The 55,933-nt window shown below is 69.9% G+C and carries 58 protein-coding genes (2 of these 58 cut by a window edge); 43 read left to right on the forward strand and 15 right to left on the reverse strand.

The genetic code is table 11. From position 1 onward, the window contains the following. The 3 genes from PKE75_RS07650 to PKE75_RS07660 all read left to right on the forward strand — a co-directional run. Positions 1-154: the final stretch of a spermidine synthase gene (locus PKE75_RS07650; RefSeq protein WP_271168119.1), read on the forward strand. Its footprint begins 542 nt before the window's first position; the window shows 154 of its 696 coding nt (coding positions 543-696); the start codon falls outside the window, past its left edge; it ends in the stop codon at positions 152-154. Positions 155-336: 182 nt separating this feature from the next. After that, entirely contained in the window at positions 337-2,025 is a 1,689-nt protein-coding gene (locus PKE75_RS07655) for a DUF262 domain-containing protein (protein ID WP_271168120.1), read from the forward strand. A 118-nt stretch (positions 2,026-2,143) separates the two neighbouring features. After that, the gene (locus PKE75_RS07660; protein ID WP_271168121.1) at positions 2,144-2,761 is read left to right on the forward strand and encodes a hypothetical protein; all 618 of its coding nucleotides are present in this window, start codon (positions 2,144-2,146) and stop codon (positions 2,759-2,761) included. Here PKE75_RS07660 and PKE75_RS07665 read toward each other — a convergent pair. Together PKE75_RS07665 and PKE75_RS07670 are read right to left on the reverse strand one after the other, a co-directional pair. Further along, complete coding sequence (locus tag PKE75_RS07665; RefSeq protein WP_271168122.1) at positions 2,731-2,886, reverse strand: hypothetical protein; 156 nt, start codon at positions 2,884-2,886, stop codon at positions 2,731-2,733. The genes PKE75_RS07660 and PKE75_RS07665 overlap by 31 nt on opposite strands. Positions 2,887-3,029: 143 nt before the next feature. Next, positions 3,030-3,872: a MipA/OmpV family protein gene (locus tag PKE75_RS07670; protein ID WP_271168123.1), complete on the reverse strand. Its 843-nt coding sequence runs from the start codon at positions 3,870-3,872 to the stop codon at positions 3,030-3,032. 146 nt (positions 3,873-4,018) lie between these two features. On the opposite strand from PKE75_RS07670, the gene PKE75_RS07675 reads away from it, so the two are divergent. Continuing rightward, on the forward strand, positions 4,019-4,861 hold the full coding sequence (locus PKE75_RS07675; RefSeq protein ID WP_271168124.1) for a LytTR family DNA-binding domain-containing protein: 843 nt from the start codon (positions 4,019-4,021) through the stop codon (positions 4,859-4,861). An 87-nt stretch (positions 4,862-4,948) separates the two neighbouring features. Here PKE75_RS07675 and PKE75_RS07680 read toward each other — a convergent pair whose 3' ends face one another. After that, complete coding sequence (locus PKE75_RS07680; protein WP_271168125.1) at positions 4,949-5,263, reverse strand: hypothetical protein; 315 nt, start codon at positions 5,261-5,263, stop codon at positions 4,949-4,951. A 281-nt stretch (positions 5,264-5,544) separates the two neighbouring features. Here PKE75_RS07680 and PKE75_RS07685 point away from each other — a divergent pair, with 281 nt between their 5' ends. Beyond that, positions 5,545-5,964: a DUF2147 domain-containing protein gene (locus tag PKE75_RS07685; RefSeq protein WP_271168126.1), complete on the forward strand. Its 420-nt coding sequence runs from the start codon at positions 5,545-5,547 to the stop codon at positions 5,962-5,964. A 2-nt stretch (positions 5,965-5,966) separates the two neighbouring features. Here PKE75_RS07685 and PKE75_RS07690 read toward each other — a convergent pair whose 3' ends face one another. The 6 genes from PKE75_RS07690 to minC all read right to left on the reverse strand — a co-directional run bounded on the left by PKE75_RS07690 (position 5,967) and on the right by minC (position 10,811). Then, positions 5,967-6,119 carry a DUF3309 domain-containing protein gene (locus PKE75_RS07690; RefSeq protein WP_271168127.1) on the reverse strand — a complete coding sequence of 51 codons (153 nt, stop codon included), beginning with the start codon at positions 6,117-6,119 and terminating at the stop codon, positions 5,967-5,969. A gap of 71 nt (positions 6,120-6,190) precedes the next feature. Further along, complete coding sequence (locus PKE75_RS07695; RefSeq protein WP_271168128.1) at positions 6,191-8,326, reverse strand: histidine kinase dimerization/phosphoacceptor domain -containing protein; 2,136 nt, start codon at positions 8,324-8,326, stop codon at positions 6,191-6,193. 226 nt (positions 8,327-8,552) lie between these two features. Further along, entirely contained in the window at positions 8,553-8,882 is a 330-nt protein-coding gene (locus tag PKE75_RS07700) for a hypothetical protein (protein WP_271168129.1), read from the reverse strand. Between the two features lie 86 nt (positions 8,883-8,968). Further along, complete coding sequence (gene minE, locus PKE75_RS07705; RefSeq protein ID WP_271168130.1) at positions 8,969-9,238, reverse strand: cell division topological specificity factor MinE; 270 nt, start codon at positions 9,236-9,238, stop codon at positions 8,969-8,971. Further along, positions 9,235-10,050 (reverse strand): septum site-determining protein MinD, encoded by an 816-nt coding sequence (minD, locus tag PKE75_RS07710; RefSeq protein ID WP_271168131.1) that lies wholly within the window; start codon positions 10,048-10,050, stop codon positions 9,235-9,237. Before minD ends, minE begins: the two co-directional genes overlap by 4 nt. A 41-nt stretch (positions 10,051-10,091) precedes the next feature. Further along, a complete protein-coding gene (minC, locus tag PKE75_RS07715) occupies positions 10,092-10,811 on the reverse strand; it encodes a septum site-determining protein MinC (protein WP_271168132.1) in 720 nt (239 codons plus the stop codon). A gap of 214 nt (positions 10,812-11,025) precedes the next feature. On the opposite strand from minC, the gene PKE75_RS07720 reads away from it, so the two are divergent. The 6 genes from PKE75_RS07720 (at position 11,026) to PKE75_RS07745 (ending at position 19,077) form a co-directional block, all read left to right on the forward strand. Beyond that, entirely contained in the window at positions 11,026-11,643 is a 618-nt protein-coding gene (locus PKE75_RS07720) for a DsbA family protein (protein WP_271168133.1), read from the forward strand. A gap of 241 nt (positions 11,644-11,884) precedes the next feature. Next, positions 11,885-12,166 carry a hypothetical protein gene (locus tag PKE75_RS07725; protein ID WP_271168134.1) on the forward strand — a complete coding sequence of 94 codons (282 nt, stop codon included), beginning with the start codon at positions 11,885-11,887 and terminating at the stop codon, positions 12,164-12,166. A gap of 139 nt (positions 12,167-12,305) precedes the next feature. After that, positions 12,306-13,610 carry a calcium-binding protein gene (locus PKE75_RS07730; protein WP_271168135.1) on the forward strand — a complete coding sequence of 435 codons (1,305 nt, stop codon included), beginning with the start codon at positions 12,306-12,308 and terminating at the stop codon, positions 13,608-13,610. A 233-nt stretch (positions 13,611-13,843) separates the two neighbouring features. Next, positions 13,844-16,657: a beta strand repeat-containing protein gene (locus PKE75_RS07735; protein WP_271168136.1), complete on the forward strand. Its 2,814-nt coding sequence runs from the start codon at positions 13,844-13,846 to the stop codon at positions 16,655-16,657. Positions 16,658-16,962: 305 nt separating this feature from the next. Further along, positions 16,963-17,886 carry a hypothetical protein gene (locus PKE75_RS07740; RefSeq protein WP_271168137.1) on the forward strand — a complete coding sequence of 308 codons (924 nt, stop codon included), beginning with the start codon at positions 16,963-16,965 and terminating at the stop codon, positions 17,884-17,886. 6 nt (positions 17,887-17,892) lie between these two features. After that, on the forward strand, positions 17,893-19,077 hold the full coding sequence (locus tag PKE75_RS07745; RefSeq protein ID WP_271168138.1) for a glycosyltransferase: 1,185 nt from the start codon (positions 17,893-17,895) through the stop codon (positions 19,075-19,077). 32 nt (positions 19,078-19,109) lie between these two features. Here PKE75_RS07745 and tcuC read toward each other — a convergent pair whose 3' ends face one another. Next, on the reverse strand, positions 19,110-20,405 hold the full coding sequence (gene tcuC / locus PKE75_RS07750) for an MFS transporter (protein WP_271168139.1): 1,296 nt from the start codon (positions 20,403-20,405) through the stop codon (positions 19,110-19,112). Positions 20,406-20,694: 289 nt separating this feature from the next. Between tcuC and PKE75_RS07755 the strand changes: the two genes are divergently transcribed. Then, positions 20,695-21,174, forward strand: a complete 480-nt coding sequence (locus tag PKE75_RS07755; protein ID WP_271168140.1) for a hypothetical protein — start codon at positions 20,695-20,697, stop codon at positions 21,172-21,174. 25 nt (positions 21,175-21,199) lie between these two features. Further along, positions 21,200-22,444: a DNA-packaging protein gene (locus tag PKE75_RS07760; protein ID WP_271168141.1), complete on the forward strand. Its 1,245-nt coding sequence runs from the start codon at positions 21,200-21,202 to the stop codon at positions 22,442-22,444. A 6-nt stretch (positions 22,445-22,450) separates the two neighbouring features. On the opposite strand, the gene PKE75_RS07765 is transcribed toward PKE75_RS07760, so the two are convergent. Continuing rightward, positions 22,451-22,975 carry a hypothetical protein gene (locus PKE75_RS07765; protein WP_271168142.1) on the reverse strand — a complete coding sequence of 175 codons (525 nt, stop codon included), beginning with the start codon at positions 22,973-22,975 and terminating at the stop codon, positions 22,451-22,453. A 115-nt stretch (positions 22,976-23,090) separates the two neighbouring features. Between PKE75_RS07765 and PKE75_RS07770 the strand changes: the two genes are divergently transcribed. The 21 genes from PKE75_RS07770 (at position 23,091) to PKE75_RS07870 (ending at position 41,831) form a co-directional block, all read left to right on the forward strand. Further along, positions 23,091-24,263 (forward strand): phage portal protein, encoded by a 1,173-nt coding sequence (locus tag PKE75_RS07770; protein ID WP_428979119.1) that lies wholly within the window; start codon positions 23,091-23,093, stop codon positions 24,261-24,263. Between the two features lie 209 nt (positions 24,264-24,472). Beyond that, on the forward strand, positions 24,473-25,093 hold the full coding sequence (locus tag PKE75_RS07775; RefSeq protein WP_271168143.1) for an HK97 family phage prohead protease: 621 nt from the start codon (positions 24,473-24,475) through the stop codon (positions 25,091-25,093). Between the two features lie 64 nt (positions 25,094-25,157). Further along, entirely contained in the window at positions 25,158-26,426 is a 1,269-nt protein-coding gene (locus PKE75_RS07780; protein ID WP_271168144.1) for a phage major capsid protein, read from the forward strand. Positions 26,427-26,745: 319 nt separating this feature from the next. Further along, positions 26,746-27,279: a head-tail connector protein gene (locus PKE75_RS07785; RefSeq protein WP_271168145.1), complete on the forward strand. Its 534-nt coding sequence runs from the start codon at positions 26,746-26,748 to the stop codon at positions 27,277-27,279. Continuing rightward, positions 27,276-27,605 carry a phage head closure protein gene (locus PKE75_RS07790; RefSeq protein ID WP_271168146.1) on the forward strand — a complete coding sequence of 110 codons (330 nt, stop codon included), beginning with the start codon at positions 27,276-27,278 and terminating at the stop codon, positions 27,603-27,605. Before PKE75_RS07785 ends, PKE75_RS07790 begins: the two co-directional genes overlap by 4 nt. After that, the gene (locus tag PKE75_RS07795) at positions 27,602-28,018 is read left to right on the forward strand and encodes a DUF3168 domain-containing protein (protein ID WP_271168147.1); all 417 of its coding nucleotides are present in this window, start codon (positions 27,602-27,604) and stop codon (positions 28,016-28,018) included. Before PKE75_RS07790 ends, PKE75_RS07795 begins: the two co-directional genes overlap by 4 nt. Before the next feature lie 202 nt (positions 28,019-28,220). After that, entirely contained in the window at positions 28,221-28,631 is a 411-nt protein-coding gene (locus PKE75_RS07800; RefSeq protein ID WP_271168148.1) for a phage major tail protein, TP901-1 family, read from the forward strand. A 79-nt stretch (positions 28,632-28,710) separates the two neighbouring features. After that, positions 28,711-29,076 (forward strand): gene transfer agent family protein, encoded by a 366-nt coding sequence (locus PKE75_RS07805; RefSeq protein ID WP_271168149.1) that lies wholly within the window; start codon positions 28,711-28,713, stop codon positions 29,074-29,076. Next, positions 29,076-29,261: a rcc01693 family protein gene (locus tag PKE75_RS07810; RefSeq protein WP_271168150.1), complete on the forward strand. Its 186-nt coding sequence runs from the start codon at positions 29,076-29,078 to the stop codon at positions 29,259-29,261. Before PKE75_RS07805 ends, PKE75_RS07810 begins: the two co-directional genes overlap by 1 nt. Then, positions 29,254-29,796: a phage tail tape measure protein gene (locus tag PKE75_RS07815; protein WP_271168151.1), complete on the forward strand. Its 543-nt coding sequence runs from the start codon at positions 29,254-29,256 to the stop codon at positions 29,794-29,796. The genes PKE75_RS07810 and PKE75_RS07815 overlap by 8 nt, the downstream gene beginning before the upstream one ends. Then, the gene (locus tag PKE75_RS07820; RefSeq protein WP_271168152.1) at positions 29,793-30,422 is read left to right on the forward strand and encodes a DUF2460 domain-containing protein; all 630 of its coding nucleotides are present in this window, start codon (positions 29,793-29,795) and stop codon (positions 30,420-30,422) included. The genes PKE75_RS07815 and PKE75_RS07820 overlap by 4 nt, the downstream gene beginning before the upstream one ends. 10 nt (positions 30,423-30,432) lie before the next feature. Beyond that, entirely contained in the window at positions 30,433-31,305 is an 873-nt protein-coding gene (locus PKE75_RS07825) for a DUF2163 domain-containing protein (protein WP_271168153.1), read from the forward strand. After that, positions 31,298-31,762 (forward strand): NlpC/P60 family protein, encoded by a 465-nt coding sequence (locus PKE75_RS07830; protein ID WP_271168154.1) that lies wholly within the window; start codon positions 31,298-31,300, stop codon positions 31,760-31,762. The genes PKE75_RS07825 and PKE75_RS07830 overlap by 8 nt, the downstream gene beginning before the upstream one ends. A gap of 55 nt (positions 31,763-31,817) precedes the next feature. Next, on the forward strand, positions 31,818-35,747 hold the full coding sequence (locus PKE75_RS07835; protein ID WP_271168155.1) for a baseplate multidomain protein megatron: 3,930 nt from the start codon (positions 31,818-31,820) through the stop codon (positions 35,745-35,747). A 171-nt stretch (positions 35,748-35,918) separates the two neighbouring features. After that, the gene (locus PKE75_RS07840; protein ID WP_271168156.1) at positions 35,919-37,400 is read left to right on the forward strand and encodes a DUF2793 domain-containing protein; all 1,482 of its coding nucleotides are present in this window, start codon (positions 35,919-35,921) and stop codon (positions 37,398-37,400) included. A 51-nt stretch (positions 37,401-37,451) separates the two neighbouring features. Continuing rightward, positions 37,452-38,144 (forward strand): NlpC/P60 family protein, encoded by a 693-nt coding sequence (locus PKE75_RS07845; RefSeq protein ID WP_271168157.1) that lies wholly within the window; start codon positions 37,452-37,454, stop codon positions 38,142-38,144. 13 nt (positions 38,145-38,157) lie between these two features. Next, positions 38,158-38,529, forward strand: coding sequence for a hypothetical protein (locus PKE75_RS07850; protein WP_271168158.1), 372 nt, complete (start codon positions 38,158-38,160; stop codon positions 38,527-38,529). A gap of 12 nt (positions 38,530-38,541) precedes the next feature. Next, the gene (locus PKE75_RS07855; protein ID WP_271168159.1) at positions 38,542-39,021 is read left to right on the forward strand and encodes a hypothetical protein; all 480 of its coding nucleotides are present in this window, start codon (positions 38,542-38,544) and stop codon (positions 39,019-39,021) included. A 313-nt stretch (positions 39,022-39,334) separates the two neighbouring features. Then, a complete protein-coding gene (locus tag PKE75_RS07860; protein WP_271168160.1) occupies positions 39,335-39,640 on the forward strand; it encodes a PepSY domain-containing protein in 306 nt (101 codons plus the stop codon). Between the two features lie 77 nt (positions 39,641-39,717). Next, positions 39,718-40,386, forward strand: a complete 669-nt coding sequence (locus PKE75_RS07865) for a response regulator transcription factor (protein WP_271168161.1) — start codon at positions 39,718-39,720, stop codon at positions 40,384-40,386. A 35-nt stretch (positions 40,387-40,421) separates the two neighbouring features. After that, positions 40,422-41,831 carry a sensor histidine kinase gene (locus PKE75_RS07870; protein WP_271168532.1) on the forward strand — a complete coding sequence of 470 codons (1,410 nt, stop codon included), beginning with the start codon at positions 40,422-40,424 and terminating at the stop codon, positions 41,829-41,831. Between the two features lie 21 nt (positions 41,832-41,852). Here the strand turns inward: PKE75_RS07870 and PKE75_RS07875 are convergent, their stop codons facing one another. Together PKE75_RS07875 and PKE75_RS07880 are read right to left on the reverse strand one after the other, a co-directional pair. Then, on the reverse strand, positions 41,853-43,532 hold the full coding sequence (locus PKE75_RS07875) for an FAD-dependent oxidoreductase (protein WP_271168162.1): 1,680 nt from the start codon (positions 43,530-43,532) through the stop codon (positions 41,853-41,855). Continuing rightward, entirely contained in the window at positions 43,529-44,698 is a 1,170-nt protein-coding gene (locus tag PKE75_RS07880; protein ID WP_271168163.1) for an NAD(P)/FAD-dependent oxidoreductase, read from the reverse strand. The genes PKE75_RS07875 and PKE75_RS07880 overlap by 4 nt, the downstream gene beginning before the upstream one ends. Before the next feature lie 171 nt (positions 44,699-44,869). Here PKE75_RS07880 and ccmI point away from each other — a divergent pair, with 171 nt between their 5' ends. The 9 genes from ccmI to PKE75_RS07925 all read left to right on the forward strand — a co-directional run bounded on the left by ccmI (position 44,870) and on the right by PKE75_RS07925 (position 54,388). Continuing rightward, complete coding sequence (gene ccmI, locus PKE75_RS07885) at positions 44,870-45,994, forward strand: c-type cytochrome biogenesis protein CcmI (RefSeq protein ID WP_271168164.1); 1,125 nt, start codon at positions 44,870-44,872, stop codon at positions 45,992-45,994. 11 nt (positions 45,995-46,005) lie between these two features. Further along, positions 46,006-46,506 carry a cytochrome c maturation protein CcmE gene (gene ccmE / locus PKE75_RS07890; RefSeq protein ID WP_271168165.1) on the forward strand — a complete coding sequence of 167 codons (501 nt, stop codon included), beginning with the start codon at positions 46,006-46,008 and terminating at the stop codon, positions 46,504-46,506. Then, entirely contained in the window at positions 46,503-48,488 is a 1,986-nt protein-coding gene (locus PKE75_RS07895; RefSeq protein WP_271168166.1) for a heme lyase CcmF/NrfE family subunit, read from the forward strand. The genes ccmE and PKE75_RS07895 overlap by 4 nt, the downstream gene beginning before the upstream one ends. 152 nt (positions 48,489-48,640) lie before the next feature. Beyond that, on the forward strand, positions 48,641-49,135 hold the full coding sequence (locus tag PKE75_RS07900; protein WP_271168167.1) for a cytochrome c-type biogenesis protein: 495 nt from the start codon (positions 48,641-48,643) through the stop codon (positions 49,133-49,135). A gap of 130 nt (positions 49,136-49,265) precedes the next feature. Beyond that, positions 49,266-50,828: a Do family serine endopeptidase gene (locus PKE75_RS07905; protein WP_271168168.1), complete on the forward strand. Its 1,563-nt coding sequence runs from the start codon at positions 49,266-49,268 to the stop codon at positions 50,826-50,828. 191 nt (positions 50,829-51,019) lie between these two features. Further along, entirely contained in the window at positions 51,020-51,712 is a 693-nt protein-coding gene (locus PKE75_RS07910) for a response regulator transcription factor (RefSeq protein ID WP_271168169.1), read from the forward strand. Beyond that, positions 51,696-53,144 (forward strand): sensor histidine kinase, encoded by a 1,449-nt coding sequence (locus PKE75_RS07915; protein ID WP_271168170.1) that lies wholly within the window; start codon positions 51,696-51,698, stop codon positions 53,142-53,144. The genes PKE75_RS07910 and PKE75_RS07915 overlap by 17 nt, the downstream gene beginning before the upstream one ends. A 112-nt stretch (positions 53,145-53,256) precedes the next feature. After that, entirely contained in the window at positions 53,257-53,466 is a 210-nt protein-coding gene (locus tag PKE75_RS07920) for a DUF3126 family protein (protein ID WP_271168171.1), read from the forward strand. Between the two features lie 391 nt (positions 53,467-53,857). Next, the gene (locus tag PKE75_RS07925; protein ID WP_271168172.1) at positions 53,858-54,388 is read left to right on the forward strand and encodes a gamma carbonic anhydrase family protein; all 531 of its coding nucleotides are present in this window, start codon (positions 53,858-53,860) and stop codon (positions 54,386-54,388) included. 276 nt (positions 54,389-54,664) lie between these two features. On the opposite strand, the gene PKE75_RS07930 is transcribed toward PKE75_RS07925, so the two are convergent. Together PKE75_RS07930 and PKE75_RS07935 are read right to left on the reverse strand one after the other, a co-directional pair. Beyond that, complete coding sequence (locus PKE75_RS07930) at positions 54,665-55,234, reverse strand: transglutaminase-like cysteine peptidase (protein WP_271168173.1); 570 nt, start codon at positions 55,232-55,234, stop codon at positions 54,665-54,667. A 449-nt stretch (positions 55,235-55,683) separates the two neighbouring features. After that, positions 55,684-55,933, reverse strand: partial view of a PilZ domain-containing protein gene (locus PKE75_RS07935; RefSeq protein ID WP_271168174.1) — the end only. The gene runs 347 nt beyond the window's last position; 250 of the gene's 597 nt are visible here — the last part of the coding sequence; its start codon lies beyond the right edge, outside the window; the stop codon is at positions 55,684-55,686.

Consider the following 55,933-nt stretch of genomic DNA (forward strand, 5'->3'; position numbering starts at 1 on the left):
GTCGCAGGGGCCGGACAAGGCGTTCGGCGCCCGGCTGTTCAAATCCGGCTTTACGACCGAAGAGCACCGCGTCCGCGCCCACCGCGCCGGCAAGGGCGCCCGCCACGTGATCTGGATTGCGACGAAGGGGGAGGCGGGGGCGCGGCGGAGGTGAGCTGAGGCCCGCTCGGAGCTGCCGGGCTGGCACGAGGCCGCCCGCATCTTCCGCTGCGACGGGACGACGGCCGGCGCCTGAATCATCTGCGACACCTAATCTATGCGCGTTTTACCGTCACCAGCTAATAGAGGTTGCATATTTAGACGGAATTTCGTCTCCTTTATTGAACGGAGAAAACGATGAAAGTCACACCTGTATCGAAGACTCTTGCCGACGTCCTACGGGGGAGTTTTCTGAAGGTTCCTCGGTTTCAGAGGCCATACGATTGGGACCGAGAGAACCTTACAGAGTTTTGGAATGATTTGAAGGACCGTTCCGATCCCGACTATTTTATGGGTTCTGTGGTTATTTTTGCAGATCAGAAAGAAAAAAACGTTCTATTTATCGTTGACGGGCAGCAAAGAATAACAACGATAACGATCATGCTGTCGATAATTAGAGATGCATTGGCGGATTTGGACGAGGCCGGACCATCAGAGGCCGTCCATAAACTGATTGAAGCGCGAGATTTGGACGATAAAAGGCGTTTTGTTTTAGAGCACGATCCGGCAGATCGATATCTACAGTATGCTATTCAGTCTCAGAAGCCGGATCACAAGGCAGCTCCTGAAGGTCCGCAGCAGTTAAATTTGCAAGCAGCGTACCGATTTTTGCAATCAGGCTTAAACTTGCACCTTAAAAACACTTTTTCTAATAAAAGAAAAGAGTCCGTTGATTATCTAAAGCATATAAGGGATTGCCTGCTTCAGATGCATTTCATAAGCATCGAATTAGATAACGAGGATGATGCTTACGTCATATTTGAAACACTAAATACACGTGGAAAGGATCTTCGTGTATCGGACTTGCTAAAGAACCATTTTATGCGACTTATACCACAAAAGACAAAAGGTTTAGATACTGCAAGGGATAACTGGAGCGAAATGATGGAGACGCTGAACAGCGTAACGGTCATGATCGATCCTGACTCTTTTATATTGCATTATTGGCTATCAAGCCAGTCGTATGTTTCAAAGGCGAATTTATTTCTCAAATTTAAGGAAAAGATTAAGAAAAATAACGCAAAAAATTGGCTCGATGAAGTTAATGCTGCTGCTCGGACTTATGTTCGCTGCATGGCTCCTTTGGAATTCAAATTCGCCAAAGAGGAGCGCCCGCTACAAGAATCGTTAAGTGCTATTAAAGTATTTGGCGTGGCCCAAGTAGCTCCTCTAATGCTTGCTATTATGACGCAGTACGAGAGAAAAGTGATATCTCTGAAATCTACACGCGGCGCGTTCGATTTAATTGAGAAATTTACATTCCAGTTCAATGCGTTAATGCAGTCTCGCGGTGGTGGCGGCGTGTCCAATATGTATGCAAAACTTGCTCAGAGTACCATGGCATGTGATTCAGGCCAAAGCTTTGCTAATGTGCTTGCCGATATGAAGGACAAGTTTCGAGAGCGCGTCCCCGACGAGACGGAGTTCTCTTTGCAGTTTACTCGTATAACTTATCGAGACACATACACGCGAGAGCGGCCGTTGGTACGCTACGTCCTAACCAAACTGGCTCGCCACTACGGAATGCCTGCGGAGATCGACGTAGGTATGCTCACAATCGAGCATATTCAGCCTCAGTCTAACGGCGAGGAGACCAACGACGAATTCGATGTCGGTGCCATCGGAAATCTTATTTTCATGAACGAAGGCCTAAATGGGAAGCTTGATAACAAATCCTTCGTGGCCAAGAAGCCGTTTTTTGAAGTGTCCAATAACGTGTATCCCGACGACTTTCTGAAGAAATCTAATAAATGGTCCGACAAAATGATCGCTGAACGCGGCGTTCATTTAGCAGGCGTTGGGTATAACGAGATCTGGAACATTTAATGCAATGTGGACCGTGAAGGTCAAGGCGATGTCCGGTGCTAACGCTATAGTGGTGTTACGAGGCGATACGCTAGTAGGAAAAAAATCATAGACATCCGGCGGTCCGGGAGCTATGTTCATGGAACTTGTCATCCCGACGCCCCTCATGCCCGCCTTCCGCCACCACACCCCCGACGAGATCGCGCAGGCCAGGACCCTCTATGAGGAGACGGACCTGTCGCCGCGCGACATCGCGCGGATTCTGGGGCTTGGCGTCAACACCTTCTACCGGCGGGTGAAGCGCTGGGGGTGGCGGCGGAGGCGCCTGCGGGTCGAGGAGGTCGACGCGCTGGCGCTCGAGGCCGCGGCCTCGCGCGACGTGGAGCTCGCGGCGGTCGGCCAGCGGGTGCTGGACGACAGGCGCGCCGCGATCGACCGGGCGGAGGCGGTCGTCGTCGGGCAACTGAAGGCGCTTGAGCTGATGCAGGAGCGCGTCGCGCTCGCGGCGCTGACCGTGCTCGACAGCGAGAAGACCGGCCGCGCGGTGCAGAACCTCGCCAAGGCTCTGGTCGAGATCGCCCGCTACCGCTCGGAGGCGCAAGGGCCGCGGCGGAGCGCGTCAGCCGATCAGGACGACGCCGAGCTCGACGAGATGCGCAGGCGGCTCGCCCGCCAGCTCGAGGCGCTGCAGGCGACGGTCGAGGCGGAGGAGGCCGGGGAGGGCGTTCAGGGCCGGGGCGCGTTCGACGCGACCTGATGGAGCAGCGCGTCGCGCTCGTCCTGCGTCAGGCCTTCGCCCGCCAGCATCTCCGCGGCGAGCGCCGAGAGGGCCGACCGGAGGCGTGCGGCGAGGCTGAGGATTTCGGAGAGCGCGACGATCATCCCGTGCCTGTTTCCTGTCGTTTCGATGGTGCGACGGCCGCAGAAGGGCCTGCGGCCGTCGCCTCGGGCGGGGACGTCGCCGCGTGGGGACGCGGGAACGCGACGTCGATCTCGCCCGATTGCGGGACGCGGGGGAGGTGGCCTTAGTAGCGATAGGTGACGCCGAGCCCGGCCAGTCCGCCGGTCTTGGCGCCGTTCTTGACGATCGGGCTGTCGGCGGCGTCGCCGACATAGCGGGTGACGGCGGCGCGGGCGACGACGCCCCAATGCTCGCTCAGCTGATAGCCGACCGCGAGACCGGCGGTGACGTCCCTGACGCCGGCGTCCGGGCGATAGGCGCTGAGGCCCGAGCGCGCCGCGCCGGCCTCGGTCACGCCGAAATAGGCGCGGTTGAACTTCTTGCTGCCGTAGGTCACGTCGGAATCGAGGTTGACGTAGAGCGGCCCCCACCTGAGCGCCGCGTAGGAGACGCCGGCCGCGACCGTGAAGCCGTCGTGACCGTCGGCGACGTCCTGCAGGGCGGTCAGCGTGAGGCTCACCGCGCCCTGGCCGTTGGAGTCGCCGCCGAACTTGTATCCGACGAAGCCGCCGACCTCGACCGCAGCGTCGACCTTCTCGAGCTTCCGCACCGGCCCCTTGACGTCGTGGTCGCGCTCGCCGCGGTATTTGACCACCGGCCCGAACGACCACGCGCTGTCGCCGAGGACGTCGAGGCGGGCCTCCGTCCCCCTGATCTGGAGCTCCATGCCGCGCCAGCCGAGGTTCGCCACCACGAACGGGATCGCCTTGTAGCGCTTCGAGCCGGCGTATTCCGGCGCCATGCCGCCGCCGATCGCGACGAAGGCGGAGACCACGCGGTCGTTCGCGGCGACGTCGGGCTCGACCTCGGCCGGCGGCATGTCGGCGCCAAGCGCGCTTCCGGCGTAACCGATCCCAAGCGCCACCGTCGCCAGCGCCGCGACGCTCCTCAAGCGAAACTCACTCATTGCAAAACCCCCTCGCCATGCCGTCTGAGGCGACGGCGCGGTTCGTCGGGTATGCAGGGGATCGGCGACGCCCGGCGAGGGAGGCTTCGCAATTACGCCAAAGTCTTCGCCACACTGGCGGTTTCGGAGATCGGGGCCGTTTCGCGATGCGTGATTTCGCCAATGTGCAGGGGGGCGACTGGCTGCGCCGGCGGTCGGCCGAAGCCTGTCTCGCGCTCGCGCTCGGCCTGGCCTTTGCGTTGCTCGGCCCCTACAGCACCGATCAACAGCCGTTTCTGGCGCGCCTGGGGTTCTGGGCTGGGCTGCTGGCCTGCTGGTTCGTCGTCGCCACCCTCGTCGGCATGGCCCTCGGCCGGGTCGAGCTCTATCGCAGGGCGGGGCGATGGTCCCGCCAGGCCGTGATCGTCGGCCTGACGGCGGCGCCGATGATCCTTGTCGTGGCTCCCGCGGCGCATGCCCTGACGGGATGGCAGGCCAGCCTGTCCGAGGTCGTCGAGCTCTACTGGCAGACCGCCCTGATCGGGTGCGTCGTGGCGCTGGTGTCCACCGCGGTGCTGGCGCCGTCGCCCGAGACGGCCGGCCATCCGGCGCCGGCGGGTCCTCAGACCGCTGTCGACGCCGCGGAACGCCGCGACGACGGCGGGGACCAGACCGCCACCGACGCCGCGGTCCAGAGCCGCCTCGTGGCGCGGCTGCCGTCAGCGCTGCGCGGCCGCCTGCTCTGTCTGGAGATGGAGGACCACTATGTCCGCGTGCACACAGACCAAGGCTCCTCGCTCGTTCTGCTGCGCCTCAGCGACGCCATCAACGAGGCCGCGCCGATTTCGGGAGGCCAGGTGCATCGCTCCTGGTGGGTGTCCGACGAGGCGATCGAGGCGTTTGAACGGACCGGCCGCACCGCGCAGCTGCGCTTGACCAACGGGCTGATGGCGCCGGTGTCGCAACGCTACCTCAAGGCGACCGAGACCGCGGTGGTCGCCCGAGGCTGATCGAACGCGGCAATCGGCTGGCGGGACGCAAAAAACGGCCGACGTCCGCATGGGGACGCCGGCCTGTACGCGTCTGCGCAGCGACGGTCAGTCGTCGGTCTGGGTCGGCTTCGGGGTCTTCTTCACCTTGGCGGCGTTCTTGTTCATCTTGTGCTTCGGCGCCGTATTGGTCGTGTCCGGGCGCGCCGTGCCGACGTTCTGGGACGGGGCGGGGGACGAGGGAACCTGCGCGTTCGGCTGCGGCGCGCGCTCCCGGGTGTTCTCCATGTTCGTACGGTTCCCGTCCCGCAGGGAGTCCCCGGTGGAGGAGGCAGGCGGCATCGGCTCGGTGGCGTAGGCGCCGAGCGGAAGCAAGGTCGCGGCCGAGGCGACGAGAAGGGCGGCGGTCAACTTGGACGTCATTTTCAACGATCTCCACGAGCCGCTGCAGAGCAGTCCCCGGGGCGGAAAGCATTCATCGGAACAGATTCGTGTTTTTATCCCGGCGATCATGCGTCAATGCGGCGTTAGGCTGCTCAAACGTCCGGTAGATGCCAAGGTTCCACGAAACGACATTGGTCGGGATGCAAGCGATCGACGCCGGAAAGCGCGTAACGATTTTTGGCACGACGGCTTTTCTTTCGCAGCCCTGGCGCCCACATGGCGGTGAGTTCGCCGCTGTCCACTTCGAGAGGATCCGCTTTATGATCCGAGCCCTGCTCGCCGCAGGCCTTCTGGCCGTCGTTTCATCAGCCTACGCCGAGCCGGTCCCCGCCGGGCTCTGGAGCACGCCGAAGGACAAGGCGCAGGTGCGCATCACCGCCTGCGGCGACAGCCTGTGCGCGACGCTCGTTGGTCTGAAGAAGCCAAACGACCGGGAGGGCCGTCCGAAGCGGGACGTCCGGAACCCGAACCTTGCCCTGCGCAGCCGACCGGTCGTCGGCGTGTCTCTCGTGAGCGACATGCGGCCGGACGGCGACGCCTGGAGCGGGACGGTCTACAACCCGGACGACGGGCGGACCTATTCGGGCCGCATCGTCGTTGACGGTGCGGACCGGCTGCAGCTTCAGGGCTGCGTCGCCGGCGTGCTCTGCAAAACGCAGGTGCTGCGCCGGCTGCGCTGAGGCTAGATGCGGCCTGTCAGCGCCAGGATCACCAGCACGATCAGGATAACGCCGAGGATTCCGCTCGGGCCGTAGCCATAGCCGCGCGAATAGGGCCACGCCGGAAACGCTCCGATGACCAGCAGAACCAAGATGATGATCAAAATCGTCGACATGGGGCTTTCTGTCCTCTCGCTCTTGTGAGGAGCAGAACCCACGAAAGCCCTCGACGGTTCCGCGCCGCCGTCTAGGCCTGGCGGGCGGCGGTCGCGGCGAGGGTGATCTTCAAGCCAGGCGTGTTGGCCTCATAGGTGAGTTCGCCGCCGAGCTGCCGCACCAGCGCGTCGATCATCCGGGAGCCGAAACCTCGCCGGCCGGCTGCGGGGCGGCCCGCGCCGCGGTCGGCGACCACCAGTCGGAAGTTGGCGCGGTCCTCGTAGAGCGAGATCGAAAGCGGACCTGCGGCGCCGCCATAGGCGTATTTGGTGGCGTTGATCACGAGCTCGGTCAGGATCAGGCCGAGGCTGATCGCCCGGTCCGTCGGCAGCAGCACCGGCGCGAGATCGAGCGACAGGGCCGCGGCCCAGTCGTCCCCGATCGAGGACGAGATGTCGGCGACCAACTCCTCGACATAACGGGCGGCGTCGACGGATTCGACCTGGTCGGCGCGATAGAGCCGGCGATGGACGAGTGCGACCGCCGACAGGCGGCGGCGAGCCTCCTCGAGCGCCGCGGACAGCCCTGGAATCTCCGCTCCGCGCGCCTGCAGCGCGAGGAAGCTCGACACCAGCTGCAGGCTGTTCTGCACGCGGTGGTTGACCTCGCCGATCAGGAACTCCTTCTGCTGGATCAGCAGGTCCTTCTCGTCGATCGTCGCGACCAGTCGCCGGTTGAGCTCGCGCAGCCGCCGCGCCTGCCAAACCTCGACGACCGCCGAGCGAAGCCGGCCCGCGGCTTCGAGCTCGGATGTGGTCCAGCGTCTGGAGCGGCCGCTCACCCGCTCGCGCCAGACCTCGAAGGACGCGCGAGGCGTCAGAGCTGCGCCCGGCTCGCCGTGGTCGTCCTTGTGCGGGTTGCCGGCCCACTCGATGGTTTCGATCTCCTCGGCGCGGAGCCAGATCACCTGCCACGGCTCATTCGTCGACAGCGTGATCGACAGCAGTCCGCTTGCAAGGTCCGGACAGGATTGCGCGGGCGGACAAAGGCTCAGGAGGTGGTCGGTGGCGAACACGGTCTCGACGCTCCGCGGCAACGCCCACGCCGCGATTTCGCGAATTTCCGCGTATGAGGGGCACCGGCCGTTTGTGAGCAGGTCGGGGCCCCTCAGGATCACGACGCCGTCGCCGCCGAAGGCGCGGCGGATCTCGTCGACGTGATTCGAGATCGCGTCGTCGAGCGAACCCTCGCGCGACAGCAGCGAGACAAGGTCGTCCTGAAAGCTTCTCAGCCGGACGCGCTCGCGGAAGGCGTCGGTCTCGTCCTTCACCTTGATCTGGCGGGCGAGCGCGCCGCCGAGCGCCCGGCACGCGCCGCGAACCGCGTAGGGGATCGTCCTGGGCGTGGCGTTGTGGCAGGCGACAAGGCCCCACAGCGCGCCGTCCTTGACGATCGACACCGACGCTGACGCCGCGACCCCCATGTTCCGCAGATATTGCAGATGAATGGGAGAGACGCTGCGGAGCGACGCGTCGCTCAGGTCGAGCGGCTCGGGCCCGGTCGACGGGCGCACCGGCGCCGGCTCGTAGTCGATGTCGGGAATCACGCGGATGGGATTGCGGAGATAAAGCGCCCGCGCCTGCTTCGGAATATCCGATGCGGGGAAGCGGTGGTTGAGGAACGACCGCAGGTCTTCGCGCCGATCCTCCGCGACCACCGAGCCGGACTCGTCGTCGAGGAAGCGGTAGATCATCACCCGGTCGTAGCCGGTGAGCCGCCGGAACTCGACGGCCGCGACCCGGCAGAGATCCTCGAGCGTCGGCGCGCGTTCGAAGGCGGCCGCGACCGTTTCGAGGTCGTTCAGCAGGACGCCGGGCGGCGCTCCGTCGACGTCGCCCGCCTCCAGTTCGACGATCAGCCGATCACCGGACAGATGAGCCGTAACGTCGAGCAGCTCGCCGCGGACGGAGCGCGCGAGACCGACATAGGTCAGCGGCGAACGGCGAGCCGCCACGGCATGCGCCCTCGCCGCGATCTCTGACGGCAGGATGTCGTCCAGCGGACGGCCGACGAAGTCATCGACGCTCAGCCTGGCCTCGACGTTCCCGGCTCCCGCGGCGACGACCATGCGTTCGGGATCGACGATAAGAAGGAGGCCGTGGGGCTGGATCGCTCCCGGGATGTGGATCGGTTCGCGATCGCATGCCGTCAGGCCAGAAATGTCCACTCGCGACTATTCCCCGTCTGCACGAGACCCCGCGACCGCTATCGCACACGTTCAACGCGTGGATAAACGTCTTTGGACATGTGATCCGTACTAAATTACCGGTCCGCCACTTAGCGAGCGAAGACTCGCTCTGTTTGACGCCGACCGGCAGGCCGCGCGCGTCGGCGCAGGCGCTCCGGCGGGACGCGGCGCCGGTCCTATACGGGAGACGATCGCGGTCCGCTGCTCAGCGACGGCGGGCGCGCCTGCGCTTAACCCGCGCGATTTCCGCCAGCATCGAGCGCAGGTCGTCGACGGCGTCCCGCTCGGTCTCGGTGAGCGGTCGCTCAGGGTGGAAATGGTCAAGCAGCACGGCGAGCGCGTCGCCCATCCGTCCGAGCTGGCGTCCGTAGCTCGCGACGTCGTCGAGGACCTCGCGCTCCGTGTCGGGATCCGACGAACGGCCGAGGTCGATGTTGATCAGGCCGAACTGGCTGCCGAACGGCATGAAGAAGAAGCGCCAGGGATTGATCGTCTGTGCGACGTCGCCGCCTGCCGGAAAAGTCACCCTCGCCATCGCCCGCAATCCTCCGCCTCGGATCGTCGATGGCGCCACAAACAGGCTCGCGGCGCCATCGTTTTTCCAGGAGGCGGAGCGGCCGCTCAGCTCGCCATTTTCAGGCCGCCGTTCGGCGTGCGGATCTCGATGTCGACTTCCAGCGTCGCCAGCGTGTCGCGGGTGTCGGTGGTGATCCGCACCTTTTCGGGGTCGATCGAGATGTGCTTGGCGATCACCGCCAGGATCTCGTCCTTGAGCTGGGCGACGAGGTCGGTCCGTCCGAACACGGCGCGTTCATGCGCAAGCAGGAGCTGCAGTCGCTCCCGGGCCGCGGGCGCGGAGGTGCGCCGCGAGAAGAACTTCAGAACGCTCATGCCGCCCTCCGGCCGAACAGGCCGCCGAGGAAGCGCTTGCGCTCGCTCGGCACCGTCATCTCGATGGTCTCGCCCCTCAGGCGGCGCGCCGCGTCGGCATAGGCCCGGGCGGGCGCGGAGATCGGGTTCGAGAGGGTGACCGGCGAGCCGAGGTTCGAGGCCTTCAGGACCTCGGGGCTCTCCGGGATGATGCCGAGCAGCGGGATCGAGAGGATCTCGAGCACGTCGTCGACCTTCAGCATGTCGCCGCGCTCGGCCCGGATCGGGTCGTAGCGGGTGAGGAGCAGCAGCTTCTCCATGTGCTCGCCGCGCTCGGCCTTCTCGGTCTTCGAGTCCAGCAGGCCGATGATCCGGTCGCTGTCGCGCACCGAGGACACTTCCGGATTGGTGACGATCACCGCGAGATCGGCGTGGCGCATGGCGAAATAAGCGCCGCGCTCGATGCCGGCGGGGCTGTCGCAGATGATCCAGTCGAAGCGGCCCTTGAGCTCGTTGATGACGCGCTCGACGCCCTCGGCCGTCAGCGCGTCCTTGTCGCGGGTCTGGCTCGCCGGCAGCAGCGAGAGCGTGTCGACCCGCTTGTCCTTGATCAGCGCCTGGTTGAGGTTGGCGTCGCCCTGGACGACGTTGATCAGGTCATAGACCACCCGGCGTTCGGCCCCCATGACGAGGTCGAGGTTGCGCAGGCCGACGTCGAAGTCGATGACCACGACGTTCTGGCCGGTCTGCGCAAGCGCCGCGCCGAGAGCTGCGGTCGACGTGGTCTTGCCGACGCCTCCCTTGCCCGACGTGACGACCAAAACTTCAGCCATCTCTATTTCTCCCTCGGAAAAGTCTGGGTCGCCCCGGATGTTCAGTCGAGCGCCGCGACGCTCAGGATTTCGCCGTTCAGCCAGGCCCGGGCGGGTTTGCCTCTGAGGCCCTTGTCGAGATCGTCTGTCGTCATGTAGACGCCGTCGATCGCCAGCAGTTCGGCGTCGAGCTTGCGGCAGAAGATCCGCGCCTTGGCGTTGCCGGCCGAACCCGCGATCGCGCGTCCCCGCAGCGCGCCGTAGACGTGGATGGAGCCCGCCGCGACGATCTCGGCGCCGGAGGCGACCGAGCCGCAGATCGTGACGTCGCCATGCGGGAAGGTGATGGTCTGGCCGGAGCGGACCGGCTGGTCGATGACGAGCGATGTCGCCTGCGGGGCGGGGGCCTCGGGGGCGGAAAGCTCGCCGGCCGCGCGGCCGCCTATCGGCATGGCGAGCCTGGCGTAGGGGCCTTCGAGCGTCTTCGGATCGCAGCCTTCGACGCCGATGGTGCGGACGCCGCGGGCTTCGAGCTCGGTCAGCAGCAGGCCCATGGCGCGCGCCGAAGGCTTCAGGCCCGAGACGTCGAGCACCACCGGCCGGCCGCCGAAGAAGCCCGGCGAGCGGGCGGTGAGCTGGTCGAGCTCCAGCAGCCAGTCGTCGGCGGGCGCCTCCGGCGCCAGCACCAGCGCCATGAAGGAGCGGCCGCGGAACCGGATGGGGCGGCGCTTCTGGGCGCTCGGGGTCTTGGGTACGATCTGCAGGGCGGCGGCTGGCGACACGGGCTTGGGATCCCCAGGAACTCTTCAGGGTTAACGAAGCGTTGAATTAACCTTCCGGCGACCTGGGTTAACGGCCGGTTAATGCCCCGGCAGTTTTTGCCGAGCGCGGGCCCGGAGGTTGGGGAGCGCGCGGGGCCGCCCCGCCGCTTTCCCGCCACGGCGCCATGGGCTAGGTGCTGGGAGGCGGGCGGGGCCCGCGAAGGAGACGTCGCCGATGACCCGATTTTTCCGCGCGCTCAGCCTGGGCCTCGCGCTGCTGGCGCCGGCCGGCGCTTTCGCCGATCCGGCCACGCTGTCGCGCGAGATGATCGTGGGCGACCCCGCGGCCCCGGTCTCCGGCGACCCGAAGGGCGACGTCACGATCGTCGCCTATCTCGACTACAACTGCGGCTTCTGCAAAAAATCCGCCCCCGCGCTCGAAAAGCTCGTGAAGACCGACGGCGACATCCGCCTCGTCTACAAGGACTGGCCGATCCTCGCGGAATCCTCGGTCTATGCCGCGAAGATCGCGCTCGCGGCCAAGTATCAGGGCAAATACGACGTCGCGCACAAGGCGCTGATGTCGCTCAAGGGCGCCAAGATCCCGCAGGCGAAGATGCTGGAGGCCGTGAAGGCGGCGGGGATCGACATGGCCCGGCTCGAGGCGGACGCCGCGGCCCACGACGCCGAGATCGTCGCCCTGCTCAAGCGCAACGACGCGCAGGCCAAGGGCATGGGCTTCGCCGGCACGCCGGTCTACCTCATCGGTCCGCTGCTGGTCGCCGCCGCGCCCGACTACGATCAGTTCAAGGACGCCGTCGCGCAGGCGAGGGCGCGCGCTAAGGCCCGCTAGCGGCGAACGTCGAGGCGCCGACGGCCCTCTCCGCGAATTCAGAAAGCGCAGCGCCCCAATACGAGCGCCCGGCGGTTCTGCTTTCGCATCAGCGACATACGTGGTGTTCCCACCTAGGCGGCCCCGCCTCGGCCAGCTAGCACTTGTTCAAACGAACATCTGGTTGCGGCGGCGTGGGGCATTATGACGACGATCGCCAGCACCATCGACAGCGCTGAAGGTCTCGGCTCGGACCTCTTCTTTGCTGGCTCCGGCCCATGGACCGCTGGTCTTCGACCGCGCGACCTACGCCGCGGCGCAGTTCGCGACGCTCGCCACCCGCCTGACGATCGCAGCCGCGGATTTCATGATTGTCTGGGCAGCGGCGAAGCCCGCATTCCAGTGGCGACGCATTTCCAACGACATCGGCCCGGGTCAGCCTGAGGGGAAAGACAATGGCGACTATTGGTCCGACATCAAACGGCAGCGACATCGCCAGCATCCTGCAGTACGTCGCGCACGTCTGGAATGTATACGCCAGTGACGATAATCATCTTGAATTTTATACGCCGGACATGTCCTACAGTGTAATATTCAGTAGGACGATCGCCGCAGGGAATCTCACGGATATAAGATTTGGCCCCGTTGGAGGGGAGCCCGATTGCTATATCACCGGGGTGAGTATGTCCTTCGACGACGCCTACGCCGCGTTCAACGCCTCTCCGGCGGCGCTTTTTGAGCTCTTCGGCAGCTCGACGTTTGTCGGGACCCAAGGCCGGGACACGATCGCCATGGGGAGCGCCGCCGACACGCTCCTGATGTCCGATGGGAGCGACACCGGCTCCGGAGGCGGCGGCGACGACAGCATCGACGGAGGATCCGGCTACGATCTCCTGCATGGCGACGCGGGCGCGGACACGATCGACGGCGGGCTCGACGTCGACGTCATGTATGGGGGCGCGGGCGGCGACACCTTCTTCGTGGACGACGCAAGCGACCAGGTCATCGAAAATAATGAGTCTGGCGTCGACCTCGTCAACGCCTCCGTCACCTTCTCGCTCGCCGGACAGTATGTCGAGAACATCACGCTGACAGGCGACCAGGCGATAGACGCCGTCGGCAACAGCCTGAACAACGTCCTCACCGGCAACTCCGCCGCCAACACGCTGACCGGCGGGAAGGGAAACGACACCTATTACGTCCAGAACGTGGACGATAAGGTCGTGGAGCTTGATGGACAGGGCGCCGATCAGGTGTACTCGACCGTGACCTTCTCGCTCGCCGGCCAATACATCGAGAAGCTGACGCTGACCGGCTTCGACGACATCGACGCCACCGGCAATTCGCTGAACAACGCCATCGTGGGCAACGCGGGCGACAATGTGCTCGACGGCGGCGCCGGCGCCGACACGATGTCGGGCGGCGGAGGCGACGACGACTACTACGTCCAGAACGCTGGCGACGTGGCGAAGGAGCTTGACGGCCAGGGGAACGACCGCGTGCTGAGCTCCGTGAGCTACGCGCTCACCGGCCAATATGTCGAGCGGCTGCGCCTGACCGGCGACGGCGACGTCCACGCCACCGGCAACACGCTGAACAACACGATCGCCGGCAATGCGGGCGACAATGTCATCGACGGATGGTCGGGCGCCGACACGATGGCCGGCGGGAGCGGCGCGGACACCTTCGTGTTCGACACCAAGCTCGGCGCGAGCAACGTCGACCACATCACCGACTTCAAGGCGGCGGACGACACGATACGGCTGGAGAACGGGGTTTTTACGGGGCTGTCGACGGGCGCGCTGGCGGCGGACGCTTTCCACATCGGGACGACGGCCGCCGACGCGCAGGATCGCGTCATCTACAACGCGACCACCGGAGCGCTGTTCTTCGACCGCGACGGCACGGGCGCGACCTACACGGCCGTGCAGTTCGCGACGCTTGAGAACCATGCGACGATCACGGCGGCGGACTTTACCGTGGTGTGATCGTCCTCAACGGTCCGGGACGCCGAGCGGCGACCCAAGGATCTCGACGCAGGCGCGCCCGAGACGGCGCCGGAGCTCGGGACGCCGTCGCACGCATGGTCACGCATATCACTTCGGCCCGGCTCCGCGTTCCCGCGGGCCCGCAGGTTTAACTGGCGCGTCGACGCACTCTCGCTCAGACTGCATGGAAACGCTCGGCTGGACCGAGCCACAACCGTCCGGGGGGAACGGACATGACGGTCACGATCAGCTACTCGTTGCAGACCATCGGTTCGTTCGCCTATGAGTTGAACGCCCCCCAGGATACGCGACCGGACGTGTGCGGGCTCACCGACGGCGCGTTCGCCGTCGCGACGGATGACGGGACCAACGTCAGGATCAAGCTGTTCAACTCCAGCGGGAGCTTGCCGAACTCCTTTGGGATCGGTCCCTGCACGGAGGCGTCGCTCGCCAATGGGGGCGACGATCGTTTCATTGGCTCCGCGACCGGGGCCGACGGCTACATCACACTGTTCTCGGGGACCTCCAACAGTTTCGGAGGCGGACAACGGGCGACCTCCACCAGTCTGGCCGGAACGTCGTCGCATTCCGACATCTCGGCGCAGCAGTACGTCGGAACGGTCGCGGTCGCCTGGCAGCAGGACTACTCCGCGACCGACCACGACATCTGGCTCAGCATCCACAAGAGCAGCGATCTCAGCGAGGTCAAGAGCTTCGCGATCGACCAATCGGCGGCGGACGACGAGAACGCCAGCGTCGCCGTCCTGAGCGACGGCGGAATCGTGGTGGCCTGGGACCGCACCGACGCCGGCGGGCGCAGCGCGATCTGGTACGCGACCTACAACGCCGACGGCTCGGTGCGGACCGCCGCGGCCGCCTATGACGACGTCGGCGACGTCAACCGCCATCCAAGCGTCGCGGCCGCCCGCGGCGGCGGCTTCACGATCAGCTACGAGGACAACGAATCCGGCGCGACGGAGGTCGCGGTCTTCGCCCGTTCGCCGGACGGCCGCACTCAGAGCTACGTGCAGGTGACGCATGGCGGCGGAGAGATCGGCGACACCGCGACGGCGGCGATCGGCCTATTTGGCGGCGTCTACGCGACGGCCTTCACGCAGAACCTGTACGACGGCGGCGAGCTGCGCGATCAGGACATCTACGTGACGCTCACCGATCCGGCGACCGGCCGGCCGCTGACCGGCGCCCCGATCCTGATCGACGGCTCCGTCGACGTGACCCACTCGGCGACGATCGCCGCGATCCCGGGAGGACCGTTAGGCGGGCCGCGCGGAGAGTTCGTCGTCAGCTACCAGGACGACGACGCCGGCGAGATCCACAATCGGATGATGCAGATCGTCGAGACGATCACGGGCGACAGCGCCGCCAACTTCATCCAGGGCGTGACCGGCGGCGCGATGAAGGTCAACGCCGGGAAGGGCGCCGACGTGATCAACGACAGCCCGAGCGGTGACAGCCTGTCGGGCGGCGCCGGCGACGATCGGTTCATCGACGGGCTCGGCGACGACCGCTTCGACGGCGGCGCCGACACGGACACCGTCGAGATTGTCTTCGGGAGCCCTACGACCGTCGATCTGCGCCTGACCTCGGCGCAGAACACGGGCGTCGGCCGGGACACCTTCATCAGCATCGAGAACCTCACCGGCTCGAGCACCGTCAGCGACACCTTCACCGGCAACGACGCCGACAACGTGCTCAACGGCGGCGGCAGGCCGCCCGGGCCCGCGGGGCATGACGTGTTCGCCGGCGGCGGCGGCGACGACACCTACATCATCGGGCAGAGCACCGACGTCGTGACGGAGGCGGCGAACGCCGGCACGGACACGGTCAAGTGCGACGACAGCTACACGCTGCCGGACAATGTCGAGAACCTGATTCTGCTGAACGACGCCTATGACGGCAGCACGGCGACCGGCAACGCGCTCGCGAACCAGATCACCGGCAACGTCTTCGCGAACGTCATCGACGGCAAGGCCGGCGCGGACACCATGGCGGGCGGCGGCGGGGCCGACACCTACACGGTGGACAACGCCGGCGACAAGGTCGTGGAGGCGAACGTCGCAGGCCCGGACCTGGTGAACTCGTCGGTGACCTTCGCGCTGGCCGGCCAGTACGTCGAGGACCTGACCCTGACCGGCTCCGGGAACATCAACGGGACCGGCAACTCGCTCAAGAACCACATCATCGGCAATAGCGGGAATAACGTCATCGACGGCGGGACCGACGCCGACACGATGGACGGCGGCGCAGGCAACGACACCTATTACGTCCAGAACGCCGGCGACCAGGTGATAGAAGCCAACGTGACGGGCCACGACCTGGTGAAGTCGTCCGTGACGTTCTCGCTCGCGGGCCAATACGCCGAGGATCTGACCCTGACCGGGTCGGCGAAGATCAACGGCACAGGCAATTCGCTCGACAACACGCTGACCGGCAACGCCGCCGTGAACACTTTGACGGGGGCCAAGGGCGACGACGACTACTACGTCCAGAACTCCGGCGACAAGGCGATGGAGCTCGACGGGCAGGGCGACGACCGGGTGCTGAGCTCGGTGAGCTACTCGCTGGCGGGGCAGTTCATCGAGCGGCTGCGGCTGACAGGCGACGGCGACGTCAACGGGACCGGCAACTCGCTGGCGAACACGATAGCCGGCAACACCGGCGACAACGTCCTCGACGGCGGCAAGGGAACGGACCGGATCGCGGGCGGGGCGGGGCGCGACACCTTCGTGTTCGCCAACGCGCTGGGCGCGAGCAATGTCGACGTGATCACCGACTTCAAGGCGGCGGACGACACGATCCGGCTGGAGAACGGGGTTTTTACGGGGCTGTCGACGGGCGCGCTGGCGTCGTCGGCGTTCTACGCCGGGACCGCCGCGCACGATTCATCCGACCGCATCATCTACGACGCCTCGACCGGCGCGCTGCTGTTCGACCGCGACGGAACCGGCGCGACCTATGCGGCGGTGCGGTTCGCGACGCTCGAGAACCACGCCGCGATCTCGGCGGCGGATTTCACGGTGGTCTGAAGTCTTCGGCCCACCCGCTCGCGATGGAAAGGCGGCGCGGCCTGAAGTCTGACGGACGAGCGAGTTGCAGGCGTGACCTCGTCAATTGATTTCTCGCGGACCAGGACGCAAGCAGGCCATCGGGCCGGTCGCCGGCGCTCGCGGGCTCCGCGCCGCCGGCCATGTGATATCCGTCGATACTGCCGGTGCGAGCGACGAAAACTGTGCCTTCACAGCAATGATCAAATGATAACTATAGAGATTTGCAGTAATTAAACGTCATAATCTTCGGCGTCTATGGACTCTCGCGGGAGAGCCGACGTTTCATGTCCGCCGAATCGTTTCGGGGGATCGCCTTCATGGGGAAGTTTCTACGCGTCCGGTTGCTGTCGACGACGGCGATCGGCCTGGCCTGCGCCGTTTGGTCGGCGGAGCCGGCCTTCGCCGCCGATCTCGCAATCGTCGAGCCGGCGCTGAAGCCCGCGGTTGACGCCGTCAACGGCAAGCTCGAGGGCTTCGGCGGCTGGGCCGACGGCAGGTTCGGCCGCAAGGGCGACTTTTCCGGCGGCGGCCTCGGCTCCGTCACCTTCCCGCTCGGACCCACGCTCGGCGCGCAGTTCGACGGCCTGGCGGCGATCCAGGACGGCGACTTCGTCGGCGGCGGCGCGGCCCATCTCTTCACCCGCGACCCCGACCGCTATCTGCTCGGCGTCTATGGCTCTGCGGTGGGCTTCGAGAACCGCGCCGGCGCGTGGAACGGCAAGATCGGCGTCGAGGGCGAGGCCTATTTCGACCGCCTGACGATTTCCGGCGTAGCCGGCTACGAGCATGTCTGGGGCGGCTCGAATTCGTTCGAGCGGATCCGGCGCGGCGGCTCGTTCTTCGACTATGTCGACGTCAGCTACTACCTGACCGACGACTGGAAGGTCTCGGTCGGCCACCGCTACACCGGCCGCAGGAACGCCGCGGCCTTCGGGACGGAGTTCCGCCTGCCGTTCCAGGGCCTCGACGTCTCCGCCTTCGCGGAAGGTCGCGTCGGCGAGCACGACTACAAGGCGGTGTGGGCCGGCCTGAAGTTCTACTTCGGCTCGACGCCGAAGTCGCTGATCGCCCGCCACCGCGAGTCGGACCCGTCCAACTGGCTCAAGGACGACCTGTTCTCGGTCTCGAGCCGGCGCAAGGCGGGCGGGACCGTCCCGCCGCCGCCTCCGCCGCCCTGCGGTTGCGGCGGCCCCTGCGGCTATGACTGATCGCTGATGCGGCGTGCGCTTCTCGCCTGGGAGGGCGGCGCCGGCCGGGGACATGTCACGACGCTCCGGACGGTCGCCGAAGCCCTCGGCGACCGTTTCGTCTTCGACGCCGCGCTGTGCCGGATGGAGTATGCGGCGGAGCTCGAAGCCTCGTGCGAGGCGGTCTATCCGGCCGCCTATCTCTACTACCGCGAAGAGCAGCGCCGTCTTCGCGGCGGCGCGAAGGCCGCGACCTGGGGCGAATTCCTCGGCGACGTCGGCTTCCGGGACGAGGCCTTCCTGAAGCGGCAGATCGCGTGGTGGCAGGAGGTCATCCGCGTCCGCGGGATCTCGCTCGTCGTCGGCGACTTCGCGCCCTGCGCGCTGATGGCGGCCCGAGGCCTCGGCGTGCCGGCGGTCGCGATCGGCGTCGGCTACAGCTGCCCGCCGCCGGAGATGGCGGAGTTCCCGGTGTTCCTGCCGAACCACGCCACGCTGATCTACGACGAGGCCGAGACGGTCGCGATCGTGAACCGCGCCGCGACCCCGCTCGGCGTGCCGGAGATCGACCGGCTGCCGGCGGTCTACGCCTGCGACGACCAGCTCGCCCGCACTCTGCCGATGCTCGACCCCTATGACGGTCGCCGGACGCGCGAGCTGCTGCCGCCGGTCGCCGATCTGCCGGCGCGGATCTCCGCGGGACACGGCGATGAGATCTTCGTCTATTTCTCGACGTCCGAACGCGACAGTCCGGCGCTGATGGAGGCGGTCGAAGATCTCGGCGCGCCGACGCGCATGTTCATGCCGGGCGTCTCCGACGAACTCGCCGCCCGCTTCACGGCGAAGGGCGTGATGCTCGAGCGCGCGCCGGTCCCTGTCGACGAGATCGCCCGCCGCACCCGGCTGATGCTGAACGCCTCGCAGCACGGCATCCTGTGCCTTGGCCTCGGGGCAGGCCTGCCCCAGGTCAGCGTTCCCCAGCACCTCGAGCAGCTGTTCCACGCCCGTCGCGCGGAGGCGGCCGGCGCGCTGCGCGTCGCGACCCGCGAGGAGCGCGGCGACGTCGGGGCGTTCCGCGCGGCGGTGCGCGCAGCGCTCGACGATGAGGCCATGGCCGCCCGCGCCCGGACGCTCGCCGAAGAGCTCCGCCCGCTGCTGATCCGCGACGCACGCGCGCTGATCCGTGAGCGGATTCTGGCGGTGACGGGGTGAGAGGGACCGTCTCCGAGGGTCGGTCGCCGCGGCTACGCTCTTGCGGCTTCCAACTCCTCCCGCGCGGCCTGCCTGCCGCGGCCGAACAGGAACACCGTCGCGACCAGCCCGCAGAGCGCGGCGAAGGACATCCAGAGTCCGGGCGCCGCCTTGTCGCCGGTGAGCTGGATCAGCCAGGTCGAGATCGCGAGCGAGAAGCCGCCGAGCGTGGTCGCGAGGCTGTAGGCGAGCGAGAAGCCGGACGCCCGGATCTCCGCCGGCACGACTTCGGTGAGCGCGACCACCATCGCGCCGTTGTATCCGCCATAGAGCAGCGACAGCCATAGCTCCACGCCCAGCAGCTTCACGAAGCTCGGGTCGGACGCCAGCCACCGCAGCGACGGGTAGGCGGTGAGCAAAGTGAGGACCGTGAAGGCGATCAGGATCGGCTTGCGGCCGATGCGGTCGGAGATCGCGCCCCAGACGGGGAGCCAGATGAAGTTCGAGATCCCGACGCAGATCGTGACGACCAGCACCAGGCTGCGGTCGAGCTTCAGCTCGTGCTCGCCGAAGGTCGGCGTGTAGGCGGTGATCAGGTAGAACGAGACGGTGGTCATCATCACCATCGCCATGCCGCCGAGCACTATCGGCCAGGCCTGCGCGAGCGTGCGGTAGACCTCGGACGTCGTGGGACGGTGGGTGCGGGCCGCGAACTCCTCCGTCTCCGCCAGCGAGCGGCGGATCACGAACAGGAACGGCACGATCGCGCAGCCGATGAAGAACGGCGCGCGCCAGCCCCAGGCGGCGAGCTGATCCGGCGCCATCATATGGCCGAGCGCAAGCCCGAGAGCAGCGGCCGCCACGGTCGCGACCTGCTGGCTCGCCGACTGCCAGGCGACATAGAATCCCTTGTTTCCAGGCGTCGCCATCTCCGCGAGATAGACCGAGACTCCGCCGAGCTCGACGCCCGCGGAAAAGCCTTGCAGGAGGCGCCCGAGCAGCACGAGCAGCGGCGCCGCGAGCCCGATCGTGGCGTAGGCCGGCACGAAGGCGATGAGCACTGTGCCGGCGGCCATGATCGTCAACGTCAGGATCAGCCCCTTACGGCGGCCGATGCGGTCGACATAGGCGCCGAGCACGACCGCGCCGAGCGGGCGCATCAGGAAGCCCGCCCCGAAGATCACCAGGGTGAGCATCAGCGAGGCGAACTCGCTGTCCGCGGGGAAGAACGCGCCGGCGATGTATTTGGCGTAGAAGCCGTAGAGGAAGAAGTCGAACATCTCGAGGAAGTTGCCGCTCGTGACCCTGAGCACGGTCGCGATCTTCGACTGGTCCGGGCGGTTCGCCATGGCGCGTTTTCCCCTCGCTGTCCGGGGACGGGAGATAGAGCGCGGGACGGGAGAGGCGACCATTGTCCCCAAGTCGCTCCCCGAGGATCCTAAAGCGCCGCCGTCCTCCGGCTTGACCGGAGGACCCTCTCGGACGTCGAGTTCCGCGGCGGACATGGGTGGTCCGGTCAAGCCGGACCACGACGGGCGATGACCAAAATTCCTAACTAGGAAAATAGTCATTGACAGCGTGACGCTGTTCGGGTAGGGTCCGGGCATGCTCCCAGATTGCGTCCGACACGAGGGCGGCATGACCACGGATCCGAAGACCCGCCGCAAGCCGATCGGCGAGGCGGCGCGCGAGCTCGCCCGCCGGCTCTACGAGACCTCGCTCACGCCCCAGACCGAGATCGCCGCGCGCGTCGGCGTCAGCCCGCAATCGCTCTGCCGGCTCGCGAAGAAGCACAGCTGGGAGCGCTGCTCCGGCGCGGGACGGGCGGAGACGGTGCGGCGCATAAGGGCGCGGGTCGACCAGCACATCGAACGCGTCGAGGCCGTGCTGACCGAGACCGGCTCCGAGACCGCGGGACCGGCGATCGACGCCGCCGAGCGCGCCGCGCGGACGCTGGCGAGCCTGGTGCGGACCCTGCGCGAACTTCAGAAATACGACGCCGACCAGGCGCGCGGGGCGACGGAGGCGGATGACGCGGATGGCGCTCCCGCCGATCTTGACGCCCTCCGCGACGCGCTTGCGGACCGGCTTGCTCGCATCCAGGCGGCCGGGGAGTGACCAGTTCTTCGCGACTCTGTCGCGGATGGAGGTCGAATTCGTCGCGACCGACTGGACGGCGTGGTCTCGGCCCGACCAGCTGCCGCCGGAGGGCGACTGGACGACATGGCTCGTGCTCGGCGGCCGCGGGGCGGGCAAGACCCGCGCCGGCGCCGAATGGGTGCGCGGCATGGCGCTCGGCCTCAAGGGTTTTTGCGAGCGGCCGGCGGGGCGCATCGCGCTCGTCGCCGAGACCTATTCGGACCTGCGCGAGGTGATGATCGACGGCGTCTCCGGCCTGCTCGCCGTGCATCCGCGCTGGGACCGCCCGACCTACGAGCCGAGCCGGCGACGCCTGGTCTGGCGGAACGGCGCGATCGCGCACGGCTTCTCGGCCGAGGACCCGGAATCGCTGCGCGGCCCGCAGTTCGACGCCGCCTGGTGCGACGAGATCGGCAAGTGGAAATCGGCCGAGGAGACCTGGGACATGCTGCAGTTCGGACTGCGCCTCGGCCGCCTGCCGCGGCAGATCGCGACCACCACGCCGCGCGCCGCGCCGCTGCTGAAGCGCCTGCTGGCCGACCCCGCGACCGCGGTGACGCGCGCCACGACACGCGCCAACGCCGCGAACCTCGCGCCGGGCTTCCTGCAGGCGGTGGTCGGGACCTACGCCGGCACCCGGCTCGGCCGGCAGGAGCTCGACGGCGAGATGCTGGAGGACCGCGAGGACGGGTTGTGGACCCGCGCCGCGATCGACGAGGGCCGCGTGGCGGCGCCGCCGGAGCTTCGCCGCATCGTCGTTGCGGTCGATCCGCCGGCAGGAGGAATAAAATCCGACGCCTGCGGTCTGGTGGCCGTCGGCCTCGGAACCGACGGCCGGGCCTATGTGCTGGCCGACGAGACGCTGCACGCCACGCGCCCCGAGGTCTGGGCGTCGCGCGCCGCGGCGCTGTGGCGGCGGCTGGAGGCCGACGCGCTGGTGGCGGAAGTCAACCAGGGCGGCGACATGGTGCGCGCCGTGATCGGGCAGGCCGACCCGGAGATCCCGGTGCTCGCTGTCCGCGCCACCCGCGGCAAGTGGCTCCGCGCCGAGCCGGTCGCCGCGCTCTATGCGCAGGGGAGGGTCGCCCATGTCGGCGTCCACCGCGCGCTCGAGGACGAGATGATGGCCTTCGGCCTCGACGGCCTCGCAGACGGCCGCTCCCCCGACCGCGTCGACGCGCTGGTCTGGGCGGTGACGCACCTGATGCTCGGCTCGAAGGGCAGGGGGCCGCGGGTGCTGGGACTTTGAGAACGGCTAGCGCGCCAGGTTCGGCGTGAACTCGTCAAAATTCCGGGCCGCGTCAGCGGCGGTTGGGGCTGAGCTCGCTATGCTCACTCGTATGTTCTGCGTGATTTGAAACATTCCGCTCCGCCAATAGGTTTTTACATGCGTCGCGCCGTCGACGGTCTCGAAAGACGCGAAGGTGCGCAGCCAACCCTCGTGGGATGTTTTCTGGGACTGAGCGATCAGGCGGAACGAACCGCCGCTCGCCTTATATCCTTGATCGATCCGTTTCAGATTGAATGTCTGGTCAACAATACCGGACGGTTCGACGCCGATGCTCACCACAGAACCAGGCCGACAGGGCGCCGCCATGCATTCGAAGTAAATGTTCTTGGATCCGGGGACTGCTTTTCTGCGCCAGCCCGGGTGTAGCTTTGCAAAGTCGGGCCTCGCGGCCTTGCCGGCGGATGATTGACCCGGTGAGTTCTCTGCCGCCGCCAGGCCGGGGAATGTCAAGATTGCAAGGCCGATCGCGGCCCAGAGCAATACACGCATAGCCGCCCCGTACGATGGCTGAGCGAATCCTCAGTAGCGAGCCTGCCGCCGCGCGGTTGTTTCGTCTACGTCCGCCGGGCCCTCGCGCCCGGCTTTTTCATTCCGCGAGGGCTCCATGGCCTCCATGCTCTCCCGCCTCTTCGCCCGCGCGCCGGCGAAGAAGTCCTCCGCGCTCGGTGCGCTCGTCGCATTGCATGGCGGCGGGATGGCGGCCTGGACGGCGCGCGATCCCGTCAGCCTCGCCCACGAGGGCTACCAGCGGAACCCGGTCGTGCATCGCGCGGTGCGGATGGTGGCGGAGGCGGCGGGCGGCGTGCCGCTGGTGCTGACGGAAGGGGAGCGCGAGCTCGACGAGCACCCGCTGCTCGCGCTGCTCGCCCGGCCGAACGCGCGGCAGGGCAAAGCGGGGCTGATCGAGACGCTGGTCTCGCACCTGCTGCTGTCGGGCGACGCCTATGTCGAGGCGGTCGCCGTCGACGGCGAGCCGCGCGAGCTGCATGTGCTGCGGCCCGACCGGATGCGCGTGCTGGCGGACTCGAGCGGATGGCCGGAGGCCTACGAATACCGCTGCGGCGCGGAGGTCGCGCGCTACGACCAGCGCGCGGAGCCCTGTCCGCCGCTCCTGCATCTCACCTTGTTCCACCCGCTCGACGATCATTACGGCCTGAGCCCGCTGGAGCCCGCGGCGCAAGCCGTGGATCTGCACAATGCGGCCTCCGCCTGGAACAAGGCGTTGCTCGACAACGCGGCGCGGCCCTCCGGCGCGCTGATCTACAAGGGGCCGGACGGGGCGGGACTGACCGACGATCAGGTCGAGCGGCTGAAGAGCGAGCTCGAGGCGCAATTCTCGGGCGCCGCCAACGCCGGCCGCCCGCTGCTGCTCGACGGCGGCCTCGACTGGCGGCCGATGGCGCTGACCCCTCAGGAGATGGATTTTCTGGAGGCGAAGAACGCGGCCGCCCGCGACATCGCGCTCGCCTTCGGCGTGCCGCCGATGCTGCTCGGCATTCCGGGCGATGCGACCTACGCCAATTATTCGGAGGCGAACCGCGCGCTGTGGCGCCAGACCGCGCTGCCGCTGCTGTCGCGCGTCGCCCAGTCGCTCGCGGGCTGGCTGGCGCCGGCCTGGGGCCCCGAGCTTGCGCTCAAGCCCGATCTCGACGCGGTCGAGGCGCTCTCCGGCGAACGCGAGGCGCTGTGGCGCCGCGTGACCGCCGCGACCTTCCTCGACGACGACGAGAAGCGCGCGGCGGTGGGGTATCAGCCGAGGGGCGCCGCTGGAGCATAAAGCGCGCCGTCGTGGTCCGGCTTGACCGGACCACCCATCCCGGACGTCGAGCTCCGCGTCGAACATGGGTCCTCCGGAAACTCGGGTGTTCCCGAGTTTCCCTTCCGACCAGCTCAGATCGGCAGCAGCCGATCTGAGTTCGCAGGCCGGAGGACGACGAGTTTCATTCTGTAGCCGCCGACGTCTCTCCACTTCTCAGGATGCAGCGCATGCCTCACCCCATCGTCAGGGCGCGCGGCGACGCGCCTGAACTGAAGCGGCTGCCTGTCGCGCCGGCGGTTTCCGCCGACGGGCTGGTCGAGGGCTACGCCAGTCTGTTCGGCGTCGTCGATCTCGGCCGCGACCGGGTCGAGCGCGGCGCCTTCGCCGGCAGCCTCGCCCGGCGGGGCGCGCGCGGCGTGCGGTTCCTGTTCCAGCACGATCCGGCCGAGCCGATCGGGGCGTGGCTCTCGATCGCCGAGGATTCGCGGGGGCTTCGCGTCGCCGGACGGCTGAACCTCGCGGTGACGCGGGCCCGCGAGGTCCACGCGCTGCTCCGCCAGGGCGGGCTCGACGGCCTGTCGATCGGTTTCCGGGCGGTCAGGACCGCGCGCGAGGGCGCCGGCGTCCGGCGCCTCGTCGAGATCGACCTCTGGGAGATCTCGGTCGTCACCTTCCCGATGCTCCCTGACGCCCGCGTCGCCGCGGTCAAGCGCGGGCCTCTACACCTCTCCCCGGTGGGGAGAGGTCGGCCCGCAGGGCCGGGTGAGGGGACGCTTCGCTTGTCGAGCGCCCGCCCCCTCACCCGCTCGGCTTTCGCCTCGCGACCTCTCCCCACCGGGGAGAGGTGAAGACCCGCGCCTCCTTCTTCATCCTCCCGCCGCCTCAGCGCGGCCTTTTCGCCAGAGGCCTCCGATGACCCAGACCGAACTCCGCTCGCCCGAGACCAAGGCCGCCGAGGGCGCGCCGTCGAGCCTCGAGGTGGTGACCGCCTTCGACGACTTCATGCGCGCCTTCGACGCGTTCAAGGAGGTCAACGACGAGCGCCTCGCCGAGATCGAGGCGAGGCTGACGCCCGACGTCGTCACCGTCGAGAAGCTCGCCCGGCTCGACGACGCGCTCGACCGCCAGCAGAAGGTTCTGGCGGATCTCACGCTGAAGGGCCGCCGGCCCGCGCTGGAGACCGCCGGAACCCGCGAGACGGCCGCGCCGCGCGAGCACAAGGCGGCGTTCGAGGCCTATGTCCGGCGCGGCGAGGTGTCGACGCTGAAGAGCCTGGAATCCAAGGCGCTCGCCTCGGTCACGGACTCGCAAGGAGGCTATCTCGTGCCGGAAGCCACCGAGCGCGAGATCGGGCGCCGGTTGGCGGAGGTCTCGCCGATCCGCGCCATCGCCTCGGTGCAGCAGGTGACGGCCGCCGTCTACCGCAAGCCGTTCGCGACCGAGGGCTTCGCCTCCGGCTGGGCGGCGGAGACGGGCGCCCGCGCGCAGTCCGCGACGCCGGTGCTGGACGAACTCGCCTTCCCCGCGATGGAGCTGTTCGCGATGCCGGCGGCGACCCAGACGCTGCTCGACGACTCCGCCGTCGACCTCGACCGCTGGATCGCAGAGGAGGTCGAGACCGCCTTCGCCGAGCAGGAGAGCGCGGCCTTCGTCACCGGCGACGGGACCACGCGGCCGCAGGGCTTCCTGACGCCGGCCAAGGTCGCGAACGCGGCCTGGGTCTGGGGCAAGATCGGCTATGTCGCGACCGGGGCTGCGGGCGCCTTCGCGGCCTCGAACCCCTCCGACAGCCTGCTCGATCTGGTCTATGCGCTGCGCTCGGGCTATCGCCGCAACGCCAGCTTCGTGATGAACCGGCGCGTGCAGGCGGCGGTGCGCAAGCTGAAGGACGCCGACGGCCGCTATCTCTGGGAGCCGCCGGCAAGCGCCGACTCGAGCGCCACGCTGATCGGCTTCCCCGTGGTGGAGGCGGAGGCCGCGCCCGACATCGCGGACGGCGCCCACGCCATTTCCTTCGGCGACTTCCGCCGCGGCTATCTGGTCGTCGACCGCATCGGGGTGCGCATCCTGCGCGACCCGTTCACGGCGAAGCCCTACGTGCTGTTCTACACCACCAAGCGGGTCGGCGGCGGCGTGCAGGACTTCGACGCCATCAAGACGCTGAAGTTCGCGACGAGCTGACCAGTTCTCCCGCCTCCTGCCGCGGCCGGCGCTTCCCCAGGCGTTCTGCTGCGGCGGGAAAGAAACAGGTGAGTGGTATTCCAGCGCCGCCCTTGATCGTAACGACCCGTTAACGATCCGGGGGCACGCTCGTCCCAGCCGTTCCTGACATGGCGCGGCTTCGGCGGTTCGCGAGGCGTCCCTCGATCGCGGACCGTCGGAGACTTTCTCCGCATTCTCCCCCCGGAGCGGGCCTCTTCGGCTTTCTTCCGTCCTATCGCCTAAAGCCCGCCCGACATCCGTCCGGCGGGCTTTTTTTCGTCCGCGCGAGGTCTCTCCCATGCCTGCCGTGCTGCTGACCGCGCCCGAGGCCGAACCGATCGGCCTCGGCGACGCGAAGGCCTATCTGCGCCTCGAACACGACGCCGAGGACGACCTGGTCGCGGGCCTGATCGCCGCCGCCGCGCGGCAGGTGGAGAACATCACCCGCCGGGTGCTGATCGCGCAGCGCTGGCGGCTCGACGCCAGGCTGCCCTGCGACGCCTCCGGGATCGCGCTCCGGCCGCGCCCGGTGCGCGAGGTCGAGGCGGTTCGGATCATGCTTCCGGACGGATCGTTCGAGACGCTCGACCCCGCCGACTGGCGCTTCGACTGGGGGGCGGAGCGGCTTTACGTGACGAAGCCGGCGCCGGCGGGCCGCGGAATCCAGGTCGACCTCGCGGTCGGCTATGGCGATCCGGAGGACGTGCCGGAATCGCTCAGGCTCGCGGTGCGCAGGCTGGTCGCCGACGGCTTCGAACGCCGCGGCGCCGGCGACGGGGCGCCCGCCGACGTCACGGCGCTGCTCGCGCCCTACCGGGACTTTTCGCTTTGAACGCGGCGTCGCCGGGCCTCCTGCGCCGCCGGATCGCGATCGAGCGGCCGGCGGATGTCGCGGACGGGGCGGGCGGCGTGACGCGTGGCTTCGCCCCGCTCGCGCAGGCCTTCGCCGAGGTCGAGCCGCTGACCGCCGAACAGGCCGAACGCGGCCGCGCCCTCGGCCTCAGGAAACTCTGGCGCGTGACGATCCGCGCCCGCGGCGACGTCACGGGCGGTTGCCGCGTCGCCTGGCGGGAGCGCACGCTCGACGTGCTCGCGGTGCGCGCGCTCGACGCCGACGACCGCTTCGAGGAGATGCTCTGCGAGGAGATCGTCCCGTGACCACGCTCTCCCCCGGCCTCGCGCTGCGCGCGGCCGTCCACCAGCGGCTTGTGGGGGACGCCGCGCTCGGCGCGCTGCTCGGCGGCGCCCGGATCTATGACGAGCCGCCGCGCGCGGCCCTGCCGCCTTACGTCGTGCTTGGGCCGCTCGCCTCGAAGGACGTTTCCGGCGACGTCGCGCCGGCGCAGGAGCATCAGCTCGTGCTGGAAGTCTGGTCGCGCGAGGGCGGGCTGTCGGAGGCGCTGAAGGCGGCCGACCGCGTCGTGCGGCTCACGGACGGCGCGGCGCTCGTCCTCGACGGCTGGCGCCTCGCGACCCTGTCGTGGAGCGCGACCGACGCCGTGCGCATCGCCGACAACGGCCTGCGCCGCGCGAGCATCACCTTTCGCGCGGTGACGGAGCCTGCGGAGTAGCGGCCACGCTTTCGAACCCCCTGCTCCCCCTCACCCGGCGCTGCGCGCCGACCTCTCCCCACTGGGGAGAGGTGAAGAGCGGCGCCTCTTCCTGCACCTCTCCCCGGCGAGGAGAGGTCGACATGGCGATAGCCATGGCGGGTGAGGGGGCTCCCGATATCAGAACCAGACGCCCGCCCGGCGCCGCAGAGGAACCGAACACATGGCCATCCAGAAGGGCAAGGATCTGCTCGTGAAGATCGCGGACGGCGCGGGCGGGTTCGTCACGGTGGCGGGGCTGCGCTCGCGCTCGCTGTCGTTCAACGCTGAGCCGGTCGACGTCACGCACTCCGAAAGCGCCGGCCGCTGGCGCGAGCTGCTGGCGGGGGCGGGCGTCAAGAAGGCGAGCGTCGCGGGGGCCGGCGTCTTCAAGGACGACGCCTCCGACACGCTGGTGCGCGGCCTGGTGTTCGACGGGGCGATCGCCGCGTTCCAGATCGTGATCCCGGACTTCGGGCGGATCGAGGGGCCGTTCCAGGTGACGGGGCTCGAGTTCAAGGGCGATCACGCCGGCGAGGTCGCCTACGACCTCGCGCTGGAAAGCGCAGGCGCGCTGAGCTTCACCGCGCTCTGAGCGGGCGGCGTTACCGCCGTGTACCGGCTCAAGGCCGGGCCACGGCGGACATCCTTCCATTCCGTTGAAAGGTAAGCCCATGCCCGCAAACCGCCGCCGCGGCGAGACGGAGGCCGTGTTCGACGGCGCGCCGCGGCGCCTGGTCCTCACGCTCGGCGCGCTCGCCGAACTCGAAGACGCCTTCGGGGTCGAGGATCTTACGGCGCTCGCCGAGCGGTTCGAGAGCGGGCGGCTGTCGGCGGGGGACGCGATCAGGATTCTGGGCGCGGGCCTGCGCGGCGGCGGAACGGAGATCGCGGACGCCGAGGTCGCCCGGCTGTCGCATCCCGAAGGTGCGGCGGGCTTCGTTCGGTCGGTCGTCGAGCTGCTCGCCGCCACATTCGGCGGCGCCGGGGACGGGGAGGGGGCGGCGGAGGCCGCCGGCCCTTTCCCTGGGACGGACTGATGGGCTTCGGCCTCGGCGTGCTGCGGCTCGCCCCGGACGCGTTCTGGCGCATGACGCCGCGCGAGATCGCCGCCGCGGCGAGCGGGCTTCACGGCGGCGGCGGCGGCCGCAGCGGCGCGCTGAAACGCGCCGACTTCGAGCGCCTGATGGCGCGCTTCCCCGACCGGGAGACGGACGATGGCTGAGGGCGACCCCATCAGGATCAGCGTGGACACGGCGGTCTTCCGCCGCGAGCTGACCGAGGCCGAGCGTCTGTCGCGCGGCTTCGGGCGGGCGCTCGGCGACGCGCTCGAAGGCGGCGTCGTCAAGGGCCGCTCGCTGACCGACGTGCTGCGGAGCCTCGGGACCCGGCTGTCGTCGCTCGCGCTGTCGGCGGCGCTGAAGCCGGTCGAGACCGCGCTCGGCGGCCTGTTCGGAAGCCTGAGCAAGGGGCTGCTCGGCGGCGTCACGCCGTTCGCCAAGGGCGGGGTGCTCGGCGCGCCCGCCGTTCTCTCCTCGGGAGGCGCCGGGCTCGCGCTCGCGGGCGAAGCCGGCCCCGAGGCCGTGCTGCCGCTGTCGCGCGGCGCCGACGGCAGGCTCGGCGTGGCGTCGTCGGGCGGGGCGCATGCGCCAGTGACCATCAACATCGCGACATCAGACGTCGAGAGCTTCCGGCGCTCGGAGGCGCAGGTCTCCGCAGCCCTCGCCCGCGCGGTGGCGCGGGGGAGGCGCGGCCTGTGACCCCGTTCCACGACGTGCGCTTCCCGACAGACATCGCGCGCGGGGCGCGCGGCGGGCCGGAGCGACGCACGGAGATCGCGACGCTCGGCTCCGGCTTCGAGGAGCGCAACGCGGTGTGGGCGCATTCGCGCCGGAGGTGGGACGCGGGGCTCGGCGTCCGGACGCTCGCGCAGCTCTCAGCCGTCGTCGCCTTCTTCGAGGAGCGGCGGGGACGGCTGGTCGGGTTCCGCTTCCGCGATCCGCTCGACCACGCCTCCGCGGCGCCGGGCGCGGCGATCACGGCGGCGGACCAGACGCTCGGGACGGGCGACGGCGAGACCGTGCGGTTTCCGCTGACGAAGACCTATGGAGGGGCGTTCGAGCCCTATCGCAGGCCGATCCGCAAGCCCGTCGCAGGGACGGTGCGGGTTGCGGTCGCGGGCGTCGAGACCACGGCGTTCGCTCTGGACGCGGGCGACGGCGCGATCGTGTTCGACGCAGCCCCGCCCGTAGGCGCGCCCGTGACGGCGGGCTTCGCCTTCGACGTGCCGGTGCGGTTCGACGCCGACCGGCTGGAGATCGACCTCGCGGCCTTCGAGGCGGGCTCGGTCCCCTCGATCCCGCTGGTCGAGATCAGGCTGGGGTGAGGACGGGCTGATGCGCGACATTCCGCTCCCCATGGCCGTGGCGCTGGCGTCCCGCGTCACCACCTTCGCGCGCTGCTGGCGGCTGACGCGGCGGGACGGCGCGACGCTCGGCTTCACCGACCATGACGACGACGTCGCCTTCGACGGCGTGACCTATCGCGCGGCGACCGGCATGACGGCCTCCGCCGCGGAAAGCGCGCTCGGCCTCGCGGTCAGCGGGCTCGACGTGGTCGGCGCCCTCGACGATTCCGGGCTCACCGAGGCCGATCTCGCCCGCGGCGCCTATGACGGGGCGGCGGTCGCGCTGTTCCTGGTGGACTGGGAGGCGCCTGCGAACCGCCTGCTGCTGTTCGCAGGCGCGCTGGGCGAGGTCGCGCGCGAGAGCGCGGCGTTCTCCGCCGAGCTTCGCAGCCTCACCCACGCGCTCGCGCAGCCGAGAGGCCGCGCCTACCAGCGCGCCTGCGACGCCGACCTCGGCGACGCCCGCTGCGGGATCGATCTCACCGCGCCAGAACGCCGGGCGGAGGGGACGGTCGATGGGGCGAACGGCGCGCGAGGGTTCTCGTCCTCCGTGCTCGCCGGGCGCGGTTCGGTCTTCACGCGAGGGCGCCTCATATGGACCAGCGGCGCGAACGCCGGCGCGTCCGGAGAGGTGCGCCGGCATCTCGACGCCAGCGCCGAGCTCGCCGAGGCGCCGGCGATGCCGATCGCGGCCGGAGACGGCTTCGTGGTGACGGAGGGGTGCGACAAGTCCTTCGCCACCTGTCGAGACCGCTTCGCCAACCGCCTGAATTTCCGCGGCTTTCCGCAGATGCCAGGAAACGACTGGCTGGCCCGCGCGGCGAAGGCCGGCGGCGACAATGACGGGGGCCGCCTTGGTTAACGCTTCGTGTGAGGATCGCCCTCCAACGCTCGCCCCCGCCACGGTGGTCGCGGCGGCGCGGGGCTGGATCGGCACGCCCTACCGCCACCAGGCGAGCCTGCGCGGCGTGGGCGCCGACTGCCTCGGCGTGATCCGCGGCGTGTGGCGCGAACTGCTCGGCCCCGAACCCGAACCGCTTCCGCCCTACGCCCGATCCTGGGCGGAGGACGGCGACGCCGAACTGATGCTCGACGCCGCGCGGCGGTGGCTGGTCCCGGCGCCGGATGGCGCAATGGAGGCCGGCGACGTGCTGCTGTTCCGCGTCGCCCGCGGCGGCCGCGTGAAGCACGCCGGAATCGCGACGGGGCCGGCCGCGATGGTCCACGCCTATGACGGACACGCGGTCGCGGAGACCGCGATCCCGGAGGCCTGGCTGCGCCGGCTGGCGGCGCGGTTCAGGTTTCCCGCCGCCCAATAGGTCGCCGCCCGCATCGACGCCGCATCGATCTTCCCGCTGACCGAGGCTTGTCCCCATGGCCGTTCTCGCCCTCACAGCCGTCGGCGCCGCGGTGGGCGGGGCGATCCTGCCGGGCGGGATCGGGCTGTTCGGCGCGACGCTTTCGGGAGCGGCCCTCGGCGGCGCGCTCGGCGGGCTGGCGGGCGCCGCGATCGACCAGTCGCTGCTGACGCCGACCCAGAAGCAGACCGGCCCGCGCCTCACCGACATCCGCATCACCGCCTCGACCGAGGGGGCGCCCGTGATGCGCGTCTACGGCCGGATGCGGGTCGGCGGCCAGGTGATCTGGGCGAGCCGGTTCCGCGAGACCAAGTCGACCGAGGCGAGCGGCGGCAAGGGCGGCGGGCCGAAGGTCAAGTCCACGACCTACGCCTATTCCGCGAGCTTCGCGGTCGGGCTCTGCGAGGGCCCGATAGACGCCATCGGCCGCGTCTGGGCGGACGGCGAGCCGATCGCCAGGGGCGACTACGAGATCCGCCTCTATCGGGGGACGGAGGACCAGCTTCCCGATCCCAAGATCGTCGCCGTCGAGGGCGAGGACTATGCGCCGGCCTATCGCGGCCTCGCCTATCTCGTCTTCGAGGAGCTGCCGCTCGAGCCCTTCGGCAACCGCGTGCCGCAGATCACGGTCGAGGTGATCCGCCGGCCGCCCTCGGCGAAGCCGCAGCTCGAGGACCTCGTCTCCGGCGTCACGCTGATCCCCGGCTCCTCGGAGTTCGCCTATGCGACCGACGTGATCGAGCGCAACGCCGGCTTCGGCGCCTGGGAGGCGGAGAACGCCCACGTCGCCGACGGTCGCGCCGACATGCTGACGGCGCTCGACGACCTCGCGGCGCTTGCGCCGAACGCCGCCCACGTTTCGCTGGTGATCGCCTGGCACGGGACGGATCTCCGCGCCGGCCACTGCGAGATCGTCCCGAAGGTCGAGACCGACGACAAGAAGACCCGGCCGTGGATCTGGCGCGTCGCAGGGCAGAACCGAACGCAGGTTCCGCTCGTCAGCCGGATCGACGGCGCCCCCGCGCTCGGCGGCGCGCCGGCGGATCGCGCGGTCCATCAGGCGATTGCGGAGCTCAAGGCCCGCGGGCTGAAGGTGATGCTGAACCCGTTCATCCTCATGGATGTTCCGGCCGGGAACGCGCTGCCCGATCCCCATGGCGGGGCGGAGCAGGCGGCCTATCCCTGGCGGGGCCGCATCACCTGCCACCCCGCGCCGGGGCGTCCCGGATCGCTAGACAGGACGGCTGCGGCCGCGGCTGACATCGACGCCTTCTTCGGCTTCGCGGCGCCGGGGGACTTCGGCTGGAACGAGACCAGCCGCAGCGTCTCCTATGAGGGCCCGCAGGAGTGGTCCTACCGCCGCTTCGTGCTGCACATGGCGCGCGTCGCGCAGGCGGCCGGCGGCGTCGACGCGTTCCTGATCGGCTCGGAGATGGTCGGCCTGACGCGGCTGCGCGACGCGACGGGGAGCTACCCGGCGGTCGCCAGGCTCCGGGAGCTTGCGGCCGACGTGCGCGCCATGCTCGGGCCGGAGGCGCGGATCGGCTATGCGGCGGACTGGAGCGAATACTCAAACCACCGGCCGGACGACGGCTCGGGCGACGTGATCTTCCACCTCGACCCGCTCTGGGCCGACGACAACATCGATTTCGTCGGGATCGACAACTACGTCCCGCTCGCCGACTGGCGCGACGGGCCGGGCCATCTCGACGCCGCGGCCGGTTTCCGGGGACCGCACGACGTCGCCTATCTCGACGCCAACATCGAGGGCGGCGAGGGGTTCGACTGGTTCTATGCGGACGCGGCCGCCCGCGAGGCGCAGATCCGCACGCCGATCGTCGACACCGCGCATGGCGAGCACTGGGCGTTCCGTTTCAAGGACTTCCGGTCGTGGTGGGAGAACCCGCACCACGATTGGCCGGGCGGCGCCCGGCTCCCGACGCCCACAGCATGGGTCCCGCAGTCCAAGCCCATCGTGTTCTGCGAGCTCGGCTGCCCCGCGGTCGACAAGGGCGCGAACCAGCCGAACGTGTTCGTCGACCCGAAATCGGCGGAGTCCGCCGTTCCCTACTTCTCGAACGGGCGGCGGGACGATCTCGTCCAGCGCGCGGCGCTGGTCGCGCAGATCTCGCATTGGAGCGCCGCCGGGAACAACCCGCTCTCCGCCCTGACCGGCGAGCGGATGATCGACGTCTCGCGCATCTTCCTCTGGACCTGGGACGCCCGTCCGCATGCGGCGTTCCCGCTGCGCAGCGACGTCTGGACGGACTCCGCGAACTGGCGGCTCGGCCACTGGCTGACCGGGCGGCTGGGGCTCGCCGCGCTTGCCGACGTCGTCGCCGACATCGCCGGCGAGCTGGGCGTCGACCTCGACCTCGACGACCTCGAGGGGCTGGTGCGCGGCTACGCGCCGGACCGGGTGATGAGCGCGCGCGAGGCGATCGAGCCGCTGCTCGACGCCTATGGCGCGACGGCGCGGGCGAGCGGGGCGACACTTCGCGTCTCCAACCGGCCGGAGACGCCGGTGGCTGAGCTGGCGCCGGAGGATCTCGCCGATCTCGGCGAGAAGACGCCGGCCTTCCGGCTGACTCGCGCGCAGGCCTCCGAAGTGCCGCAGACGCTGCAGCTTCGCCACGTCGACCCCGACGCTGACTACCGTCAGGGCGCGGTCGAGGCGCGTCGGCTGGCGGGCGAGGGCAGGGCGGTCGCGGAAGCGTCCTTCGCGCTGGCGCTTGGCGTCGACGAGGCGCAGGCGCTCGCCGACGGCATGCTGATCGAGGCGTCCGTCGCGCGCGAGCGGGGCGAATGGGCGCTGCCTCCGAGCAGGCTCGCCCTCGAGCCCGGCGACCTCGTGACGTTCTCCGCGCACGGCCGCACGCTGCTGATGCGGCTCGACCAGGTCGGCGAGGAGTTTGCGCGCCCGGTGAAGGCGACCCGCGCCGACCCGGACGTGCGCGACGTCGAACTGGTCGTGATCGACCGCCGTCCGCCGCCGGACCCGGCGCGCGCCGTGGCGCCCGTCTTCGAGGTTCTGGACCTGCCGCTGCTCGCAGGCGACGAGCCGCCTCATGCGCCGCGGCTCGCAGCCTACGCGAAACCCTGGACGCCGGCGGCCGTCTACCGCTCGGAGGAGGGCGGGACTTTCGCGCTGGACCAGACGCTGCCGTCGCCCGCCGCCATCGGCCGGCTGACCGCGCCGCTCGGGCTCCACGCCAGCGGCCGCTTCGACCGGGCGAACGCGATCGAGGTCGAGATCGGGCCGGACCGCACGCTCGAGAGCCGCAGCGAGAGCGCGGTGCTCGGCGGCGCCAACGTCTGCGCCGTGCGCGGAACGTCGGGCGCGTGGGAGGTGGTCCAGTTCCTCGACGCCGAGCTCGTCGGGCCGGGCCGCTGGCGGCTGACGGGCCTGCTGCGCGGCCAGGCCGGCACGGAGGATGCGATCGGCGCGGATGTGGACGCCGCCTTCGTGCTGATCGACGACCGCACGCCGTCCGCGACCCTGCTCGCCTCGACGCGAGGCCTCGACATCGTCTGGCGGGCCGGACCTGCGACCCGGCCGCGCGACGACGAGACCTATGTCGAGACCACGGCGGAAGTCGGCGCGCGCGGGTTGAGGCCTTATGCGCCCGTCCACTTGTCGGCGCGGCGCGACCCGCTGACCGGAGACGTCCCGCTGGGCTGGGTCCGCCGGACCCGGCTCGGCGGCGACGACTTCGAGATCCGCGACGTCCGGCTGGGCGAAGACAGCGAGGCCTACGAGGTCGCGGTGCTGGCGGATGGACAGGTCGTGCGGACGTTCGAGGCGTCGGCGCCGCATATTGTGTACCTGCACGCGCAACAGATCGCGGATTTCGGCCTGGAGCCGGCGACGATCGCCTTCACCGTCCGGCAGCTCTCCGCCTCGGTCGGGCCGGGCCTGCCGGCCGGCGCCGAGATCGCCGTGTAGGGCGCAAGACCCTTCACCCGATGTCCCGGCCTTGAGCTGGAACCCAGAACCGTGATCCGCGCGCGGACCGCGGGCTGCGCCTTGTCCTGCGTCGTCCGTGCGCCCGGGTCCCGGCTCAAAGGCCGGGACAGGCGCGCGCTTCCCCAAGTCTCGATACGCCTGGAGCATCCCATGAGCGCGAGCCCGCATCTCGGCCTCAGCTATCTCGCGCCGGCGCAGAAGCATGTGACGGTCAACGAGAGCTTCCGGCGGCTGGACGCCCTCGTGCAGCTCGGCGTGCTGGACCGCACGCTGACCGCCCCGCCCGCGACGCCCGCGGAGGGCGACCGCCACATCGTGGCGCCGGGCGCCGCCGGCGCCTGGAGCGGCCATGACGGCGAACTCGCAGCCTTCCTCGACGGCGTCTGGGTCTTCGTCGAGCCGAAGCCTGGTTGGCTCGCCTATGTCGCGGCCGAGGGCGCGCTGTTGGTCTTCCTCGGCGGCGCCTGGGTCGGCGCGATGGCCGCGCTCGCCTCGCTCGACGAGCTGACGCGCCTCGGCGTCGCGACGACGGCGGACGACGTCAACCGGCTGGCGGTCTCGTCCGCGGCCGCGCTGTTCACCCATGCCGGGGCCGGCGTGCAGGTGAAGCTCAACAAGGCGACGCCGACCGACACCGCAAGTTTGCTGTTCCAGGACGGCTATTCCGGCCGCGCGGAGTTCGGGCTCGCGGGCTCTGACGGCGTCAGCCTCAAGGTCTCGGCCGACGGCGCGAGCTGGACGACGGCGCTCAGCGTCGACCCGTCGTCGGGCGCGGTCGACCTGCCGCAGTCGCCGACGTTGCTGGTCGAGAAGTTCACCGCGTCCGGAACATGGACGAAGCCCGCCTGGGCGACCCGGGTGCGGGTCATTCTCATTGGGGGCGGCGCGGGCGGCGGCTCCGGTGCCTTGCGCGCCGCCGGCGTCGCGGTTTCCGGCGGGGCCGGCGGCGCGCCCGGGCAAACGGTTGATCACGAGTTCGAGGCGGGCGCGCTCAGCGCGACCGTCGCCGTGACCGTCGGCGCCGGCGGGGCGGGCGGCGCGGCGCAGTCCACGGCGAGCTCCGATGGGCTTCCGGGCGCGCTTGGCGGCGACACCGCGTTCGGAGGCTACGTGAAGGCGGTCCAGATGGCCGGCGGCTTCGGCGCGGGCGGGTCGACCGCGACGGTCGCCGGAGGAACCCACGCCGGCTATCGCGACATGCCGCCGACGACGACCGCCTCGGGCGGTTCGGGCGCTACGGGCGCGGGCGGCGCCGGGCAGAACGGATATGGCCGGGCCTCGGGACCGGCGGGCGGCGGAGGCGGGCTGACCGCCGCCAACGCCGAAGGCGCCGGCGGCCCGTCGGGCTCGGCGTTCAACAGCGTCGGAGCTCCCCAGGCCGCGGATGGCGGGCTGACCCCGGGCGGTCCCGGAGCTGCGGGCGCGCCGTACGCCGGGATCGCCGAGGCGCTGCTCGAAGGCTGCTGCGGCGGCGGCGGGGCGGCCGGGAACGCGGTCAACGGCGGCGCGGGCGGCGCGGGCGCGGCCCCCGGCGGCGCAGGCGGCGGCGGCGGCGCGAGCCGCAACGGCCGTTCGTCCGGCAAGGGCGGCGACGGCGCGCGCGGCGAAGCCTGGATCATCTCGATGCGCTGAGGCAGCGGGCCCGCACGGGCGCGGCCATTTTCGAACATCCGGAGACATCCCATGAACGTGCTGGACATCCAGCGGCGGCTGCTCGCGCTCGGGCATAATCCGGGCCCGCTCGACGGCGTCTGGGGACGCCGCACGCGGCTCGCCGTCGTCGCCTTCCAGAAATCGGTCGGCCTTGACGCCGACGGCGTCGTCGGGCCCCTGACGACGGCCGCGCTGCTCGACCGGCCGGGAACGGCCAAGGCTACGGCCGTCCCCGTGGCTCCGCCCTGGCTTTCCGAAGCGCGCCGCTTCATGGGGCTGAAGGAAATCGCGGGGCCGGCCTCCAACCCGCAGATCCTCGAATGGGGACGGCGGGTGGCGGAGTGGTACGTCAACGACGACGTCCCGTGGTGCGGTGTGTTCGTCCACGCGATGATCGCCGCGGCGCTGCCCGAAGAGACGCTGATCGCGAACCCCTGCTACGCGCGCGGCTGGGCGAGGTTCGGCGTCGCGCTGGCGGCGCCGGCGGCCGGCGCGATCCTCGTGTTCGAGCGCGGGCCGAACGCCGGCCATGTCGGCTTCTACGTCGGCGAGGATTCCGGCCGGTTCCGCGTGCTCGGCGGCAACCAGTCCAACAGCGTGTCCGAAGCCTGGGTCGCCAAGGCCAGGCTCCTCGCCATCCGATGGCCGAAGACCGCGCCCCGCCCGTCCACCGGCGCGGTCGCCGTCTCCGCCGCCGGCTCCGTCTCCACCAACGAAGCTTGAGGTCTCGTTCGCCATGGGCCACGCCATCACGAAGTCGAAGCTCGAAAACGCCGTCGCGGACGCCGCCGCCGGCGTCATCCGCGAGGCCGCCATCGCGGGCTCGACCCCCGGCCGCTCGATCGCCGACGCCCGCCGGGTCGCGGCCGAAGTCGTCGCCGATCCCCGCCTCGCGGCGGCGCTCGAGCCGGTGTCGCGCGTCCAGAGCCAGACCATCCGCGGCATCGTCGTCGCGGCCGGCGCCCCCCTGATCGTGGCGATCGGGCGGATCGCCGGCGTCGAGATCGTCGATGGCGACGCTGCGACGCTCGTCTCCACTCTCGTCTCGCTCGCGGGCGCGGCCTACGCCTGGTATGGCCGCGAGACCACCACGCGGCCGCTCGCCTGAAGGAGCCTTGTGATGACCGCCTCCGCGGCCTCGCTCCGGCGCGACGCCTATGCGCATGACGACGCCAAGCTCGCGGCGCTGGAGCAACGGGTCTACGGCCTCGAGCGCGGCGTCCAGGATCTCAACCAGCTGTTCACCGGCCGGATCGGCGAGGTCTCGGCGCAGCTCTCGGGTCTGACGACCAAGCTCGACGACCGCTCGCGCACGCCGTGGGCGACGATCGTCTCCGCGATGGGCGTCGTGCTCGCGATCGTGATCGCCGGCGGGCAGCTCGTGAAGACGCCGGTGGACGATGCGATCCGGCGGCTCGAGCGCGACGTCACGCGGCTCGACGGCTCGATCAAGGGCGTTGAGCGAGAGGCTCGGGAGGCGCAGCTTGCGGCGCCGGGGCGGGGCGAGCTGGAGGCGCGCTGGATTCTCGAAGAGCGCTCGATCGACGCGCTGCAGCGGCGGCTCGACCGCTACGAGCGCGCCCCGGCGCCTGGCGGATGACGCGGCCTCTGGCCGAGCCGGCGGTCCGGCCTAACTCGCCTGACGGGGCCTGCGATGTTCATTGCGGGTTCAGCGCGGAGGCGCGACACAGTTGGGAATGATCCGGCCCCTCGCAACGGCGCTGAGCGCGATCGTCCTGGTCTTCGGGACGTGCGCAGCCGTCATTTCGGGAGAGCCGGCGCCTCCGCCTCCCGACGCGCCCTCCCGGCTCCCGCCGCAGCACGACGAGTCCGGACCGGAGCGCGCCCGCGCCGCGTCGCGGGACCATGACGGCGACGCGCGCGGCGGGGACCGCGACCGACCGCCCGCACGCATGGCGGACCCGCGATTCCAGGGGCTGGAGCGCGCCCGCGCCGCGGCGCGCGGCGCCGACCCCGGCGGCGGCGTCGATTGCCTGTCCGCCAGGGACGCGCGGAGCGCCACCCTGCAGAAGCGCGCCGTCTCGCTCGCGGAGGCCGTGCGCGTCGCGCGAGACGCGTGGGACGGCGAGGTGATCGACTACAAGCTCTGCACCTATGACGGCAGGCTCGCCTACGAGCTGACCCTGCTCAACACGAACGGCCGCGTCGCCCGCGTCCGGGTCGACGCCTCGAACGGCAAGCTGGTCGGGGTGAGATGACCGCCGAGCCGCAAGGCGCGACGCCGCGGCCGCGCTCCGCCATAATAAGCCGCTGATCCGAACGAGGCCACGATCCCATGCGTCTGCTCGTCGTCGAGGACGACCCCGACCTCAACCGCCAGATCGTCACCGCCCTCGAAGACGCGGGCTACGCCGTCGACCGCGCTTTCGACGGCGAGGAAGGCCACTTCCTCGGCGACACCGAGCCCTATGACGCGATCGTGCTCGACATCGGCCTGCCGAAGATGGACGGCATCAGCGTGCTGGAGCAGTGGCGGCGGGACGGCAAGGCGGCCCCGGTGCTGATCCTGACCGCCCGCGACCGGTGGTCGGACAAGGTGCAGGGCTTCGACGCCGGCGCCGACGACTATGTCGCGAAGCCCTTCCACATGGAGGAGATCCTGGCCCGCGTCCGCGCGCTGCTGCGGCGCGCCAGCGGGCACGCCTCGAGCGAGATGCTCTGCGGGCCGGTGCGGCTCGACACCCGCGCGGGCCGCGTGAGCGTCGACGGCCGCAACATCCGCCTGACCTCGCACGAGTATCGCCTGCTCGCCTATCTCATGCACCATCAGGGCAGGGTGGTGTCGCGCACCGAGCTGGTCGAGCATCTCTACGATCAGGACTTCGACCGCGACTCCAACACGATCGAGGTGTTCGTCGGCCGCCTGCGCAAGAAGCTCGGCGCCGAGATCATCCAGACCGTGCGCGGGCTCGGCTACCTGCTCGCCCCGCCAGAACCGGCGTGAGCGCGCCGGCCGACCATCCGGCCGCGCCCGGAACGATCGGCAAGACCCAGGGCCCGACCGCCGCCGGAGCTCGGCGGCCGCATGTCGCCTCGGTCGCGTCCCGGCTGTTCGTGTCGGCCGCGCTGTGGGCGGGGGCCGTGCTGCTGATCGGCGGCGTGACGCTGTCTTCCTATTACACCCGCTCGGTCGAGCGGGGCTTCGACCAGCGGCTCCACGTCTATCTCAAGACGCTGGTCGCGGCGGTCGCGGACGGCGCCTTCGGGCGCGAGGATCCCGGGTCGTTCGGCGAGCCGCGCTTCGACCTCCCGCTTTCCGGCTGGTACTGGCAGATCACCCGCATCGATCGCGACCCGCCGGAATCCACCACCTCGAAGTCGCTGTTCGAGGGCCAGCTGCCGCGGCTCGCCGATCTCGGCGTCGGCGAGACGATCGTCGGCACCCGCGAAGGCTATGCGCGCGGGCCGGACGAGCAGCGGCTCCGCGTGGTCGAGCGCACCGTCGACCTCGGCCAGGACGGCCGCTACCTGATCGCGATCGCGGCGGCGGCGGACGAGATCGACAAGGACATCGCCGACTTCAACGTCGCCCTGCTCATCAGCTTCCTCGCCCTCGGCATCGGCCTGCTGGTGACGACCTGGTTCCAGGTCACGTTCGGTCTGAGGCCGCTCAGGCGCATCCGCTCGCAGCTCGCGGAGGTGCGCGCCGGCGGCCGCTCGCGGCTCGACGGCGCCTTCCCGAAGGAGATCGCGCCGCTCGCGGGCGAGCTCAACGCGCTGCTCGAATCGAACCGCGAGATCGTCGAGCGCGCGCGCACCCATGTCGGAAACCTCGCCCACGGTCTGAAGACGCCGCTGTCGGTCATTGCGAACGAGGCGGACGCCGGCGACGACCCGTTCGCGCAGAAGGTCCGCGAGCAGGCCACCCTGATGCGCCGGCAGATCGATCATCACCTCGAGCGCGCCCGCCTGTCTGCGGGCGTCGCCTTCGCGGGCGAGACCGCCGAGGTGAAGCCGGCGCTCGAGGCGCTCGCCCGCACGATGGAGAAGGTCCACCGCGACCGCGATCTCACGGTGGAGGTCGCTCTCAGCGAACCGCTGCGGTTCCGCGGTGAGCGTCAGGATCTCGAGGAGATGGTCGGCAATCTCGTCGACAACGCCTGCAAATGGGCGGCTACGACCGTCCTGATCGCGGCCTCGTCCGTGGCGGCCGTCGACGCCGGCCGGGCGAGGTTCCGCGTGCTCGTCGACGACGACGGTCCGGGCCTCGACGACGGCCAGCGCGAGGAGGTGCTGCGTCGTGGGCGGAGGCTCGACGAGACCAAGCCGGGCTCGGGGCTGGGGCTTGCGATCGTCAGCGACCTCGCCGCGATGTATGGCGGCCGGCTTTCGCTCGACCGCGCGCCGTCGGGCGGCCTGCGCTGCGACCTCGAGCTGCCGGCGGCGTAAGACCTGCGCCGCCGCTGCTCTTCAATCCTCGCGCAGGCTCGCACGCGCGGCCATCAGGCCGAGCGTCGGACGGCCCGGCGAGGGCGGCGGAGGCGCGCCACGGGCGCCGGCGGCCGCGAAGGCGTGAGACGGCAGGTCGGCGGAGAACCTGCCGGCGTCGCCTCCGAGGCCGAGGCCGATCCGGCGGGAGAGCGCCTGCGGCCCGTCCGCGCCCTGGCCGATCGCCTCCGCGATGTCGGCCGCCGTGATGTCCGCGCCGAAATCGACGAAGGCGCTCGCCGCGTCCTCGGCGGTCAGGCGGCCGAGATAAGCCGCGACCGGGCCGTCCGGCTCGTCCCGGACCGCCTCGACGACCGGAGCGTCGCGCGTGGGCTCCGCGAACAGGTGACGCGCGGCGGCCGAGCCCGCGGCCCAGCCCGCGGCGATCGCGTCTCCCACGCCCGATCCCCCCTGCGCCGAGAAGAGCCCCTCATCCGGTCCGAGCCCGGAGCGCGCCAGCAACTCGTCGCGCGGCGCGAAGCCGCCGGAGACGACCAGCCCGTCGACCGTGAAGCTGCGCGCCGCGGAGGCCGCCCCCTCGCCGAACCGGTTGGCGGCGTGGACGGCGACGACGTGGCTGTCCTGCTCGTCGTAGTCGACGCCAGTGACCACGCTCGCGAAGCTGAGCGGAACCCCCATCGCCTTCGCGAGGTCGATCGCCGGCCCTTGCGGATCCTCCCGCGCGTCGATCACCATCTTCACCGAGACGCCGGCCTCGCTGAGGTCGATCGCCGTGCGATAGCCGTCGTCGGAAAGCGTCGCGACCACGACGCTTTCGCCGGGCGCGACCGCGTGGCGGCGGAGAAGCGCCCGGACGGCGAGCGAGTTCATCACCCCCGGGCGGTCGTTGTCGCGAAAGGCGAGCGGGCGCTCGCGGACGCCGGTCGCAAGCACCACGGCGCCGGCCGAGACCACCCGCACGGCGACGCGGCCGGGCTTCCTCGGGTCGACCCGCTCGACGGCGACGACCGATCCGTCGGCCTCCACCGCGATCGCTGTCGCGCCGAGCGTCAGCGCGCTGCGGTCGGCGAGGGCCGCCGCCTGCCGGGTCGCCCACTGGCCGGGCGCGCGGCCGTCGATGCGACCGTCGAACAGGTCCGCGGCGCCTCCCGCCCGGAACGACGCCTCGAGAACGACCACGCTGAGCCCGGCGGCCCGCGCGGCCGCGGCCGCCGCAAGGCCCGCGAGGCCCGCGCCCACCACGACGACGTCGCAGGTTTCGCGGCGGGCGTCGGGCGATGGCTCGGTCGGCGGCAGGCGAGGGGCCGGCAGCGGCAGGACGCGTCTCAGCCGCTCGAGCGCGAGTCGCGGCGCGAGGCGACCGAACGAAGCCTCGGCGGCCGAGCGGAGCGGTCGCGCCGCGAGCCCTTCGCGGATCGCGATCTCGTCGCCCGACACCCCGGCCCACGCCCCGGAATCGTCCTCGAGAGCGACGAGGGCGATGTCTTCGAGGCCGAGGGCGGCCAGCGCCCTGGGACGGCCGAGCAGGGGGCTCGCGCCCCAGCGCGGCGCGGCTCCGGCGAGCAGGGCGCTCGCCAGCGTGTCGCCGTAGAAGCCCGAACAGGAGCGTCCCGCGAAGCGAAAGCCGACCGGCTCGTCGCGGTCGATCGCCGCGCCGAAGCGCCGATCCGCGGACGCCGGCAGACGGTACGGTCCGCTCATCGCGCCGGCTCCCGTTCGCGGAGATGCGGCCGGCGGGTCGGCGCGAACGGCGCCATCGCGGGGTCGGTGGCGAGGCCGAACAGCAGGGCGACGACGTGGCGCGCCGCCGGCACCGCCCCCGACAGCGCGTCGCGGCCGAAGCCGAGCGCGAGCCAGAGTCCGGGAATCTCTGCCGCCCCGATCTGCGCCGCGCCGTCGATCCCCGTCCATGTCGTCACCGGCTCTTCCCCCGTCACGACGCTGCCCGCAAGCGAGGGCGCGACATCCACCAGCCGCCGCGCAAGGGAGTCGCCCCCGAGGGGGCCGGACACCGTGAGGACGCCGGAGATGTCGCGCGACAGCGTCAGGTCGTCGATGACCAGGGCCGGCCCGAGCGCCGGGCCGCCGGCCTCGACGGCGAGCGTCTGCCGCTCCTCGCGCTTGAGGGACAGCCGTCCCTTGCCCTCCCGGACCAGCCGGATGGCGGCGAAATCGTCGGCCAGGACCACCGAGCGTGCGGACACCAGGCGGTCGCCCAGCCGGACGCCGACCACCTCCGCGCCGTTCCGCTCGAGCCGCGTCACCGGCGTCGCCGCGAACAGGGCGGCGCCGGCGGCCGCCGCGGCGTCGGCCAGCGCGAAGGCGAGCGCGTCGGCGTCGAGCGTAACCGCGCCGGGCTCGTAGAGCGCGACGGCGAGCCCCGCGCCGGAGCCGAGCGGCGGGCTGAGCGCCGCGACCTCGAGCGGGGGCACCATCCACGCGGCGACGCCCGCCGCCTTCGCCGCCGCGGCCGCTGCGCCAAGCGCCTCGCTGTCGGAGGCGGAGACCGAGAGCGTCAGGCACCCCGTCGCGTCGAGCGCCACGGGGGAGGGCAGCCGGCGGAGCAGGTTCCTCGCTCGCTTCGGCGCGCGGACCTCGCAAAGCATGCGAAGGCGGTCGCGGTGCGCCGCGCGGACCACGGGCCAGGCGCGTTCGTCGGGTGAGCCGGCGATCTCGTCCGGCGCGAACAGCGCGACTGCGGCGCCCTCGTTCGCGCAGGCCCGGGCGATTGCGAGCGCACGCACGCCGCCGCCGACCACGACGACGTCGTAAGCGGCGTCGGAGGCGAGGCGGTCGGGATGCGTCGGCCGTCCCTGCGCGGGGCGCGAAGGACGCAGCAGGGCGGAGGAGAGAGCGCGGCGGAACAAGGGCTGGTCGTCTGTCCGAACCGGAGGGCGGAGTCGGCCCAACCTACAGCGGCCTGCGCCGCGGTTCATCCCGCTTGCGACGGATTCATAGGTTTTCCGCGACGCGACGGCGTGTCTCTTCTCGACAGGCTGGAACCTCTCTATGTGAGGCCGGGGAAGGAAACGGGTGCAATGACGGCTCTCTGGGTGACGGTCGCAGCGATGACCGGCGCGGCGATCTTCGTCGTGCTCGCGTCCCTTGCGCGTCATCGCGCCGCCGGCGGCCCGGCCGAAGCGGCCGACGCCGCCGTCTATCGCGACCAGCTCGACGAGATTTCGCGCGACCAGGCCCGCGGGCTGATCGACGAGCGCGAGGCGGAGGGGGCCCGGACCGAGGTGGCGCGGCGCCTGATCGGCGCTTCCGATCGCGAAGAGGCGGCCGCCGGGCCTGCCACGCGCGCCGACCGTCGGCGCAGGCTGGCCGCAGCCGCGGCGCTCGTCGGCGTTCCGCTGATCGCGCTCGGCGGCTATGGCGCTCTGGGACGCCCGGAGATGCCCGACCTCCCGCTCGCCGCCCGCCTCAATGCGAATCCCGAAAGACAGCGGGTCGTCGATCTCGTCTCCCGCGTCGAAGCGGCGCTCGCGAACAACCCGGACGACGCCCGCGGCTGGACCGTGGTCGCGCCGATCTACCTCAGGCTCGGCCGCGCGGAGGACGCGGCGGACGCCTACGCCAACATCATCCGCATCGAGGGCTCCTCGCCCGACCGCGAGGCCGACCTCGGCGAGGCGCTCTACGCGGCCGCCGACGGCGTCGTGACGGCCGAAGCGCGGGCGGCCTTCGAGCGCTCGGTGAAATCCGACAAGCCTTCGATCAAGGGCGCGCTCTATCTCTCGCGCGCGGCCGAGCAGGACGGCGATCCCGCCGCCGCGCTCGGCCATCTCAGGCCGCTGTTCGAAAAGGCTGCGCCCGACGCGCCTTACCTCAGCGCGCTCAAGGGCGAGCTCGAACGCCTCGCCGACGTGCCGCCGCTGCCGATGCCGACCGTGACGTCGTCCGACGAGCGCAAGACGCCCGAGGAGCGCATGGCGATGGTGCGCGCGATGGTCGACGGGCTCGGCGATCGGCTCGCGGGACAGGGCGGCGACATCGGAGAGTGGCTGCGCCTGGTGAAGGCGCGTGCGGCGCTCGGCGACAACGACAAGGCGAAGGCGACGCTCGCCGCCGCCCGGGAGAAATTCGCAGGCGACGACCGGGCGACCGCGCGCCTCGAGGCGCTGGGCCTTGGACTTGGTCTCGAGGGGCGGGGCGCGTAAAGGGTAACGGGATGACGATCGACGCTTCCACAAGCTTCCCGTCGCCGCGCCGCCGCGCGGGCGCCCGCAAACGGCGCCGGATGGCGCTGTTCGCCGTCGTCGCGCTCGTGCTCGCCGGCGCGGTCGCGCTGATCCTCAACGCTTTCCGCGACACGCTGGTGTTCTTCCGCACGCCGAGCGAGATCGCCGAGCGCGGCGAGGCGCCGGGCGCGAGGCTCCGGCTCGGCGGTCTCGTGAAGCAGGGCTCCGTAACGCATGACGGAACCACCACGCATTTCGTCGTGACCGACATGAAGAGCGATCTGCCCGTCACCTTCACGGGCCTGCTGCCGGATCTGTTCCGCGAGGGCCAGGGGGTGGTGGCCGAAGGGGCGCTCGGCCAGGACGGCGTGTTCAAGGCCGACTCCGTGCTCGCCAAGCACGACGAGAACTACATGCCCAAGGACGTCGCCGACCGCCTGAAGGCGCAAGGCGAGTGGCGTCCGGACGCCGGCGGGGCGAAGCCCAAATGATCGCTGAAACCGGCCATTACGCGCTCGTCCTCGCGCTCGCTCTCGCGATCCTGCAATCGACGCTGCCGCTGTGGGGCGCCCGGTCCCGGGACGCCGCGCTGATGGGGCTCGCGAGCCCGCTCGCCGTCGCCCAGTTCCTGCTGGTCGCGATCTCGTTCGCGGCGCTGACGCACGCCTACGTCACCTCGGACTTCTCGCTGGTCAACGTCGTCGAGAACTCGCATTCGGCGAAGCCGCTGATCTACAAGATCTCCGGCGTCTGGGGGAACCACGAGGGCTCGCTGCTGCTCTGGATCCTGATCCTCGTGCTGTTCGGCGCGCTCGTCGCCGTGTTCGGGCGCAACCTGCCCGCCCGCCTCAAGGCCGACGTGCTCGCCGTGCAGGCGATGATCTCGACCGCGTTCCTGCTGTTCGTGCTCATCACCTCGAACCCGTTCGCGCGCGTCAACCCAGCGCCGCTCGAGGGACAGGACCTGAACCCGCTGCTGCAGGATCCCGGCCTCGCGATCCATCCGCCGCTGCTCTACCTCGGCTATGTCGGCTTCTCGATGGCGTTCTCCTTCGCGGTGGCGGCCCTCATCGAGGGCAAGGTCGACGCCGCCTGGGCGCGCTGGGTGCGGCCCTGGACGCTGATGGCGTGGTGCTTCCTCACGCTCGGCATCGCGATGGGCTCCTACTGGGCCTATTACGAGCTCGGCTGGGGCGGCTTCTGGTTCTGGGATCCGGTCGAGAACGCCTCGCTGATGCCGTGGCTCTCCGGCACCGCGCTGCTGCATTCGGCTGTCGTGATGGAGAAGCGCGAGGCGCTCAAGATCTGGACCATCCTGCTCGCGCTGTTGACCTTCGCGCTGTCGCTGCTCGGCACCTTCCTCGTGCGCTCCGGCGTGCTGACGTCGGTCCACGCCTTCGCGGTCGATCCCGCCCGCGGCGTCGCGATCCTGATGATCCTGACCGTATTCGTCGGCGGCAGCCTGACGCTCTATGCGCTGCGCGCCCCGGTGCTTCGACAGGGCGGCATCTTCGCGCCGGTGAGCCGTGAGGGCGCGCTGGTGCTGAACAACATCTTCCTGACGGCCGCCTGCGCGGCGGTGTTCATCGGCACGCTCTATCCGCTCGCGCTCGAAGCCGCGACCGGCGAGAAGATCTCGGTCGGCGCGCCGTTCTTCAACGCGACCTTCGGGCCGATCATGCTGCCGGTGCTGCTGATCATGCCGTTCGCGCCGCTGCTCGCCTGGAAGCGCGGCGACGCGCTCCGGGCCGCGCAAGGGGTCACGGTCGCGCTCGGCGTCGCGATCGTGGCGACGGCGATGGTCGCGGGCTTCGTCCGGGGAGGGCCGACGCTTGCGCCGGTCGGAGTCGGGCTTGCGCTGTTCGCGATCGTCGGCGCCTTCGCGGAGATCGCCGAGCGCACGAAGATCTTCCGCATCGGCCTCGGCGACAGCGTCCGCCGCGCGCGCGGGCTGCCGACCTCGACCTGGGGCGGGGCGTTTTCGCATGCCGGACTCGGCGTGACGCTGCTCGGCGTGGTGGCGGCCTCGGCGTGGTCGAGCGAGGCGGTGGTCGCGCTGAGGCCCGGCGAAACCGTCAAGCTCGCCGGCTTCGAACTGACCTTCGAGAAGATCGAGCAGCGGCCCGGCGCGAACTACCGCTCCGCGGTCGCCGAACTGACCGTGCGCGAGGGCGGCGCCGTGGTCGCGACGGTCGAGCCCGGGCGCCGGTTCTATCTGGCGCGGAAGATGGACCTGTCTGAATCGTCCATCGTGACCTTCGGCGTCTCGCAGCTTTACGCCTCGATGGCGGAAGCGCGCACCGACGGCGCGACGGGGCTTCGGCTGCAATACAAGCCGCTGGTCGTGCTGATCTGGCTCGGCGCGGTGGTGATGGCCTTCGGCGGCGCCCTGTCGCTCGCCGACCGCCGCCTCCGTGTCGGCGCCCCGCGCAAGGCCGCCCGCCGCGCGCCCGTGATGCAGCCCGCGGAATGAGCGGAGACAGCCGCGCCCGCTCTTACTCGCCTCTCCCCGGTAAGGAGAGGTCGCGAGGCGCGAGCCCAGCGGGTGAGGGGGCGCCTGTTTCCCGGAGCGGGCTGATCCCCCTCAGCCGGCGCTGCGCGCCGACCTCCGCCCGCCGGCGAGCGGTGACGGCGCGCGCCTTTGTCGGCTTTTTCTTCGCGATCCTCCTCGCCTTTTCGACCGCGCCGGCATTCGCCGTGCAGCCGGGCGAGGCGCTCGCCGACCCCGCGCTCGAGGCCCGGGCGCGCGCGCTCGGCGGCGAACTGCGCTGCATGGTCTGTCAGAACCAGTCGATCGACGACAGCGACGCCACGCTCGCGAAAGATTTACGGCTGCTGGTCCGCGAGCGCATCAAGGCTGGCGACAGCGACGAGCACGTGCTCGACTTCCTCACCGACCGCTACGGCGATTTTGTTTTGCTTCGGCCGCGTTTTCGCCTGGAAACCCTGCTTCTGTGGGGGTTCGCGCCGCTGCTTCTGGTCGCGGGCCTGCTCGGTTACCTCGTCTGGGCGGTGCGCTCGCGGCGCAGGAGCGCCCCGGCGGACGGCCTGACGGAGGCCGAGCGCGACCGTCTCGAGGCGTTGCTTGCGCGAGAAGGGGAAGGCCCCCGGCCGATCTGAGACCGCGGTCCGGGACGTCTTACCGATAATTCATCCCGCCGACAGGCGTCCGTAAGGCCGCCTACGTGAATGTCCGCAAGACACGGCCCATATGGGGCTAGACGCTTTTCCGATCGGAGACCCAATCGCAATGACGATCGATTCATCCAAGCCGGCCGGCGAGAGCAAGCCGTCCACCGCGCGCGGCTTCCTGGCGCTGCGCCGCAAGACCGTGATCGCCTCGGCGCTCGCGCTCGGCGTCGCCGGCGCCCTCGGCGGCCAGGCGATGATCTCCTCGACGCCCGCGCTCGCCGAGAGCTCCGCGATCCAGCCGCAGGCCGGCCCGGCGCTGCCGAGCTTCGCCGACGTCGTCGACCGGGTGAAGCCGGCCGTCGTCAGCGTGCGCGTGAAGAACGTCGCGGCCGATGACGAGGACGCCGGCGGTCCCGGCGGCGGTCCGGACATGGGCCAGATTCCCGACGAGCTGAAGCCGTTCCTGAAGAAGTTCTTCGACAACCGCCAGGGCGGCGCGCCGAAGCCGAAGAAACATCTCGGCATGGCGCAGGGCTCGGGCTTCTTCATCTCGGCCGATGGCTACGTCGTGACCAACAATCACGTCGTCCAGGGCGCCAAGGAAGTCGAGCTCGCTCCCGACGACAACACGACCTACAAAGCCAAGGTCATCGGAACCGACGCCCGCACCGACCTCGCGCTGCTCAAGGTCGAGGGCGACCGCAAGGACTTCCCTTACGTCAAGTTCGGCGACGCGGAAGGCCCGCGGGTCGGCGACTGGGTGATCGCGGTCGGCAACCCGTTCGGTCTCGGCGGCTCGGTCACGGCCGGCATCGTCTCGGCCCGCGGCCGCGACATCAACTCCGGCCCGTATGACGACTTCCTGCAGATCGATGCGGCGGTGAACAAGGGCAACTCCGGCGGCCCGACCTTCAACCTGAAGGGCGAAGTCGTCGGCGTGAACACGGCGATCTACTCGCCGTCCGGCGGCAATGTCGGCATCGCCTTCTCGATCCCGGCGGAAGTGGCCACCGGCATCGTCGAGAAGCTGAAGACTGGCAACTCGATCGCCCGCGGCTATATCGGCGTGCAGATCCAGCCCGTCACCGACGACATCGCCGAGAGTCTCGGCCTGCCGAAGGCTCAGGGCGCGCTGGTCGCCGAAGCCCAGAAGGGCACGCCCGGCGAGAAGGCCGGCCTCAAGTCCGGCGACACCATCCTCAAGGTCGACGGCGAGCCGATCGACAGCGCGCGCGAGCTGTCGCGCAAGATCGCGTCGATGGATCCGGGCAAGGACGTCACGCTGACGATCTGGCGCGACGGCAAGGAGGAGACGAAGTCGCTGAAGCTCGGCACGCTCCCCGACGAGCCGAAGAAGGCCTCGCTCAACGACGACCAGAACGACGACGACGCCGGCTCCTCGAAGGTGAAGCTCGGCATCGAGGTCACCCCCGCTTCCAAGATGGCGGGCGCCGGCGACCAGGGTCTCGTGGTGACGAACGTCGATGAGGACGGCTCGGCCGCGGGCAAGCTTGCGCAGGGCGACGTGATCCTGAAGGTCGGCGGCAAGTCGGTCTCGAGCGTCGCCGACGTCACCTCCTCGCTCGACGCCGCGCAGAAGGACGGCAAGAAGTCCGTTCTCCTGCTCGTCAAGCGCGATAACGCGACGCGCTTCGTCGCGATCGAGATCGGCCAGGGCTGAGCCCTGGTCGACCTGGCCGGGATCCGTCGCCGCCCCTGCGACGGTCCGGGCCTCGACTGCGAGCGGCGGGCGGGCCCCCCCGACCGTCCGCCGCTTTCGCGGATTCAGCGCCGGTCCTGCGGGGTCTTCCCCGCTCCGCAGGACTGGATCGCCGGCCGATCTCCCGCTTGCAGTCCAACGAGAGCCGCGCCATGACCTCGGCGATGAAGCTCCTGATCATCGAAGACGATCGCGAAGCCGCAGCCTATGTGGTGAAGGCCTTCAGCGAAGCAGGCCACGTCGCCGACCACGCCGTCGACGGCCTGGACGGCTATGCCCGGGCGACCGAGCAGACTTACGACGTGCTGGTCGTGGACCGCATGCTGCCGAAGCTCGACGGGCTGTCGCTGATCGGCCGGCTGCGGGCGGAAGGCGCCAAGACGCCGGTGCTGATCCTCTCCGCGCTCGGCCAGGTCGACGACCGCGTGCAGGGGCTGCGGGCTGGCGGCGACGACTACCTCACCAAGCCTTACGCCTTCGCGGAGCTGCTCGCCCGCGTCGAGGCGCTGGCGCGCCGGGGCGGCCCCGCCGCCGCCGAGACGGTCTACCGCGTCGGGGACCTCGAGCTCGACCGCATGTCGCACACCATCACGCGCGCCGGACAGGACATTCCGCTGCAGCCGCGCGAGTTCCGGCTGCTCGAATATCTGATGCGCAACGCCGGTCAGGTGGTCACCCGCACCATGTTGCTCGAGAATGTGTGGGACTATCATTTCGACCCGCAGACGAACGTGATCGACGTCCATGTCTCCCGCCTCCGTTCGAAGATCGACAAGGGCTTCGACAAGCCGCTGCTGCACACCGTGCGCGGCGCGGGATACATGATCCGTGACGGCGCTCGGTAAGCTCCTACGCACCACGGCCTTCAGGCTGGCGCTCGCCTATCTCGTCGTGTTCGCCGCGCTGTCGATGGTCGTGCTCGGCTATGTCTCGTGGCACGCGAACGCGCTGATCGCCGGCCAGCTCAACGCCACCGTCAACGCCGAGATCACGGGCCTCGCCGAGCAGTACCGGCAGGGCGGCATCCGCAAGCTCGTCGCGGTGGTCGACGAGCGCTCCAACCGTTCGCCCGGCGGCTCGCTCTATCTGCTGACGACGTTCTCCGGCGAGGTGCTCGCGGGCAATGTGAGCGCCGCGCCCGCCGCCTCGCTGGCCGAGGCTGGCGAGCGCGAGATCCCCTATCAGCGAACCGGAGAGACCACGACCGCGCCTTATCCCGCGGTGGTGCGGGTGTTCCTGCTGCCCGGCGGATACCGCCTGCTCGTCGGCCGCGACACGGAGGAGCGCGAGCGGCTTTCGGCCGTGATCGCGAACGCCGTGCAATGGTCGCTCGCGCTCGTCGTCGTGCTGGGGCTCGCCGGCGGCGTGTTCGTCGCCAAACGCGTGCTGAAGCGTCTCGACGCCATGACGGAGACCAGCCGCACCATCATGGCGGGCGACCTTTCGGGGCGTCTCGCGGTGACCGGCTCCGACGACGAATTCGACCGTCTGGCGCAGGCGACCAACGCCATGCTGGACCGCATCAACGAGCTGATGGCGGGGCTGAAGGAGGTCTCCGACAACATCGCCCACGATCTCAAGACGCCGCTGACCCGCCTCAGGAACCGCGCCGAGGCCGCGCTCCGCACCGCGACGGGCGAGGAGGAGTGGCGGGTCGCGATGGAGCAGGTGATCGCGGAGTCGGAGGGCATGATCCGCATCTTCGACGCGCTGCTGCTGATCGCCCGGGCGGAATCCGGCGGCGCCCGCGGGCAGATCGCCGAGGTCGACGTCGCCGAGGTCGCGCGCGGCGTCGTCGAGCTCTACGAGCCGCTGGCGGAGGAGCGCGGCGCGCGCCTCACGGTCGAGGCGCTCGGCCAGATCCGGGTGCTGGGCAACAGGGAGCTGATCGGCCAGGTGGTCGCCAACCTTGTGGAGAATGCGCTGAACTACGGCACGACCGACGGCCGCCCGGGCGAGGTGACGGTCTCGGCCCTGGCGCTCGGCGCCGACGCGCGCCTCGTGGTGGCGGACCGCGGGCCGGGCATCCCGCCGCAGGACCGTTCGCGCGCCATGGAGCGCTTCGTGCGGCTCGACACCAGCCGCTCCCGGCCGGGCTCGGGCCTCGGCCTCGCGCTCGCCTCCGCCGTCGCCCGCCTTCACGGCGGCGCGCTGACGCTAGAGGACAATGCGCCGGGGCTGAGGGCGACGCTGACGCTGCCGCGGGCGGCGGACGCCGTCCTCGCAGCCGCGGAGACGCCGAAACTCGCTTCGCCGCGCCCGGCCGCCGCCGAATAGCCCGGAGCGCTTGCCTCCGGCGCCCTCGCGTGGCAAGCCCTCGCCCCAAGCAAGGAGGACGCGGGCCGCAGGCCCCCTCCATCCCCCAAAGCCCTTTCCAGAGGAGGCGACGTTGGACAAACGCGAGCTCGACCGCGTCCAGAGCTATCTGCGCAAGCTGTTTCAGAACCAGACGTTCCGCGTCGTGGCGCGCCCGCGCAAGGACGACTCGGCGGAGGTCTATCTCGGCGAGGAGTTCATCGGCGTCGTGTTCCGCGACGACGAGGACGGCGATCTCTCGTACAACTTCTCGATGGCGATCCTCGAGACCGATCTCGAGTGAACGTCCCGCGACGGGACGGCCCGCGTCTCGCGCCGGGCGGCCCTGCGGCCCCTGCGCCGCGACGCGGCGCTCGCCCATGTCGTTTCTGCTTGGATGCCTGACGCTCGCCCTGGGATTTTCGATCTCGGGCGGCGGCCTCGGGCTTCGAGGCGGCGACGAAGCGGCGGGCGAGCTTCCGCCTGCTGCGCGAGCCTGACGTCACGGCGTTCGCCGCCGTGACGGTGGTCACGATCGGCGCGGCCTATATCATGGCGCGCGATCTCATGCGGGGAGGCAGGCGCCCGCATGGGCCGTCTCCGTCGGGACGGTCGTTCTCGGCGTCTGGAGCCTGGTTCTCGGCGCGGCGGCCCTGTCGGCCTTCGCAGGCTGATCTTTATCGGGGGATTTCGATATGGCGCTTTATTCGCTTGGGGGGGGCAGTCCCCGGACGCCGGCCAATGGCCGCTTCTTCGTCGCGGAGAGCGCGGTCGTCGTCGGCGACGTGTTTCTGGATGAGGATTCGAGCGTCTGGTTCGGCTCGGTCCTGCGCGGCGACAATGAGCGGATCACACTCGGCAAGCGCTCCAACATCCAGGACGGCTGCATCCTGCACACCGATCCGGGCTTCCCGCTGGTCATCGGCGAGGACAGCTCGCTCGGCCACGGCGCCATCGTCCATGGCTGCACGATCGGGAACTGCACCCTGATCGGCATGGGCGCGACCGTGCTGAACGGCGCCCGGATCGGAAACCACTGCCTCGTCGGCGCCGGCGCGCTGGTGACCGAAGGCAAGGAGTTCCCGGATTTTTCGATGATCATCGGCTCGCCCGCGCGCGCGGTGAAGACGCTCGGGCCCGAGTTCGAGGTCCGTCAGCTCGGCGGCGCCGCCCGCTACGTCGCGAACGGCCGCCGCTTCCGCGAAGAGATGAAGAAGATCGGCTGAGCGCGCCGCGCCAAGCGGAAGCGCGATGTCCCGGCCTCTAGCCGGGACCCATACCCCAAACGTCAGCACGATCGGTCGGGAGCCGCGCCGCTTCTGATGCAAGACCGCCGCGTCTCGGTCCCGGTTCAAGGCCGGGACACCGCGGCGGCGCCGACGGCGCCAAGTTCCTGAAAAGAGCGAGGCCGGCTCCTTGGCGGGAGCCGGCCTCTGGCTGCGACGGTCGGGGGACGGGGGGACGTGACCGGCCGCAGGCGTTCGTGAAGGTCGTGGCGGGCGTTACGGGGCGGCGGCGACGCCCACCGGGCCGATGCCGTCGCCGAGCAGCACCCACACGTTCGGATCAACCTGGCTCTGGCGCTTGATGTAGGTGTAGCCGGTGTCGAACCACGGCTTGACGTCCTCGGCCTGATTGTCGAGCGCGTAGTCGCCGCGGTCGGTGACGACCGTGAGCACGGCGTGGCCGTCGCCCTTGAGATCGCGGACGACCGTGATGAGCAGCGCCTGGCGCGGCCAGCCCGCGTCCATCAGCATCCGGCGCTTCAGCAGCACGTAATCCTCGCAGTCGCCCTTATCGACGGGGTAGGTCCACTTCTCCTCGACGCCGTAGAGTTCCTGGTCGGTGACCGGCTGGATCGCGGCGTTGACCTTGCGGTTGATCCCGTCGAGCTCGCTGAGGCGGGCGGCGGTCAGGCGCACCTTGGTGGGCTTCGCCGGCTTCACGTCGCAATCGGCCGCGTGCGACTTGCAGAAATCGATCCAGCCCATCGGCGACTTGCCGGCGCCCTCGACCTGCATCGGGGTCGCCATCGCCACCGTCAGGTTCTGCGCCTGCGCGCCGGACGTCATGGTGAATCCGCTAGAAAGCAGTACAAACAAGATGTAAATCGATTTAGTCTTGAGCATATTGAGCATTTGCAATCCCCGTCCTGTCCCGGGATGCAAATTCTCACATTCCTTTTGCTGTCCGGATAAGTCGACAGCCTCTGTTTTATCGAGATCATTTGGAATTTAGCAACGAATGCGAAAGAGGTTGTTTAGAGATTGATACGTAGATTTGTTTACCAAGACAGGAGAGCTCAAGAAGATGAGGGATCGACTTGGTGGCTTAAAAGTTAACGGCCACGGCTTTTCCGGGGGGTCGATTACGCGCGGTAAACCATGATCCTGAATGGTCATTCAGACGGCGCGGACTGAGACGTGGCCGATGACGGCGAAGCCGGATCGTACGGGGGCGCCGCAAACGAAAAACGCCGCCCTGGGGGCGGCGCTGCGAGATCGGGCCGTGGACGCTCGGTTCAGCCGAACTGTTCGTTCAGCGCGTCCATGTTCTGGGTGCGGGTGAACTCGACGGCGAGGCCGCGCTCGAAGTGGCGGACGACGCGGGCCGCGGTGCGGCCGAGGGTGACGGGGGTCCCGATCGGCAGGTCCAGCGCGATGGTCACCGCCGCGCCGGAGAGCGAGACGTCGATGACGCGGCACTCGTGCTCGACGCCGTCTTCGGTGATCAGCATGGAGCGCGCGTTGCGCGGCGGGACGCGTTCGTGG

This window comes from Hansschlegelia plantiphila (genome assembly GCF_027922265.1).
Classification (GTDB): Bacteria; Pseudomonadota; Alphaproteobacteria; order Rhizobiales; family Methylopilaceae; genus Methylopila; species Methylopila plantiphila.

Coding starts and splice junctions, on each gene's coding strand:
- PKE75_RS07655 (WP_271168120.1), top strand. CDS start 337: ATGAAAGTCACACCTGTATCGAAGACTCTTGCCGACGTCCTACGGGGG.
- PKE75_RS07660 (WP_271168121.1), top strand. CDS start 2,144: ATGGAACTTGTCATCCCGACGCCCCTCATGCCCGCCTTCCGCCACCAC.
- PKE75_RS07665 (WP_271168122.1), bottom strand. CDS start 2,886: ATGATCGTCGCGCTCTCCGAAATCCTCAGCCTCGCCGCACGCCTCCGG.
- PKE75_RS07670 (WP_271168123.1), bottom strand. CDS start 3,872: ATGAGTGAGTTTCGCTTGAGGAGCGTCGCGGCGCTGGCGACGGTGGCG.
- PKE75_RS07675 (WP_271168124.1), top strand. CDS start 4,019: ATGCGTGATTTCGCCAATGTGCAGGGGGGCGACTGGCTGCGCCGGCGG.
- PKE75_RS07680 (WP_271168125.1), bottom strand. CDS start 5,263: ATGACGTCCAAGTTGACCGCCGCCCTTCTCGTCGCCTCGGCCGCGACC.
- PKE75_RS07685 (WP_271168126.1), top strand. CDS start 5,545: ATGATCCGAGCCCTGCTCGCCGCAGGCCTTCTGGCCGTCGTTTCATCA.
- PKE75_RS07690 (WP_271168127.1), bottom strand. CDS start 6,119: ATGTCGACGATTTTGATCATCATCTTGGTTCTGCTGGTCATCGGAGCG.
- PKE75_RS07700 (WP_271168129.1), bottom strand. CDS start 8,882: ATGGCGAGGGTGACTTTTCCGGCAGGCGGCGACGTCGCACAGACGATC.
- minE (WP_271168130.1), bottom strand. CDS start 9,238: ATGAGCGTTCTGAAGTTCTTCTCGCGGCGCACCTCCGCGCCCGCGGCC.
- minD (WP_271168131.1), bottom strand. CDS start 10,050: ATGGCTGAAGTTTTGGTCGTCACGTCGGGCAAGGGAGGCGTCGGCAAG.
- PKE75_RS07720 (WP_271168133.1), top strand. CDS start 11,026: ATGACCCGATTTTTCCGCGCGCTCAGCCTGGGCCTCGCGCTGCTGGCG.
- PKE75_RS07730 (WP_271168135.1), top strand. CDS start 12,306: ATGTCCTTCGACGACGCCTACGCCGCGTTCAACGCCTCTCCGGCGGCG.
- PKE75_RS07735 (WP_271168136.1), top strand. CDS start 13,844: ATGACGGTCACGATCAGCTACTCGTTGCAGACCATCGGTTCGTTCGCC.
- PKE75_RS07740 (WP_271168137.1), top strand. CDS start 16,963: ATGTCCGCCGAATCGTTTCGGGGGATCGCCTTCATGGGGAAGTTTCTA.
- PKE75_RS07745 (WP_271168138.1), top strand. CDS start 17,893: ATGCGGCGTGCGCTTCTCGCCTGGGAGGGCGGCGCCGGCCGGGGACAT.
- tcuC (WP_271168139.1), bottom strand. CDS start 20,405: ATGGCGAACCGCCCGGACCAGTCGAAGATCGCGACCGTGCTCAGGGTC.
- PKE75_RS07755 (WP_271168140.1), top strand. CDS start 20,695: ATGACCACGGATCCGAAGACCCGCCGCAAGCCGATCGGCGAGGCGGCG.
- PKE75_RS07760 (WP_271168141.1), top strand. CDS start 21,200: ATGGAGGTCGAATTCGTCGCGACCGACTGGACGGCGTGGTCTCGGCCC.
- PKE75_RS07765 (WP_271168142.1), bottom strand. CDS start 22,975: ATGCGTGTATTGCTCTGGGCCGCGATCGGCCTTGCAATCTTGACATTC.
- PKE75_RS07770 (WP_428979119.1), top strand. CDS start 23,091: ATGGCCTCCATGCTCTCCCGCCTCTTCGCCCGCGCGCCGGCGAAGAAG.
- PKE75_RS07775 (WP_271168143.1), top strand. CDS start 24,473: ATGCCTCACCCCATCGTCAGGGCGCGCGGCGACGCGCCTGAACTGAAG.
- PKE75_RS07780 (WP_271168144.1), top strand. CDS start 25,158: ATGACCCAGACCGAACTCCGCTCGCCCGAGACCAAGGCCGCCGAGGGC.
- PKE75_RS07785 (WP_271168145.1), top strand. CDS start 26,746: ATGCCTGCCGTGCTGCTGACCGCGCCCGAGGCCGAACCGATCGGCCTC.
- PKE75_RS07800 (WP_271168148.1), top strand. CDS start 28,221: ATGGCCATCCAGAAGGGCAAGGATCTGCTCGTGAAGATCGCGGACGGC.
- PKE75_RS07805 (WP_271168149.1), top strand. CDS start 28,711: ATGCCCGCAAACCGCCGCCGCGGCGAGACGGAGGCCGTGTTCGACGGC.
- PKE75_RS07810 (WP_271168150.1), top strand. CDS start 29,076: ATGGGCTTCGGCCTCGGCGTGCTGCGGCTCGCCCCGGACGCGTTCTGG.
- PKE75_RS07815 (WP_271168151.1), top strand. CDS start 29,254: ATGGCTGAGGGCGACCCCATCAGGATCAGCGTGGACACGGCGGTCTTC.
- PKE75_RS07825 (WP_271168153.1), top strand. CDS start 30,433: ATGCGCGACATTCCGCTCCCCATGGCCGTGGCGCTGGCGTCCCGCGTC.
- PKE75_RS07835 (WP_271168155.1), top strand. CDS start 31,818: ATGGCCGTTCTCGCCCTCACAGCCGTCGGCGCCGCGGTGGGCGGGGCG.
- PKE75_RS07840 (WP_271168156.1), top strand. CDS start 35,919: ATGAGCGCGAGCCCGCATCTCGGCCTCAGCTATCTCGCGCCGGCGCAG.
- PKE75_RS07845 (WP_271168157.1), top strand. CDS start 37,452: ATGAACGTGCTGGACATCCAGCGGCGGCTGCTCGCGCTCGGGCATAAT.
- PKE75_RS07850 (WP_271168158.1), top strand. CDS start 38,158: ATGGGCCACGCCATCACGAAGTCGAAGCTCGAAAACGCCGTCGCGGAC.
- PKE75_RS07855 (WP_271168159.1), top strand. CDS start 38,542: ATGACCGCCTCCGCGGCCTCGCTCCGGCGCGACGCCTATGCGCATGAC.
- PKE75_RS07860 (WP_271168160.1), top strand. CDS start 39,335: ATGGCGGACCCGCGATTCCAGGGGCTGGAGCGCGCCCGCGCCGCGGCG.
- PKE75_RS07865 (WP_271168161.1), top strand. CDS start 39,718: ATGCGTCTGCTCGTCGTCGAGGACGACCCCGACCTCAACCGCCAGATC.
- PKE75_RS07875 (WP_271168162.1), bottom strand. CDS start 43,532: ATGAGCGGACCGTACCGTCTGCCGGCGTCCGCGGATCGGCGCTTCGGC.
- ccmI (WP_271168164.1), top strand. CDS start 44,870: ATGACGGCTCTCTGGGTGACGGTCGCAGCGATGACCGGCGCGGCGATC.
- ccmE (WP_271168165.1), top strand. CDS start 46,006: ATGACGATCGACGCTTCCACAAGCTTCCCGTCGCCGCGCCGCCGCGCG.
- PKE75_RS07895 (WP_271168166.1), top strand. CDS start 46,503: ATGATCGCTGAAACCGGCCATTACGCGCTCGTCCTCGCGCTCGCTCTC.
- PKE75_RS07905 (WP_271168168.1), top strand. CDS start 49,266: ATGACGATCGATTCATCCAAGCCGGCCGGCGAGAGCAAGCCGTCCACC.
- PKE75_RS07910 (WP_271168169.1), top strand. CDS start 51,020: ATGACCTCGGCGATGAAGCTCCTGATCATCGAAGACGATCGCGAAGCC.
- PKE75_RS07925 (WP_271168172.1), top strand. CDS start 53,858: ATGGCGCTTTATTCGCTTGGGGGGGGCAGTCCCCGGACGCCGGCCAAT.
- PKE75_RS07930 (WP_271168173.1), bottom strand. CDS start 55,234: ATGACGTCCGGCGCGCAGGCGCAGAACCTGACGGTGGCGATGGCGACC.